The organism is uncultured Methanobrevibacter sp. (assembly GCF_900314615.1).
Classification (GTDB): Archaea; Methanobacteriota; Methanobacteria; order Methanobacteriales; family Methanobacteriaceae; genus Methanocatella.
In genome coordinates this window covers 1-57,671 of record NZ_OMWA01000021.1, presented here as the reverse complement: position 1 = coordinate 57,671, position 57,671 = coordinate 1, and the positions used below count along the sequence as shown (strand labels likewise).

Below are 57,671 nucleotides of genomic sequence, written 5' to 3'. Positions count from 1 at the left end.
AAATCTTTTCTGGATTCTAAAAATCCTTATGAAGATTACTTGATTTACTTAAAGAATTTTTTAAAGGAAGATGGAGTAATTTTAATAGCTATGAGCAATCGTTTAGGATTGAATTATTTTGCGGGATTTAAAGAAGAACATTCCAACCTATATTTTGCAGGAATAAACGGTTATAATAATGTGAATTATGTTGAGACTTTTTCAAAAACAGAACTTGAAAATATAATAATTTCATCCGGATTTGACAATTATAAATTTTTCTATCCTTATCCGAATCATGAATTTCCACTAGTTATCCATACTGATAAATTTGTGAATGAAATTCCTTTTGAAAGAAGACTGGATTATTTCGACTACAGGTCTGATTTTTTTAGAGAAGATGTTTTAAATCAGGGCTTGGCTAAAGAAGGAATGGCAGCATATTTTGCCAACTCATTTTTAGTGGAAATTAGAAATTGCAAAAATGGATTTCAAAGTGATGATATAGATTTTGTAAAGCTGAATGCTGACAGGCTTGAAGATTTCAGAACAATAACAACCATCAAATCTGACGGATTCGTATACAAAGCCCCATTTTCAATCAGATCATATAAGCATATCATTAATATGTATTCGGAAAGCAAATTCAAACTGGGAAAAATAAGATATTTAGACTGTAACTTAGACGGCAATGCAATTAAATATGAAATTTTGAATGAAAAATCTTTGGAAGATTATGTTTTGGAAGCCATCCTCAATGAGGATAAAGATGAATTTTTCAGATTGCTTGAAGATTATTACAATGCACTGTTTTATAATTCATTTGAATCACAGGAATATGCTGATGATAAATTTTTGGAAGTATTTGAAAAAGAATCCAAGGTAATGTTCCATTGCCACAATAAATCAAATCTCGATTTGATTTTCAGCAACATTTTTGTAATTGATGAAGAATTTGTTGCTATTGACTATGAATGGATATTTGATTTTCAAATTCCACTTGAATACATCTTTTATAGATGTTTACTGCATTACACGCTCACAAACAATGTCTTTAAAGAGTTCATAAGCATCGAAGAAATTTTCAATTATTTCAATCTGGATTCATCAAACTTTAATCTATTTAGAGAATGGGATCATAATTTCATGAAATATGTATTCAGTTATCTTCCTAAACCTCAGCGAAGCATTGTAAATATAAACGAGGATAATGAGGATGATGAAGAACTGGAGGATTATGTTGACTTATATTTAAAATATGATGATGTTGATGAAGATAAAATAGAACAAATAAAAAATGATATGGTTTTAAATCAAAGAAAAATTATTTTAAATAAGATTGACCAAATTGATAACCTGCATATCCAAATCAACAATAAAAACAGACAGATTAACAACCTGAATAATAGAATTAATACTTTAAATCAGCAAATCAATATTAAAAATCGTGAACTCGAAGCAAAAACTAAAAAAATTAATGAATTTGAAAATTCAAACTCATGGAAAATAACAAAGCCTATTAGAAAAGTTAATCACGCCCTGAATAAGAAACGAGGAGACTGACAATGAAGCGTCTTGGAATCTTTTACTGCTTTGACGTTAATGGAATCATTGACGATTACATATATTATATGCTTGAAGACATTTGTGAAAATCTGAATGAACTGTTTATTGTAACAAATGGCCCGCTCACACAGGAAAGCATCTATAAATTAAGCAAATACAGCGATAATGAAATCTATTTTAGAGATGACCTCGGTTTTGATGCAGGCGCCTGGAGAGAAGTGATGTCAGATATCGGATTTAGAAATCTTTCAGAGTTTGATGAAGTGATTCTATTTAATGATGCATTTTTCGGTCCGATATATCCATTTAAGGAAATATTTGATAAAATGGACGATAAAGACGTGGACTTTTGGGGCATAACTGCTCATGGAGAAGCACCGAATTCCGATAATTTATGTCCTTACGGTTATAGGCCAAGGCATCTTCAGACTTACTTTTTGGCATTCCGGCAGAATCTCCTCAAATCAACTGAATTCAAAAAATATTGGATTAACCTCCCAAATTATGAAACTCCCGCTGATTTGGCATTCAAACACGAAGCTGTATTAACCAAGCATTTCGAGGATTTGGGTTTTAGCTGGAAGGCATATGTTGAAACGGAAGATTTAGAAGAGAGCAAAGAAAAAGCTATGAATCTTTATGCATATGACATGTATAATTTGGTAGCCAACCGGAATTTGCCAGTGCTGAAACGGAAAACATTCAAATTACCTAGAGAGATTCATTTAAGATACAATATGGCATCAGACTTGTCAGATACCCTAACCTACTTAAAAGAAAATTCCAACTATGACATTTCTTTAATCTATAAGTATCTGCTTAGGATAATGGATCCAAGTCATGTGGCAGATGTCCTTAATTTAGTCAAAATAATTCCTAAAGAACAGTATGCCCAATACAGCAGCGAAAAAAAGGTTCTCATAATTGTTCACTTGTATTACGATGACATCTGGGAATATGCTTTCAACTATTTAAAAAATGTTCCACAGTACATAGACATCCTCATAACCACAGATACCTGTGAAAAGAAGGAATTTTTTGAACAAAACATTGCATACAATCTTAAAAATAATGTGAATGTCATTAAAATAGAACCTCACGGAAGAGACATGGCCGCATTACTGGTGGGAGCCAGTGATATCGTCAGGGATTATGATTATTTCTGTTTCATGCATGATAAAAAATCCTCTGCAAAAGAATATGTTACAGTAGGTGCAACATTTAGAGACATCTTATGGGAAAATAACCTTGCAAGTCAAAGTTATATTGATGAAATAATCCGGGAATTTGACAATAATCCTAGTTTAGGAATTATTGTCCCTCCAAGAATTTATCATGGAACATATTTCAATGATTATATAACCGACTATTGGAGTGCAAATTTCAAAGAAGCTAGAGAAGTTCTCGATCAAATGGGAATCGTTACACCAATAACTAAAAAATTCCCTCCAGTATCTATCGGCAATTGTTTCTGGGCGAGATATGATGCATTAAAACCTCTTTTTGATTTGCATTGGGATTATGAAGACTTTCCAAAAGAGCCTATGCCAGGTAACGGCACTGTCAGCCATGCGCTTGAAAGAATTTACGGATACGTAGCTGCAAGTGAAGGATATTACACAGAATTTGTTATGACCGACGAATATGCGAGGTCTGAACTTTTCAATAACTCCTATATGTTTGAAGTCATAACCAATAACATAAAACCTGTTACTTCAAAATATTTTGTATACAGCAGAGGATTTTTCGGATTCGTTAACTCATTAAGAAACGGTTTTGCAAAAATCAGACAATCCTTAAAGTAAATACTATTCGCTTAACATTAATTCATATATTTCAATATATTCCTGAGCCATTGCGTTAGTGTCCTTTAAAGAGATTTTGGAAACATTGTCAACCATTTCCATATATTTTTCATTTTTAATAATGTCTTCCAAAAGGCTGAAAATTGTTTTAGGATTGTCCCTGTCGATAATCCATCCGCCATTATTTTTTATTATCCTATCTTCTATCACACCAATATTTGTTCCGATAGCAGGGATTCCACAGCTCCATGCTTCAGTAAGCGTGTGGCAGAATGTTTCAGGCCATATTGAAAAAATTCCTATAAATGAAGGTTTTATTTCAGCTACCTTTTTATAAAAATCGTCCCGTTCATATGTGCCGTGTGCAATTCCATATTCCCCAATATCGTCAAAACAATTGCCTAAAAAATGAAATTCAATTAGGTTATCCTTATCTACACGTTTCATCTCTTTAATCAGATGAGACCCTTTCATAGCATTTAAGTTATTTGCCGGGCACAATATTTTTACAGGTTTTTTAAAGGAAGGAATTTCAAAATAATTTTTATCCAACTTAGGAAAATCACGGCCATGTTCTATAACCCTGAAATTTTCAGAATTGATTATTGATCTGTCACTATAAATGTCTAAAAATAGCTTTTTAACGATTTTGGAAGTTGTTACGAAATAATCTACATAAGAAAACATTTTCAATACATTTTTTCTCCATTGCAAGATAATTTCTTTTGAATTTATATTCTCCAATGAATTCATAGGACAGTAACAGTTTTCACGATTATCGCTGCATTTTCCAGCACAATATTGCTGGTTTTCATCCAATAATACATAAAACGGACAAATAAAATAAAAGTCATGCATAGATAACATGACAGGTATGCCCAACTTTTTTGCCACTTGTGGCAAATCAAAAGTATGATTGATTAAATGCCTAATATGTACCATATCTATATCAAATCTTGTAAGGATATCAAAATAAATGAATGCAAACCAGCTGTTGTGAAACTCCTCGGCATTCCAGATATGCAAAACAACATCTGAATCATTGACGGGAACATTGATATTTAAATGTCTGGGATATCTCCTGATAAATTTCAGTTCATTTTCATAATATCTGTATATTTTTAAATCATTGTATTCTGCAGTCAGCAAATAAATCTCATAATCCTTTTGAACATTTCTCATCAAATCCTTATTTGTTAGAAATGTCCCTCCGGTAACTCCGGAATGCAGCACATATAAAATTCTTTTCATAGTCATTTCCTTAATATTTTTTTAACAATATTCTTAATGAATCTTTTCAAATTCCTAGGAGGTTTAACCTTTTTAAACTTGATAACAGCATCAACATCTTTATTTAATATATGGTCGTATAAAATGGTATTTTCTTTGCTAACATGAGGAGTCAAACCCAATGAATTTAATCTTTTAGTAAAATCATACACCGCAGGGAAAATTTTAATAATTTCCTCATCAGACAAGTTTGATTTAAAAAATTGGGACATATAAAAATCAAGAATTCCTTCACCTCTTATCTTATAAAAATCATCATCATAACTGTTATATAAATTGAACATATATTCTTCTGATGTAAAACCTTCAATAAGATATTTATAAGAGATATTTTTAGTATATGACTTTAAATTCAAATAATGATAACAAACCAACGTATCCCATAAATAATATATTCCTTTGGCATTAAACAGCACCTTGGATACAAATACTGCATCTTCTCCCAAAATTGTCGGAAACAGTATGTTATTGTCAATCAGCAGGTCCCTTTTGAACAATCTGGTCCAGATTGAAGGAGGAGGAAATGCAATTGACCGCTTATTTTCCCATAGACTTTCAAAATACCCATGTTTTTCATTGGGATAAACAATTTTTGTCGGCTTATCAATATCAATGCTTGCATAGGTACCGTAAACAAAATCACAATCATTTTCTGTTATTGTGCGATATAACTTTTCCAAAGCGTCAATTTCAAATAAATCATCATGGTCTAGGAAAATCACATAATCTGATGATGATTCCAAAAGACCAATGTTACGGGGAGTTCCAGGAGATCCTGTCCCTTCTTTAATATGGATTGATGTGAATCCTTCATATTTATCACAATACTGGCGGATAACCTCACAGGTATTGTCGTTTGAATTATCATCCACCATCAACACTTCAATATTTTCAATTCCGAAACTCTGATTTTCAATTGACATTAATGTCCGATGAATGAATCTTTCATTATTATAAATTGGAATTACAACACTGATTTTGAATTTTTTCAATAGAGCAGATTTATATTCCAGATATTCATCGCTTCCCTTTAAAAATTCGTTTTTTCCATTATATATAACATAATCTGTTGTTTTTAATTTGTAATCACAGAGAAAATCCAAATAAAAATTATTATCTAGGACAGTACTGAAAATTATTTTATATTCCCAATTCAGATTTTCACTGAAATCCTTTTTCAAATCTGAAAATCCCATAAATCCGTACTTAATATTTTCATAGAATTTCTGGCGAATATTCAATGGAGATTTCCTAAACCATTCAAGCAGCATTGAAAATGTGTGATTGATGACATCCCCTTTATAAACATCATACATCGAATGATTTGCAAATACTTCCAGAACTTCATTTGCAGCTTTGACAATGTCAAATTTGCTTTCATCAAATGTTTGAGTTACAGATTCCTCATGGCGACGTCTATAATAGAGCTGCTTTTTTAAAAAACCCGCTTTTTTGCAGTGAAAATAAGCATTATAAAAAAACGCATTATCCTCAAAATACATTCCCTCGGGAAATCTTAAATTATTTGACTCAATGAATCGGCGATTGTAGAATTTGGAAACCGGCCCCACAGGAATTTCAAATAAAAACTTTTGAGTGGTATTGTGATTAAAAACACTACGTTCATTTATTCCGTTGTTTTCAAAGCTTTTGATATTGTACAAATCTGTTGAAACGAAATTATCTGATGACTGCATATAATTGACCATCTGAAAAAATACCATATCCAAATCATCTGATTTGGCCTTTTTATACAATAATTCCAATGAATCTGATTCAATCCAATCATCAGCATCAACAAATGATATATACTCTCCTATAGCTTCATTCAAAGCAGAATTACGGGCGCAACCCTGACCTCTATTTTCGGTTGTTATAATTTTGAACCGGTTATCTTTTGAGGAATATTTTTTCAATATTGAAGAGGTATTGTCACTAGACCCGTCATTTATGCATATTATTTCAATGTTTTCAAGGGTTTGGTTTGAAATGGAATCCAAACATTGATTTAAATACTTCTCCCCATTGTATACCGGGACGATAACCGAAACATCAACCATGAAATTCACTCATACTGAAATATAAAATTAAAATTATATGCTGAATCTGTTTTTACGTTTATTTCGAATGAATAATTTCTGAATAAACTCTAATCTGGATTCTACATCCAAATCCTTCAATATTTTATCTATGCTATCCATAGACAATGTTTCCTTATCAACTACACTAAAAATAAAGACATCACTTTTATAATCTTTTGAATTGAGAGAATCTTCAGCAGTGAACTTTCCAAGAAAATCCTTTGTGAAAAATATGTTCTTTTTAATAATTTTGGCAGGATTGCCTGACAAATACAATCCTGAAGGCACTTTGGCATTGGCCGGAATAAATGCTGCATTATCAATGAATGAACCGGAACCTATCTTAACTCCTTTTGAAATTGAAGATTTATGTCCCAGATAAACATGATCTCCTATGAAAACACTGCGTGAATAATTAAATCTTTCTTTAGTATCGCATGAATAAATAGGATAATTGTCAGAACTTGAAATGAAGACATAATCACCGATAAAGCAGTCATCACCTATTATGACATTCTGATTTTCAAAAACATTAATTGTTAAAGCCAAACCGCTGTCAACATACTTTCCGATGAATGCTGTTGAATTGGAAAATATTCTTAATTTGGTATCTCTTTTTAAACTAGAACCTAAATAGACTATAGAATTATTCCCGTTGAATTCTATGCTTGCCTTGTTTAATTCGACATTGTTATCACATACTAAAATATTGTTTTTACCATTAAAAATGATATGTGAATCAGCTAATTTTGGTCTTCCAATTATTTTATTATCAATCATCTGATCAAACTGTGCGACATTTATAATATGTTCCATATAAACTCACCTATTACAATAATCTTTGTATGTGAAATTATTTATAGTTTAATGAATTTCAAATTAAAACGAAAACTTGAAATTTTCAATTTACTATCATATCACCCAGATTTGCATAGATTTAATTGTTCTGTAGAAAAATACATCAATTTTGAGGATTATGAAAGTGTATAGAGCAAAAAAACATCAAATAAAAAAAATCGTTAGTATTAAATATCATTTTAAGCAAAATTTAATTTGATTATTAATTTTTGAAAATTTGGGTTCAAACAATTAATTCTGGTGTTTTTTTAATGAAAAAGAAAAATCTGTCCGAAATAAATGAATATGCTAAACAAAAATATAAAAATGAAAGCAATCCTACTTTTTTGAAAATATATGATGCTCTTTTAAACAAAGTACTGCGACGAAGTGACATGAAACAACTTGAAAAAAAAAATTTCGTATCCATCATCATGCCAACATTCAACAGGAAAGAAATCATTTCAAAAGCCATTGATTCTGTTTTGAAGCAATTTTTTAAAAATTATGAATTAATTATAGTTGATGACGGCAGTACTGACGGTAGTGAAGATTTTATTCGGGAAAAATACTCCAAACATATAAAATCAAACAAAATCAGATACTTTAAAACAACTCATCAGGGCGTTTCTCAAGCAAGAAACTTTGGAGTTGAAAATGCATCAGGAAACATGATTGCATATCTTGATTCGGACAACCAATGGCATCCAACATATTTAAGTACACTAATATACAATCTGGACAGTAAAGAGGAGTACAACTGTGCATATTGTGATGTAACTGTAACTAATCACAATACTGGAAACACATATGTCCTCAATCAGGGTTTTAATAGAAAAAAATTATTGAAAACAAGCTTTATAGACATCAACGCTTTCATTCATGAAAAATCTCTCTTCAATCAAAGAGGGGGTTTTGACGGGAATTTGTCCAGACTGGTGGATTGGGATTTGATAATAAGATACACAGAAAACAATACTCCCATGCACATTCACAAATCATTGGCGGATTGCTTTTTAAGTTCTGAATTAAACAACATTGCATTAACTGAGCCATTAGAAGAAAATATCGCAAAAATTCAGCAAAAATATTGGAAGGAAATATATTGGGACGAATATAATGCCATAAAAGATTATTTTGATGAAGAATTTTATCTCAACAATTATCAAGATGTTTCAAAAAGCGGCATGGATCCGATGTACCATTATCTGACAGTAGGACATAAGGAAAACAAGAATCCGAATGCAGAATTTGTCACATCCTTTTACAATTATAAATACCCCAAAGTTGCCAGATATAATCTGAATCCGCTGGTTCATTATGCAAAATGGGGAAAAGATGAAGGAAGAGAAATAAACTATTTCAAAAAACGTGACACAATCATAAACAATAATCTGATATATCTTGCCAATTACGAATTTGACCCGGAACCTTTAGTATCCATAATCATATTAAACAAAGACGGATTGGAGCATTTGAAAAAATTATTCAGGGATTTCTCCAAAAAGACAAATTACTCAAACTATGAAATTATAGTGGTGGACAACGCATCACAGGACGATTCAGTTAAATATCTGAAAAGCTTGAATGAAATGGACATTAAAATTATAGAAAATAAGGAAAATGTTTCATTTTCAAAGGGAAACAATGATGCTGTAAAAATTGCCAAGGGAGAATATATTCTCCTTTTAAATAATGATATAGAACCCACATACAGCTGGCTGAACGAACTGATGGGAACTATAATTTATAATGAAAATGTCGGTGCAGTCGGAGCGAAACTGGTATTTCCTTTCTTTGATGATTTAAAACAGCAGGAGTATTCATTCACTCTTCAGCATACAGGAGACATCATCAGAGAAAAAGATAATGACTTATGTCTCTATGTGCCGCAAAATCAGAGCAGATTTTCTCCAGACATCTATGATAACAGCATTTCAGTAAACAGAAAATGCATATCAGTTACAGGAGCGGTCATGTTAACTAGAAAAGACATTTATCTTGAAGTGGGAGGTCTGGATGAATCATACTGGTATGGATATGAGGATGTTGATTTTAACTTAAAACTTCATGAGAAAGGCTATGACGTAATCTTTGCTTCAGCCGCATTATTGTTCCATCATGAATCAGCAACACCTCGAAAATCACAATATCTTAAAAACCACAGCATACTGTGTGAAAAATGGGGAGAATATCTCTTTAAAAAATTGCTTAGGGACAAAATAGAAAAAAACTACTTTTTTACAGATAAAACATTGCACTTTCTATTTGCAGCCCCATCTGATTTCATTGAAAAGCCAAAAATGAGAAATCAGATTCATTCACTAAATTCCTACTTAAACCGTGAAAACTATAACACATCTTTAAAGACTGACCTGTCCGATTTGGACATTGACTGTGATGTGGATATACTGATTTCATTTACTCAGGATTTTGATGTTAAAAATGCAATTTCAAGAAAAAATCTGATAAAAATACTGATTCTTAATAATGAAAATGTTATTGAAGATGACATTGAAAACTGGGATATAGTATTATGTGACAATGAAAGCATTCTAAACAATGATAAAGTGATTTATCAAAACATGAGCAAATTAAATGAAAATATTATCCAGATATTATATGAAAATTTTTTAGATGAATGAATTTTAATGAATTTTTTGAGCAATACCCCATCCGAAATCTGTGATTTCAAAATTCCCATAATCAGGATGATTTTTTACCAGCACGTCAAAAACCTTAGCGATGTGAGGTGTGTTTTTTACATCATCAGGCATGTTTACAACGCGAGGCATTTCTCTCATTGAGGGACTGGATCCGAATGACCAATCCATATCATCAAAAATAATCCAACCGCCGGGCTTCAATAATTTATCAACCAGCAGGAATGCAAATCCATCCACATTCCAATCATGGGCACCATCAATATAACAAAAATCAAAAAGAGGTTGGCCATATTCTTCTATAAATTTCATCAATCTCCAATTATATGATTCATATTCATAATAAACAGATACATAGTCCTTAAGATTTAACTTATTGAGTAATTGTTCAATATTAGGCCTCCTATGTACTGCACTGGCTAAATCAATTGTAGTTAAATGCCCGCCACCATTTTCCTTTAAAATGGTTGCCAGATAACATGAAGAAACACCATGGGCAAAACCTAATTCCAATAAATTAGACAATTTTTTAGATGTTATAAATCGTTCCAAATATTTTGCCTGACCTAAAGACATGCCAAAAATATCATTTAAAATTTCACCAGTATCTTCAACACTCATATTAAACACCAATAAATAGTATTAATTCAAAATAGTATTAATAATTAATTATCCAACATCCATTACAACATTTCAAAAAAAAGAATCATTTCTTGCGGATTTTTCCAAAAAACTGAGATAGATTTTCATCTCTTTTGTTAATAAATCTTTTTTCATCTTTTCCATATCTCAAATAATGATATAAAGGGTTCAAACCAAAATTTCGAACATCAGAATATTTTTCTAGATAATATCTGTTGTCAAAGAATCTTGAAGGATTATTACCCCATTTCCATCCTTTTATAAAATAATGCTGTGCAGGAGTAAGGTTTTCAAGGTCACAGCAGTGTTTAACATAATATTTTTCATCAAACAACCGGGAATTTTCAATCATGCTTATTTCATTTTTATGCTTGTTTATATATTCATCCTGATTTGTCGCAAAGTCATTCTCAATTCCCTGGGTGATATAATGAAGCAAAGGATTGATTCCCAATTCACTCACATCATCATAAACAAACAGATAAAACTCAGTATCAAAACGCGCAGAGGGGTTCCTTCCTTCCCTCCAACCTTTTATAAAATAATGCTGTGCAGGAGTAAGATTTTCGGTAGTTCCATAATGTTCAATATAATATTCTTCATCAAATAGCTCCGAATTCTCTATTACTTTAATTAAATTTTCATTATCCTTCAAATATTCAGACATACTTGTTGCCAAATTATCATCTATACCATGGATAACATAATGAATGAGAGGATTAACACCCAATTCACTCACATTATCATGAATTTGCAGATAAAATTCCGTTTCGAAATGTCTTGATGGATTTTTACCTTCCTTCCATCCGACAAGCAGATAATGTGTCAAAGGATCCAGCTGTCCAATGTTAGAATAAGTTTCTGTGTAAAATTTTTCATCAAATAAGTTCAATTCTTTAATTTTTTTAATGGCCAAATCCAACTCAGCATAATCTATTTTGTATTTGAATTTATGTTTTGAAATAGCATCATGCACTTCAAATATTTCATACAGCTTTTCTTTGGGAACAGGCACATGCATGACATTAGGTTCCATAACAATCCGGATTTTATGAAAATCTTCCCTTCTGAACGGTAATTTATGTAATTCCGTGAGAAAATAGATTAAATGATTTTTTATATCTTCCGGATTTCTATCCTGAATGATTGTCAGATTAGGAATATATTTCTCCTTTCTTATCATTTTTACAACATCATATTTGAAAGGTTCTATTTGTTTTAATGTTTCTTTCTCATATAATTTAGAATGCATTCCATTTTTGAGATAATAATTCTTAATCCAAATTCGTGCATCAAACTGAGGATTTTCCGCTATTGCAAAAGAATTCTTAATCATTGTGGCCAATTGAATAGATGTAAAACCTCCCATTGAACTGCCATAAAAGAGAATATTATGAGGTAAAATGTCAAAGAATTGAGTTATTTTGACAATCATGTTTTTTATGTTTTCCAAAAAATAATCCCCAGGCAGTCCTATTCCCCATCCTGAGCCGGTTTCACCTTCCCAAACGTAACGGGTATTGTCATTATACAATAGTATGGACTTGTCAAAATCCCATTTATGGCGGGTAAACATAGGCCTTGATTTAAATTCCTCAATTTTCTCGATATCTGACAAACCTGAAGGACCTAAACAGATAATATCATCATATTGAGGTTTTATATGTAATAAAAATTCATATTTAATATCGTTTAATAAAACCACAAGTCCCACTTGTCTGTTCATGGGAATTTTTTTTAGATTTTTTTCCAAATCTCCATATGTTGTTGTTATTATTTCATGAGTTAAACTTTCCATTCTATCCTCAGTTAAAATTATAGATTAACTTATAAATTTAATAACATTTATATTTTAAGAAATGACAAAATAGTGGATTTGTGATTAATAATACTGCTTTATTAGATAACCTCTAAAAATCTAAACTGAACTTTTAATTATTAACCAAATCGGCAAGGATAAACTGTCCAATCATAATCTCTCAAAAACCACGAAAAGAAATATTATTGATTATCAACTTTTGACTAATAATCATATTTAATATTATTAAATTAATTTAATGAGTGTTTAGGTTCCCCATTAGCTATAAAATGTTTAAGAAAAAATCAAAAAATTCCAACATGACCGTTAACCGCCTCCTATCAAAACAAATATATTAAATTTAATACATATTAACTATTATTTAACAATATTTTTTAGATATTAAATTTAAATTGTGGTGTAAATGAAAATAAAAAAAATTATAATTCTTGCATTATTTTTATCATTACTATTAATTGGAACAGCTAATGCGGCAATTGTAAAAAATGATACCAATACACAATACAGTGATGTAAATCAAATAGATGAACTTAATGCAAAAAATGACCAGATAAAAATAGAAACTTTTAGCTCAAATGAATATAAAAATCAGCAAGATACAAATTTAATTAATGAAAATGAAATCAAAGAGAAAAACACAGTTTTGGCAACTGATAACATTAATGAAACAAAATTAATTGAAACAAATAATCAGATAACCGTAAATGATTATGACCAATTATATAATCAAATTGAAAACTTAAAAGAACAAGGCACATCAAAGTCATATGTTATAAATTTAAATCCTAAAGGCAATTTTACAATTACTGATGCTATAAAATTACAAGGAAATAACTCACCAACTAAAGACATTACCCTCAACGGAAATGGTGTTACAATAGACGGTAAAAACAGCAAATATTTCTTAACTATCTTTGAAGGATACAGTGTAACACTCAACAATTTGAATTTTATAAATAACCTCATTACCGAAGACGGCGGCGGTGCGATAGCAGCCCATACAGGATCAGAATTGAATATAAACAACTGTAATTTCACAGGCTGTAGGGCATTTAATGAAACTGAAAGTATACATGCCGGAGTAATACGTATGGGATATGATGCAATACTGCACATCAATAATTCAATATTCCGCCAGAATTCAGCTTCTTACGGTGCAGGTGCAATTGTTATTGGAGGAACCCTTACTGAATACAATACATGCCCTCACCCTGATTTGGACCCAACCACCATAACTCCAACATCATTCATAAATAATTGTCAGTTTATTGATAATACTGCCGGCCATGGAGGTGCTGTAAATATAGAGGAATATTGTTCAGCAATTATTATTAACTGTACATTTAACGGTAATTCCGCTACAGATTTGGAATTAGGACTTGGTGGAGCAATATGCTCAGACATTAAAACATATACAGTAATCATAAACAACACATTCAAGGACAATTTTGCAAAACAGTTAGGCGGAGCAGTATGTACCGATTCAACTTCATGCCTACTATCCGTAAACAACACATTTGAAAACAACTTTGCAGAAAAATCAGGAGGAGGAATATATACTGCACCTAAATCCCAAATAAAAATTGAAAATAATATTTTTATAAAAAATGAAGCTACATTCGGAAGTGCACTATGCACTCGCGGTCGTTCAACACTAACAGTTACTAATTGCATATTTTCCGAAAACAATGCAACAGATTTAGGCGGAGCAATCAGTACCGGAGAAAACAACATCATAACCATAAACAATGGAACATTCAACAAAAACCAAGGAAAACTAGGAGGAGCAATCTGCTTAGGCACTAACTCCAACATGAACATAGAACAAACCACATTCACACAAAACAACGCAGAAAACGGAGGAGCGATATACGGCACAAAAAACAACAACATAATAATGAAAAATATAGAATTAACCAACAACATTGCAACCAAAACAACAACATTGCAACCAAAAACGGAGGAGCAATAATCACCGGAGAAAACACAGCCCTAACAACAACAAACACAACATTCACCACAAACAAAGCAAACCTGGGAGGGGCAATCTGCTTAAGTACTAACTCAAACATGAACATAGAAAAAACCACATTCACACAAAACAACGCAGAAAACGGAGGAGCAATATACGCCAACAAAAACAATGACATACAAATAAAAAACACTGAACTAACAAATAATACCGCAACCACAATCGGAGGAGCAATCTGCACCGGAGAAAACAACATCTTAACCATAAACAATGGAACATTCAACAAAAACCAAGGAAAACTAGGAGGAGCAATCTGCTTAAGTGCCAACTCTAACATGAACATAGAACAAACCACATTCACACAAAACAATGCCAACAACATTGCAACCAAAAACGGAGGAGCAATAATCACCGGAGAAAACACAGCCCTAACAACAACAAACACAACATTCACCACAAACAAAGCAAACCTCGGAGGAGCAATACTAACAAGCGTTAATTCAAACATGATACTAAATGACACAATTTTCACACAAAACAATGCAGAAAACGGAGGAGCAATCTATACTGCCAAAAACAACAACATACAAATAAAAAACACTGAACTAACAAATAATACCGCAACCACAATCGGAGGAGCAATACTCACCGGAGAAAACAATACCCTAACCACAACAAACACAACATTCAATATAAATAAAGCAAATGTTGGTGGAGCAATACTTAGCGGCATTAATTCCAAAATAACAACAGACAGCACCACATTTACACAAAACACAGCAAACACAAATGGGGGAGCAATAATCACCAAAGAAAACAACACCATAACCACAACCAACACAATATTCGCCACAAACAAAGCAAACCTTGGCGGAGCAATATTCATCGACACCAATTCCAAAATAACAACAGACAGCACCACATTTACACAAAACACAGCAAACGCAAACGGGGGAGCAATAATCACCAAAGAAAACAACACCATAACCACAACCAACACAATATTCACAGCAAACAAAGCAAATCTTGGCGGAGCAATATGTTTGAATGGCAATTGTGAACTAACTTCTGATAAAACCATATTTACTCAAAACAATGCAACAAAAAGTGGAGGCGTAATCTACAGTGCAAATAAAAATAAAATGTTATTGACAAATAGTGAAATGACAAACAATGTAGCGACAACAACCGGAGGAGCAATATTTACCGGGATAAACTCTACCTTAACTGCATCAAACACAAAATTCAATAAAAACACAGCAAACAGTCTTGGTGGAGCAATATGCGGTGAAAGCGGATCTGTTACCACATTAGCCAATTCGGAATTTAACAGCAATATTGCAAATATCGGCAATGCTGTATATAATCCAAAACAAGGCACATTAGTATTTAAAGGCAATACTTCTATCGCATCTGAGGATTATTTAAGTAATGGTGAACTAAAAATTGAGCAGACCATCAACACCAAAATATCAATTGATTCAATTGAATATTCTTCAGGAATAATTGTTAAAGGAAAATTGGTAGATGAATATAATTCCCCAATAAGTAGTGAAACCGTCAGCGCAAGTATAGAAAATGAAAATATCAGAGCAAATACTGACAAAAATGGCCAGTTCATTGCAAAATTTGAAAACATGAATCCTGGAACATACACTGCAACTTCAACATTTAATGGAAATTCTGTTTATTGCCAATCAACAGTAACCCTTACTGAAAAAGTAGTTGACAGACAAACATCAAAAATTACCGTAGCTGATCTCTCAACAGCTTACAGCAGCGAAAACTATTTGATAATTACTCTTGTAAACAGTCAAAACAGCCCGTTAACTAATATGGAAATAGCAGTGGATATGGGAAGTGGTGCTGAAACATATGGAACAGATAATAACGGAGAAGTAAAAATACCAACAAAAGACCTGCCTGTAAAAACATATACTGCAAACATAAGATTCGACGGCAGTGAAAACTATCTTCCATCAAATGCCACAGCAAAAATAACAATCAGCAAACAAACAACACAAATAACAGCAACCAACATAACAACAACATACAACACAAACAAGGAATTTGTAGTTACCCTTAAAGATGGTCAGAACCGCCCGTTAACCAATACCCAAATAACAATGGACTTCGGAATAGGTGCTGAAAGCTACACAACAGACAGCAACGGACAAGTCAAAATACAGACAAACACTCTGGATACCGACACATATGACGTGAAAATAAAATACAAAGGTAATGAAAGCTACGAGCAAACAAACGCAACAGCAAAAATAACAATCAACAAACAAACAACACAAATAACCTCAACAGATGTAACAACAACATACAACACAAACAAAGACATTGTAGTCACCCTTAAAAACAACGAAAACATCCCAATTGCAGATGAAATGATTGTAGTAGTTATAAAAACAAGAAGCGTTGAAGTATACACAACTGACAAAAACGGACAAATTACAATACCAACCGAAGGTTTAATTCCAGACACATATAATGCTAAAATAACATACTACGGTAGTGAAAACTACATTCAGTCAGGTACAACATCAAAAATAACAGTAAACAAGGACACAATCAAAGTTTCAATAGAATACGAAAACAACGACTTAGTAATTACAATTACAAACAGTCAAAACACTCCATTACCGGAACTGCCATTTGTAATTAATTATGGAAAAGGAGATAAAGCATACAGAACAGACAGCAACGGACAACTTAATTTAGCAAAAATCGGAATTGGTGAGGACATATCAATTATAACAGTAAAATATTACGGTAATGAAAAATACTTGCCAACAAACACAACCGAGACAATAACAAAAGGCAAACAAACAACACAGATTACTGCAACAGACATAACAACAACCTACAACACAAACAAAGACATTGTAGTCACCCTTAAAAACAACGAAAACAGTCCAATAGCAAATGCTGCCATAACTGTTGATCTAGGAACCGGCGCTAAAACATACTCAACAGATAACAACGGACAAGTCAAAATATCAACCAGCGCGTTAGTTCCAAAAACATATACCGCAAAAATTACATTTGATGGTGATGAAAATTACATGAAATCATCATGCGATGCCAAAGTTACTGTTAAAAAAACTAATGTAAAATTAACAGCTAAAGCACAAACATTCAAAAAGTCATTGAAAACCAAAAAATACACAGTTACATTGAAAAATCATAAAAACAAGGTAATGAAAAACACATGGGTTACATTAAAAGTCAACAAAAAGACATATAAGGTAAAAACAAACAGTAAAGGACAGGCTGCCTTTAAAATCACCAATTTAAAGAAAAAAGGCAAATTCACAGCAACAATAACATACAAAGGAGACAAATACTACAACAAAATCGTTAAAAATATAAAAATAACTATAAAATAAATTAAAAAGAAGAGTATCGCAGACCTATTAAATAGTTCACGATTTCATATTCAAAAGAAATTTAATGTAGAAATCAAATTTCTGCGATACTCCAATATCTAATTAAAGGATAATTATTTTTTAGTTAAATTATAAATCAAAGAACTTTTTTAAGAGATATATTTTTGGAATCGTCACAAGGTATATATAATATGCAATTTATATACAGATAATAACCATAATCAGACGGGAGGAATTTTTATTTTAAAAAACATGATAAGAAAAAATAAATTATTTTTTAATATCATATTTTCATTCATAATATCTTTTTTTATAGAATGTTATGTTATTTTAATTGATAATGCAGATTTAGTGCAAAACTTTTCAAATAGTTTTTTTAAACATTTTTCAATATATGAATTCTCAATATTTTTTATAATATTCTTTATACTATTTTACATATTATTTGATGAAACAAGGAAAGATAAGGTATTGAATTTTATTTACACATACAGATTACCATTATCGTTGCTAGTGATTGTTATAGCAGTTATTTTTCAGATACATGGGTCTTCAATTAACGAATTAAATTTTTTTGGTGTGAATCATAAAACTTTACTTGGTGTGTCAAGACCAATTCGAGGTGACGAATATGTTGTAAACACTATGTTTGCATTTTCACAATATCTAAATGATTTTGCATACTTTTCAGACATTGTCAGAGCATCAACTACCGACATGTTTATAATTTACGGCCAACCAGTTTTAGACATTGGAATGATTTTCAGACCATTTTTAACAGGGTATTTATTTTTAAATCAAGGCCAAGGATTGTCCTTTTTTTGGATAGGAAGATTAGTTTTTCTATTTTTAGTTTCATTTGAATTAGGTATGCTTTTAACTAATAAAAATAAAACATTTTCTTGTGCATATGCTTTTTTAATTACTTTTGCCCCAGTTGTTCAATGGTGGTTTGCTATTAACGGTTTAGTCGAACAATTAATTTTTGGACAATTAGGAGTTTTGCTGATAAATTGGTATATGACTATTGACGACTATAAAAAGCGCATATTGATTGCCATTGGATTGATGATTTCTATTGGAACATTCATACTTGTATTTTATCCATCCTGGCAAATTCCTTTTGCATATGTCTTCGTTTTACTAGCAGCTTGGATATTCTTAAAAAATCGTTCCCAATTTACATATTCCAAAAAAGATGTGCTGATTATTGGTATTGTTCTAATAATTTTCTCATTAATCATGGCCCATGTTTTAAGTTATTCATTAGAAACAATTAAGATTATTTTAAATACATCCTACCCCGGTTCAGAAGTATTTAATGGAGGAGGGGATGTAAACATATTTTCATATTATATACCTACCCTATTCTATCCTCTTAAACAAGATGGCATATTATTTGGTTCAAATGTTTGTAATTTTTCAGTTTTCATTGATTTATTCCCACTCCCATTAGTTTTATCAGCTATAGTTTTACTTTATCAGAAAACAAAAGATAAATTGTTAATAGGATTATTAGCATTATATTTTATATTATTAATCTTTTATTTCATACATTTACCAGATTTTATCGTTGATTTAACTTTAAGAGGCCATATTAAAAATTCAAGATTACCTCCAGTCATTACATTTGTTGGTATTTTAATATTAATTCGTGCAATAAGCAATTTAAAACAAAATAAACATGCCAAATTATTCATTATTGGTTCAATAGCTCTATCACTGATTATGATAGCTTGGACATTCGTTGAATTCAGTCAGTATTACTTATCCTGGATGCCTATAATCGCTTTTATATTGCTAGGCATAACATTTTCTGTTTCTTTCTTATCATCATCAGAAAAATATCAGAAAATGTTTTTAATATGCATTATCTGTTTAACATTTTTAGGCGGAGCGCTTGTAAATCCTGTTGATTCCGGTACTGATGTAATATTTGGATCAGAACATTTCAAACATGTAGAAGAAATAGTTGAAAAGGATCCGAATGGCATATGGATTATTAATGAAGATGGGCATAAAATTAATAATATGTTAATTGCTGCAGGAGCAAGAACAATAAATTCTGTTAATACTTACCCTGATTTGGAAAAATGGCAAAAAATAGATCCAAATAATCAGAGTTATGAAACATATAATCGATACGCCCATATAATGGTCAACATAGTAGATAATAATGATACGGTTACAAATTTTACATTAATTAAACCAGATTTATTCCAATTAAATTTAAAAATAGATGATTTAGAAAAATTAAATGTTTCTTATATTGAATCAGCACATAATTTAGATAAACACTCTAATAATAACGTGCACTTTACAAAATTATATGAATATAAAGAACATAAGATTTTTAAAGTTGACTATGTTTAGTTAGAATTAAATTTATTGAAATAAATTTTTGGAGCTATCAAAAATTAAGTGAATTAAATTGAGCTTAATTTTTGAAGCGCAATTTTTTATTAAAATGGTTAATTTTAAATCATAATGATTAAAATGCTTAAGTAAATGGAGAAAAATAAAATTAATTATATACTTTTAAAAATAAAGGGATAGTTATGAATTTAAATTCAATTGAATCAAACAGAGGATTAAAATTAAATTATAGGGATTTAGCAATATTGACAATTCCTATTTTAATATTTTCATTATACATTTATATATACAATCCAGGTGTTTTAACTGCCTCATCATACAGTCAGCTTCACCAGATAGTTACCGGACAGTTTACAAATGCTCATCCAATATTCCACACATTATTTGAAAAAGCTTGTATTAAAATATTTAAAAGCCCAATATTCATTGGTATTATCCAAATGGTAATTTTTTCACTATTGTGGATGATAATCTGCAAGTACCATCGTGACGATAGTGCAGATTCCAGTAACGAATTTTTCATACAATTTATTATAACATTAATTATTTGTTTGATTCCCATCAATGCAATATATTCAATTACATTATCAAGCAATATCTTATTTAGTTACTCAGTAATGTTTTTATGTTTTCTAATTAAGGTAATGATTGATGAGAAGGGTCAAATTAACAATAAGTTAATCATACTTATAGGCATAAATCTGGCCATTATGAGCGGATTAAGCACTTACGGAATTTATATTTCTTTATTTTCATTAATGGCAATTCTTTATTATTTATTTGACAAAAGCCCCTCTGAAAAAACATATATCTTGCTTGTTGGAATAGCACTTGTTGGAATGCTATTAATCGGATCTTTGAATTTTATATATGATGTTGACAATGATACTTCAAATATCAAAACAAATGATGCATTTGAAGAGGGAATTAATCTTGAAAATGCTAAAAATCAGTTTTTCTCATCAATAAATGACAATCCAAGCAATGATATTGAAAATACAGCTTCAATAAACATTAAAAACAGCAATTACCATATGGTTGATTCATTTGTTAATCTGTTTAGAGAAAATTTCATTATAGATGGTTTGCTTAACAATCCGATATTATGCATGATTTTTTCAGTAATACTGCTTGTTTTAATCAGTGCAGCACTGCAATCAGAAGAAATATTTTTAATGTATTCACCTGCATTATTGAATCTAATTCTCGTTGTTTTAACCGGCCAGAATAATCTTTATTCCAGCATATTGATTTTTTATTTAATAGCAATTATTTTCATAAGCATATACTTTAAAGTAGGTTTCAAACTAAGTGATATTTCAAATATTACACAAATAACTAAAATAAAAGATATTAAAACTTATGAAACTCCACAACTTGCTAAACAAGAAAAAACAAACCAGTACACAACTACACAAACAACCAAACAAGAAAAAACTTATGAAACCAAGAATTATTCAAGTTTAGACTCAGAAAATGAAATTAAAGAAAAATTCATCCCACAATATGATTATTCCAATGACTTTTATGAAGAACTTGAAGAGTTAGATTTCGAAGACATTGACAATATATTAAACGAAACAGAAAGTACAGAAACAAAACCTGATAACGAATATGATTCAGATTTAGTCGACCAAATATTAAAAGAAATCGAAATGAATAAAAAATAATCTCAAATTATATTAATTTTGGGAGAAAAATAAAAATTCCTCAGTTAAATTTTTTAAACTCCCTTATTTTCTCTTATTTTTTTACATCCCCAAATCCTAAAAGAAATCGAATAGAAAATAATATTCCGTTAAACAACTAATTTACATCATTACTATTCATTAAAAACTACCCATTTTGATATAACATAATTTAAAACAACGACAATTACCTGAATCACTGTTTTTGAGATAACGTCCCCAATAGCTAAAACGTCAATGAAAAGCCACATAAGCCCAGTATCAATTACTCCGGAAAATATACGGCCTGAAAAAAACAATACACATTCTTTTAAGACATTTGGGCTTTTTGATTCAAATACCCATCTGCGGTTAGTGACATAGGCAAAAAGCACAGAAAAAAACCATGCCAGAATATTGGACAGGAGATAATTAATTCCCAGACGGGTCAAAACAAAATATACTCCAATATTGACCAGAGTTGTTAAGACTCCAAAAACCACATACCAGAAGAGTTCCTTTTCAATCTTCAATGTTAGTCTCTCCAACAATATAAATAGGCCTGTTTTTAACTTCAGTATAGGTCTTTTCCAGATATTTTCCAAGTATTCCTATTGAAAATAGCTGTATGCCGCCTAAAAATAAGATTATAGTTACAGTTGATGCCCAACCTGCAACAGGATTTGAATAAATCAAAGTACGAACTACAATAAAAATTATTAAAATAAACGCAATGATTGAAAATAATATACCAAAAAAGGTTGATATTGACAGAGGAACTGCAGTAAATGCAACAATACCTTCAATGGAATAAGCTAAAAGCCCCCAGAATGACCAGCTGGTTTCACCGGCAACCCTTTCGACATTCTCATATTCAATCCATTTTGTTTTAAATCCTACCCATGCAAAAAGGCCTTTTGAAAATCTGTTATATTCATTAAGCTCCAAAAGAGCATTTACAACCTGCCTGGTCATTACACGGTAGTCACGTGCTCCGTCAACCAGTTCAATTTTTGAAATTCTGTTGATAAATTGGTAAAACATTCGAGCTAAAAAAGATCTTATCACAGGTTCTCCTTTACGGGTGACCCTTCTTGTTGCAACAACATCATAATCGCCAATGTCATCAATCATTTGGGGAAGAAGACTTGGAGGGTCCTGCAAGTCAACGTCCATTACGCAAACCAGATCTCCTTTTGCATTTTTCAAACCGGCATAAAGTGCAGACTCCTTTCCAAAATTTCTTGAAAATGAAATATACTTAACCTTCAAATCAGTATCAGCCAGTTTTTTCATTTCATCCAAAGTATTGTCAGAAGACCCGTCATTTACAAAAATAATCTCATATTTCATGTCAGTTAAAGTCTTTTCAATCTCTTTGTGAAAAATACTGACAGAATCCTTTTCATTATAACAAGGCACAACAATACTTAAATACATATAAACCTATTTTTATGTTTATCACATATAAAAATACTTATCTCCGATTTGCAAATCATAAACAATTCTTTTTTAACCATAAAAATTATTATATATTTATATTCACAAAATATTACTCATGAACAAAAACTTGCAGAGTATGGATTTGATGTCCATGATTAAAAAAGTAAACTATAGAGATTTGATGATATTTATCATACCGATTCTTATATTTTCTCTGTATCTCTATATCTACAATCCGGGGATTTTGACAACACAGTCATTCAGCCAGCTGCACCAGATTGCCTCAGGCCAGTTCAACAGCAGTGTGCCGTTTTTATACACTGTAATTGTAATGATTTTTCTTAAAGTCTTCCAGACCCCATTGTCAGTTGTCTTTTTCCAGATTCTTGTTTTTGCTTTAATTTGGACTGTAATCTGCAAGTATCATCGAGACGACACATCCAAGAGCAGCAACCTCTTTGTTTTGGAGTTTGCAGTTACTCTTATAGTCTGTCTGATTCCTATTAATGCAGTCTATTCAATAGCTTTGTGGAGCAATATTCTTTTTGCCTACGGAATGCTTTTTTTAAGCTTTTTAATTAAGGTGCTTATCGACAGAAACGGTGAAATGAGCCTTAAATTTGCTATAATTTTGGCTTTAACAATTGCAGTGACATCCCATTTAAGTTCTGTTGGAATCTTTATTGGAATTATAACCCTTGCGGCGATTTTAGTTTATCTTTATATGAAAAACAGAAATACCGAGAGGACATTTCTCATACTTCCGGCTCTTGCAATCGTTTTAATACTGATTATCGGATCTTTAAGCTTTGCATATCATGTTGAAGATGCACACACAAACAGTGCAGGCGGAGTTCCGATGGTGTGGAGCGTTTTAAGAGGAGATGACTGGGAAGGTCAGGCATATTATCTAACAGCAAACGCAGACCCTGTTAAAGAGGCCCAAAACAAGTTCTACACACAGGGCAAAATCACCCCGACTGAAAGCTATGAAAAGCTTACCTCAGCCAATTACGGCAAGGGAAGCTACAATATGGTAAATTCATATGCGCTCTATTTCAAGGACCACACTCTTACAGATACACTGTTTATGAGCCCTGCACTCTACATGTATCTTGCAATAATCCTTTTAATAGCTCTTCAGTTCGTTACCAAATCAAAAGAGATGTATCTTATATACGTTCCGAATATCATTAACATAGTTGGAGTCTTTCTGACATGTCCTCTAAATGAAAACAGGTTCCTTTATCCGAATCTGCTTATCGCATACATGCTCGTTATAATTTTCATAAGCTTTTACCTGAGAGGCAGCATGAAGGCCCTTCCGATTACATTAAATACAAAGAAATCTGAAGAACCTCCAAAATATGAAAGCCAGCCGACATATGATGTAAGCGACAATTACTTTGACAATCAGATTAATGAAACTACCCTTGAAGAAATCGATTCAATTCTTGAGGAATCAGAACCTCTTCAAAGTGAGGATTCCAAACCTCAGACAGAGCCAAGCGAAGAGGAATATGACTCTGATTTGATTGATCAAATCCTAAAAGAAATCGAAGATGAAAAACATAAATAAGGACTGAAAATCCTTATTTTCCCTTATTTTTTATTTCAAAGAAAAAAAAGAAATAGATTATTTAAAATCCATCTCAAACCTTATTTTTAATATAAAGACATCCCATCATCCAATCCAAACTTTACACCACTAATTTAAACGAAATATTAAACAAAAAATATTTTTATCTCCAAAATCATAATTCAATGATAAAATTTTAAACAATATCTTTTTTTATAAAAATTCAGCCAACAAAAGTTCAGATTATATATAAAACTATAAATAGAATGTCTAAAATAAATATTAAATATATTCAAAGAATACTTAAATTGAATATAATTTAAATTAATACATGTGATAATAATGAAGTACAGAAAAATTTTACTTGCAACGACAATATTAGTTGCAATACTTGCAATTGGTGCAGTCAGTGCCGCTGATGATTTAAACGAAACACAAGATTCAGCTGCATTAACTCACGAAGAGGACAACATCATTGCAGATAACATAAATGATGACAACATCAGTGATGATGAGACAATAGAGGAAGAATATGAAAATCCTCCAGATTATTCAATTTATGTTCCTGAAAAATACACAATCAGCGAACATGAAACAGAAACATTCATATCCTGGGATTTCTGGGATTATGGAAGCGGAGGAATTCTTGACGTTTATGTAGACGATGCTAAATTATATTCAGCAAAGATAGATGAAAAACCTGATTTCAGTCTGACCCCAGATGATTTAGGCCTTGAGATGACCTACAGGACATACAAAGTCAATGTATCCTATCATGATGATGACACATACGACGGATTTAATCAGACATATACCCTTATCGGAAACTGGGGCTTTAAAGCATATCCGCAAGATGAAATTGAAGGATTTTTAAGATACGGAGATGACCTGCCAATCGATATAGTCTTACGGGATGCGCAGGGAGACGTTTCCTATACAGTCAACGGGAAAAAATACACAATAAGCAAAGATGAAATAGACAAAAACTATGAAGAATTCTCATATGCCATTTTAATATCACACGACCAGCTGAAAATTGGTGAAAACACATTGACATTCACTTACACAGGAAGCGACTATCCTAGTGATACAGATAAAATCGTACTTGACGTTTACCCTAGGATAATACTCAACGATACAGTAATTGATTTTGATAAAAAAACCAACGTATATCTCAATCTTCCGGCTGATGCAAAAGGCAGCCTAAATGTTTATGAAGCAATAATAAACGATGAAGAAGATACAATAGAATCATATAAACTTATTGGAACTTCACCGTTAAAGGACGGATTTGCAAGCGTTGACATTTCCGGTTTAGATTTAGGAAAACATGCAATTTATGCAAACTACACCGGAAGCGACTACACAGCCAGTCTTGGAGAATTTGATTACTCATACGAACCGTACCTTGAAGTGACACCTGCTGTTGAAGTTGCCTCCAAAATATATTCAAAAGACAAAAACTACCTTACAATCACACTTCCTGAAGCATATGAAGGAACATTGACATTAAACATTAATGGAGAAGAAAGAAGCGTCAATGTCAAAAACGGCAAAGGAAGCATTGAACTGTTTAACCTTGAAACTGAAGATAACACAGGAGCAGGATTCTGGTACATGGAGATGGAGTTAAGCTTTGAAAGTGAAAATTACACCTATCACAAATGGATTGGAGTCGGAGTTAACCTCATCGCTCCTGAATTTGAGCTGAACATTTCTGCAGCAGATGATCTTAAAGGCAGCGAATATTTCTACTATAGCACACACAACCTTCCAAGTGAAATCACAGGCAGTTTGAAAATATACATTGACGGAAAATTTGTTGAAACACAGGACATTGACTTGCAGGATTCATTGAACATCTCAGCACTTGATTTAGGCGAACACACACTTAAAATTGATTATATGGGTGATGACTACTACAAAGCTACATCAGCTGAAATCAAATTCAATGTTGTTGAGGTAATCATCGACATTGATGAAATAAACTATATCGGAACCTATCCGGACTACACACCTGACGGCAGAATTGCTGAAATCCGATCAATTTATGAAAACGGATACTACACCTTAATAGTTGACGGTAAAATCACAAACATGGACATTGCCGACAAACATACTGAAGTATATGCTGAAAACATGACCTACGGACCTCATGAAGTAGAAATAATCTACAGGAGCGGAAATACTGAAAAATCCGAAAAATCCCTCATAAATGCACAGTATGACCTTTCATACAACATTGAAAAATACAGCATGTACAGCTACGAGACAAATACCATTGAATTTAATGTGCCTCTTGAAGTTACCGGAAATCTGATAGTCACTGCAGATAAGGACTACACACTCCCAATAAGCAACGGAAAAGCTGTATTGAAACTTGCAAACCTGAGTGAAGGAGATCATGAGCTTAAAGTAAAATATGACGGTGACAAATATCCGGAACTGACAATAGATCTGGCAATACTCACAGTAGCTGATATCAAAAGAGAAATTACATCAAATATCCAAGACACTATGAGATACGGTGAAGAAATCATTTTCACCGTGAACGTTCCGGAATACATAAACGCAACACTCTACATTTACGACGATACTGACGGGAAAGTTGAACTTAAAAAAGTAAAAGTCATTAACGGTAAGGCTACAGCTTCAATAGACAACCTCGGATTTGGAACCCACGACCTGATAGCAGAAGTTACTGACTGTGAAAGTGAAGACTGGCCTGAATACTACGCAGATTATTCCGAGCAGGTCAACATAATGCCACTTCTTAACGGAACAACTGAAATGTTATCCGAACATCTTACTCTCGGAGATTCTGTATCATTTAACGTCGAACTTCCAAAAGATGCCAACGGAAAATTATACTTATACCGTGAAGAGTATAATGAAACAAGCGAAGATTACTATGAGATTCCTGCTGGCGAATACCAGTTAGTCAACGGAAAAACAACTGCAACACTTGAAAAATACGGATTAGGAATCACAACATATAAAATCAAATATGATGACGCCAAGTACAATCTGGACACCTATGCAATATATTTAAATGTCCATCCGACATTCACATATCCGGAAAAAATGACTATTGGAAGTGACGAATACTTTATAATCAACCTCCCAGATGATGCGAACGGTATTCTTGAAGCATTTGGAGTGAATACAACCGTTAAAAATGGAGTGGGCAAAATATCCCTGTCCGGTCTTCCTAAAGGAGAAATATTCTCCCAAATAAAATATACCGGCGATAAAATCTACGGATCATACTACTCAGTAATATATGGTGACGGATACATCATAACCGTTACAAATCCTCAAAGCAGCATTCAAATCACAAAATCAGATGACAAACTGACTGTAGAGCTTGATGAAGATGCAACAGGAGAAGTTATCCTAAATGCCGATGATAAATTCTATCATGCAACATTGGAAAACGGAAAAGCTACAGTTGATGTGGCTGATTTAAAATCAGATGAAAACGTGACATTTTCATACACAGGAGATGAAAAATATGCTTCTGTGAGCAAAAAATCTGTTAAAATCATCGAAAAGACCATGCAAGATGCAAACATGACAATAACCGCCCCAAATATCAATGAAGGCGAAATTGCAACTGTGACATTTAAAATCAACAGCAATGCAACCGGAAGCATCCTTGTTCAAGTTGCAGATTCAAACTACACTGCTGAAATCACAGACGGCAGCGCAAGCATAATTATTGAGAATCTGAAAGCCGGAAACTACACCGTAACTGCAACATATGGAGGAAACGAGAATGTTTTAGGCGACTCACAGACCGCATCATTTAAAGTAAGGGAAATTGAAAATGACATAAGTGAAGACATCATCCCTGTAAAAGATGCAGAAGCATCCAAAACACCTACTTACTCAATCAATCTGCCTGAAGACGCAACCGGTACACTTACAGTAACAATCGCCAACAAAACATACACTGCGGAAGTTGTAAATGGAAAAGCATCAGTTACAGCAGATGATTTACCTGCCGGAAACTATGAAGTTACAATTTCCTATTCAGGCGATGACAAATACTCTCCAATGCTTAAAACAGCAAACACAACCGTTCTTGTCGATGCCAAAATAGTTGCAAAAGACGCCTCAGTACTCTACACTGCCGGAAAATATTATTCAGTTACAGTATACGGAACTGACGGTAAAATATCAGGCAACGTTTCAGTTGTCTTTAAGGTTAACGGAAAAACATTCAAAACAGTCCTAACCAATGAAAAAGGTATTGCAAGCTTTAAGGTAACACAAATTCCAAAAACATACACTATCAAGGCAACTGCACTCGGCGAGTCAATAACCAAAAAGCTCACAGTAAGCCATATTGTAACACTTAAAAAGGTAACCGTTAAAAAATCAGCCAAAAAACTCGTCCTGCAGGCAACTCTCAAAAAGGTCAACGGAAAATACCTTAAAGGCAAAAAGATTACCTTCAAGTTCAACGGCAAAACCTACAAAGCCAAAACAGACAAGAAAGGAATAGCCAAGGTTACCGTAAAATCAAATGTCCTTAAAAAACTTAAAGTAGGCAAAAAAGTAACATATCAGGCAACTTATATGAAAGATACTGTCAAAAAAACAGTTAAAGTTAAAAGATAAGGATTCAATATCCTTATTTTTCTATTTTTTTAAAACCTTAATAACTCCAAAAACAATAAGTTTAACTATAACATTTTTGGAGATTAACATGAAAAAGACAATACTATTTGCACTTATTTTTATGACATTCCTGTCAATTGGAGCTGCAAGCGCCGAGGACAATACGACTGCAAGCCCGATTGAGGATGTTGAAATACTATACGACGATGCATACGGAGAAATTCTAACAGACAAAGACAGATACGACCTTTACGTCTACAATATACCGGACGAATGCGAAATCACCGAATTCGACTTATACATTGACAACAAGACTGTTGACTGGCATGGAAAGGACGCTGAAAAGGACACTTCATTCAGGCATTTTGAAGGCTACTACACCTATAACTTCACAAAATCCGAGCACACAATGAAGCTGGATTTTAAGGGAAACACCCACTACAGCCCCTATTCAAAAACAGTCACTTTCAATGCAACAGATGCAATCATCCACATTCCGGATGTCGTCACACAGGGAATTTATTCCAATAGAAACGTTGAAGTATTCATTTCAGACTGTGTTAAAGGAAACATTGAAATCTATGCAGACTCAAAGCTCTACAAGACACTATCAATTACGGATAAAAAATCATACAACTATCCTATTGATGATTTGACATTCGGCACACACAAAATAGAGGTTAGAGTAAACGGAGCATCCAAAACAAAGACAATTGATCTTACATACATCTTTGAAGCGGAAGTATATGGAAATGAGGTTGTAATGATTACACTGCCTTATGATACTACTAAAAAAGCCGAAGTCTACATTGACGGCAAAAAATACTCATATGACTCCAACGGAATACCGATAGCCGAAGCGGGAACACATTATCTTAAAGCAACCTATCCGGGAGACAGCAAGTATCCTAAAAAGACCATTAACATGACTTTTGAGATTGAGGAAACCCCTATGCTTATAGCTCCGAAAAACATCTACATGTATTATAAGGACTCAAAAAATGCGGTTTTCACATCACGTGCAATTACCTCACAGATTAAAGTGAGCATTTCCAAATACTCTACAAAAATCACACCGAAAAACGGTAAAGTCACATATAAGATTCCATCAGCACTCACACCAGGAAAATACACACTGACCGCTTATGATGGTGATATGCAGTGGGCACGTACAACAGTGACCGTAAAACATATCATAACACTTAAGGCAGTTAAAGTCAAAAAATCAGCCAAAAAGCTGACACTGCAGGCAACTTTGAAAAATTCCAAGCCAATCAAATACAAAACAGTTACATTCAAGTTCAACGGCAAGATATACAAGGCCAAAACCAACTACAAAGGAATAGCTAAAGTTACTATAAAAAAATCAGTTCTCAAAAAGCTCAAAGCAGGAAAGAAAATAACCTATCAGGCAGGATACGGAAAGGATATCGTTAAAAAAACCGCTAAAGTTTTAAGATAATAACAACCATATTTGTGTTTTTTCATGCAGTTGCACTTAGACAAGTTTTATTACACCTCATCAGTTATAGGCATGAATGATTACAAGACTGTTAACTTTGTAACTGTTATGGAAACTTATAGAAGTCAAAGGGTGAGAAAATGAACAACAAAGTGACATACGATTATGATTACAAAGGAGACTCATTATTCATATACTGCCTTGACAATTATGAATATGAAGTTTCACTTGAATTGGACAATGACGTAATATTGGATATTGATAATGAAGGCAAACCCGTCGCATTTGAATTTTTAAATGCATCTAAAGTATTTAATTTAGATAAAAGCAATTTCAATAATTTAGTTAAAATATGTATCCAGTCTGTTATTACCAAAGACGTAATTAAGTTAAAAGTCCAGTTAATAGTACCCGTCCACAATAAAACACAAACCTTTGATATGAACAGAACTGCAACAAATTTAAATGGACTTCCAGCATTGGAATCAGAACTAGTCACAGCATAAATCTTTCCTCAAAAAGCTCAAAGCAGGAAAGAAAATAACCTATCAGGCAGGATACGGAAAGGATATCGTTAAAAAAACCGCTAAAGTTTTAAGATAAGGATTAAAAATCCTTATCCCCATATTTTTAATCATTTTAAAAAATTAAACAGACCATAACCAACCCAGAAATTTTCATAATCATACAAACTTTTATTATAATCAAATCACATAATTTATTGTAATAGGTGAATTTAATGGATTTGATAGTAGCAAAATTTGATGGAAATGCGCTTAAAGACGGCTTAAAATTTAAAGATGCAGCAGAATCTGTCATAAAAGAACACATGAAAGGAAATCAGGTAGTAGTAATAGCTTCAGCAGCAAGTAACGCTACCGATGAATTATTAACCCTTTCAACTGAAGCGGCCGGAAATTTCCTCACAGACTCCCAGAAAGCTGAAATCATGGCAATGGGTGAAAGGACTAGTGCAAGACTATTGAAATCTGCTATCGAATCAAAAGGCTTTAAAGCTGAAGTTATCGACCCGTACAATGATTTATGGCCTATCATAACCGACACCAATTTTTTAGAAGCCAAAATTGACCTGGAACAGAGCCAGGCTAAAATCAACACATTAAAAATACTTTTAAATCAGGGAATCATACCGGTTGTCTGCGGATTTTTAGGAAAAGGACCTCACGGAGAAATAACAACTCTCGGAAGAGGAGGAAGTGACATTACAGCATTTCTGATTGGAAACTCACTGAATGCTGATGAAATTATCATCGTAAGTGACGTTGAAGGAGTAATGTCAAGTGATCCGACACAAATCGAAAAGGCGAAGCTTGTAAGAGAGATTTCAGTTGAAGAGCTTAGAAACCTCTCAACAAAAGGAGTTCAGCTCATACACCCTCACGCTTTAAAATATAAAACCAAAGACCTGAAAGCAAAAATAATTAACGCATCACATGTTGACCTGACAGCTGATGGAACTGAAATAATCGGTCCCTTTGATGATTCAACCCTCAAGACCGTTTCACTTTACGGATATCCCCTTTCAATCATAGCTCTTGTAGGAGACGAACTTCTCTCAAAAGTAGGGCTTCTTTCAAATCTGACTAGATATCTGGCAGAACATGATTTGAATATCTATAAAATATCAGTAGGGGACAATTCAATTACAATATTCATTGATAAAAAAGAGGCTCAAAGAGCATATCATATACTCCACGATTTTGTTTTAAAAAGCGACGTTTTCAATTCACTGTCCCTTGGAAAGGACACTGCAATGATTACCATCGTCAGCCTGGACATTATTGAAAAGCCGGGAATAATTTCTTCAATAACCGAACAGCTTAGAAAAAACAATATAAAAATAATTGAAATCAACTCATCACAGACTGCAATAGTCGTAATTGTCGACTGGGCAGATGGTGAAACCGCTAAAGATTTGATTGAAGAAATTTTAGAATAATAATTTAAAAAGAAATAGTTTTAATTTGACTCGCATGTTACAGCCCACTTCTGAAAGACCCGTCCATCCGATAGCTTTGTCAATGCAATACTTTTCCTTAACATTTAATGCAAATTTAAGTTTACCTTTTTAAACCTTTTTCAAAAATAAGATGTTTTTGAAAATCCATAGCAGAAACAGGTTTTTTCATTATAACATCACACTAAAAAAAAATAATAGATGAAAAAATCACCTATTATTCAATTTACCACTTTCCAACTCACTTCTGGAAAAATCAGTCAATTCAAGAGCTTTTTCAATACCTAACACATCTTTAATTTTAAGAGCTATGTTAAACTCTCCCTTTTGTATACCTTCATCAAAAACCACTTGTTTTTGATAGTCCATAGCAGTCATAGCTTTTTGCAAACCTATCACCTCTTCCAATCTAACTATATCTTCCAATGTTTTTGCATATTTGTGAATTATACATTTCATTTCAAGAATCAATTCGAATTTAAAGTCTTCAACATCAATTTTAACATCATCAAACAATGGACAGAGATATTCCAAAACAATCTCCTGACTTTTTGAAAACATCCTGGGAATCATTACCAAATTCATTGCTTCGACTCGCGTTAAAACTTCATTGTTATTTATTTTATCGACAAGATTAATTAATCTTTTCATGGCTTCCAAATTTTTATAAACAATGATTAATGGTTTGAAGATTAAAGTAGGCGATAGTGCAAATGCATTTTGACCAAATGAAGGCACATTATCAACAGTCAATACAGACATGACAGGCAATTCAGTTGCATATTCAAGATTGACACGGTAGCGGTTGATTTTTTCTATAGTGGCATTATTTACGGGACCGCTTTCATCTTCTCGGTTAACAACAAAAAGCTTATCTCCAATCTCTGCAAGATATGAGGAGTCGACCCTTGGCACAGATCAGTAACATCAGGATACTCATTGGCCATAGGGCCGACATATTTTCCGGGAAGGCCGAAAAATTCATGCAACACATCACCGGCATATACAGATTGGCGCTTTGCAAGTGAGTCCAGCGGCTTATCCATTCTTTTTATCGTTTTGTCATCGCACACGAATCCCTCCTTATATTTCCGGAAATATCTTTTTGTGCACATATTTACTATAAACAACAAAGTATATAAGTTTAATCTTTGAAATAAGAACAATTATACAAAATAAAACAATATTACACAATAAAAACAATATTAATGCCAAATAGAGAATTTTTAAGCAATAGCTGAAATCAGACAATACAAAAAATGCATTATGAAATAATGCAATCTACATCACCCACGTCAAAAAAATACAAAACAATCAAAAGACATTAAATAATAAAAATTAAAGTAAATTAAATTAAAGAAAAAAATAATGATTAACATTTAGTTAATCGTTAATGTAAAATAAAGCACTGAAAATTTTAACCTAAATTTGCATACTCTTCATCACTGACCGCTTCGAGCCATTCGCTTGAAGTGTCCTCTCCAGGAATTTCAAGAGCAATATGACTGAACCATGAATCGGCTTTGGCCCCGTGCCAGTGTTTGACACCAGGTCTTATTTCAATTACGCTTCCAGGCTTTAAGCTAACCGCTTCACACCATTCTTCCTGATACCAGCCTTCACCTGCAATGCAGATTAGAACCTGCCCTCCGCCGGTTTTTGCATGATGGATATGCCAGTTGTTTCGACATCCAGGCTCAAAAGTAACGTTTGCGATAAACATAAGATTATCCCCAATGTCTACAAGCGGATTGAGATATGATTTGCCTGTAAAGTACTCATCAAAGGCTTCGTTGAAAGCTCCTTTTCCAAATATGTTTTGTGTGTCAAAATCACTCATGTAAATTACCTCAAAATGTTGCGATTGTCAACAATCGATATTGTATAAAAAAATTCGAAGTGCGGCAGTGCAACTTCGAATCGGATTTTTCACGACTTGTTAATTAGTCATTATAATATAACTATTTTATAGCATATAAAGTAAATGGTTTGATGCAAAATTAAACATGATTATATAAATAATAAAAAATAATAATAGTAGTAGAGAGGTGATATGTGATGGATGATAAAAAGTACTGGACAGAATATTATGCGAAAAATTCAAAACCGACTGATGCATCATCATTTGCTGAATTTATTTTACCAAAACTGACTGAAGATAAAAACCTTATTGAACTTGGATGCGGAAATGGAAGAGACAGTATCTATTTTGCTCAAAACAACATTAACGTTACCGCAGTTGATCAGGTTCAAGAGGAAGTTGATTATTTAAATGAAAACCACAAGGAAGACAACATACATTTCATTGCAGGCGATTTTACAGACCTGAAAAATACAACATCCGAAGAGATTAAAAACACTGACTTTGATTACGTTTACTCAAGGTTTACCTTCCATTCAATCAACGAAGCAAAAGAGGACAGAACCCTTGACTGGATAGAAGAACACCTTAAAACTGACGGATGCTTTTTGCTTGAAGCCAGAAGCCTAAACGACCCTATGTTTAAACAGGGTGAAGCATTAAGCGAAACCGAAAACTTCACAACTCATTACAGAAGATATATGGATTTGGACAAGATTACCCAGAAGCTTGAATCCAGAAACTTCGAAATCATATATAAAATTGAAGACAACGACCTGGCAGTCTATAAGGACGACAACCCTTATGTAATAAGAATAATAGCCAGAAAATTATAACGCCAGAGATTTGTTTTTAAACAATCTCTCTTTTTTTATAAAAATAAGATTTGACAAATGAAATTAATTCATTTGTTCATAACTTAAAACCAGTTCCGATAAACTGAGCCACGTCACGGCCTGTATCATCACTGATATCAACATTAACTATGGATGATGTCCTTCCGCTTTTTCTGCATGTTGCTCTGGCTGTGAGCTTATCGCCCTTTGGAGCGGAGAGGTAATGGATATCAACCTGCTGAGCGACAGTGAGCTGATGGATCTGATTTGACAAAACTGCAAATGCAAAATCAGCGAGGGTAAATATTACACCACCCATGACACCGCCGTAAGCATTTTTATGCTCATCCGTGAGCTCCAGACTGCAGACAGCTTCCTCTTCTGTAAGTTCATCCAATGTTATTCCGGTATTTACTGCGAATTTGTCTTTGTAAAAGAATTCTCTTGCACTTTCTATTGTATCGAAATTAGCCATTTTAACACCAATAACTAATTTTAGAAATCATGTCTAATTAATCTTTTGAAAAGAGATTTTCACAATCAATATTAACCTCACAAAACATAAAATCATGTATGGAAAAATTAACTTTTAAGAAGGCCGAAAGAGCAGAATCCGGACTTATTTTAGAATACATCAGAAAGCTTGCTGATTATGAAAACAGATTAGATGAAGTCACAGCCACCGAAAGTGATATTGAAAAATGGGTTTTTGATGAAAATCGTTCAGAAGTGATATTTGCTAAGCTTAACGGTGAAACAATCGGATTTGCACTTTACTTTTTGAGCTTTTCAACATACATCGGAAACGTCAACATGCACCTTGAAGACCTTTTCATAGAGCCTGAATACCGTCTGAAAGGATACGGAAGGGCATTTTTTAAGCATCTCGGAAAAATAGTCCTAGAAAAAGGATACGGACGCATGGAGTGGACATGCCTTGAGGATAACCTCCCTGCAATCAGATTTTACAAATCAATTGGCAGTGAAAAAAAGGACTGGAACCTGTTTCATTTCAAAGGTGAAGAGCTTAAAAACTTTGCGGGCAAATAGATTTATACAACAAACATTATATATACATTGAAAGTAAAAGACTATAATAAGTGATAGCATGGATAAAAAAGAACTAGCCGTACTTGCGGTTATCATTATCATTGCTGCTTCGGTAGTTTCAATTGTTTTTGCACCCGACGCTAGCGGTGAATCCACAAGTATAGAAATATTAAACAAAAAAGACATTGGGGAGAACGGAACCGTATATGTTAAATTGAAAGACAGCTCCAATGGTCCTTTAAGCAATAAAACAATCCATATTAAACTTACAGACAGCAATAATCATGCCGTATATGAAAAAATAGTGCATACTCACTCCACTGGTGTTGCTATTGTCAAGCTGGAAAATGTCAGCGCCGGAAGCTACAACATCAACATTACCTTTGAAGGTGATGCAAACTACACAGGATGCAGCGTTTCACAGAAACTGAACATCAAGGGAGAAACTGTTGTTGATGAAGCGATTGAAAACAGCACAATCATCCAGGAAACTCTTGCAGATGATGACAGCACTCAGGACACACAGACCACTCCAACACAGTCCAGTTCATATACTCCGTCATATTCACAGTCTTCAAGTTCATCTTCCAGTTCACGTTCATCCAGTTCAAGCAGTGAACTGCCTACTTATGATGAAAACGGACGGGAGACACTTCCGGAATATGATGAAAACGGAAAAGAGGTATAGATTATGATTCCAGAATAGCTTTGACTATTTTGGAACCCTATTTATTTTTTTTAGAAATTTTTTTACAGACTCTGCAACTTCATGAGGATTCTGTCTTAAAATTGAATGAGTTAAGGCCATGGGCAAAAAGAATAGCTTCACCGTCGCCCGAATCATCAAAAAATATTTTTGTTGCATCACTCATTTTCAAAAATGTCATTATCTCACAACTAAAAGATTTATCAAAAAGTATTAATAAATATTTAATTAAAACATAACAATAGTTATATATACTAAGTCTTTGAAAATAATAACAGTAACAAAATTAAACATTAAAACAAAAAATAATATCGAGGAAAATACATGCAGAACAAGACAGGACTTTTTACAAATGCAGTGATATGGTTTGGAGTTGCAATTTCAGTTTCAGAAATCGAAGCCGGAATTCAGATAGGAAGCGTTCCCGAGCCGAATTCAATGTGGATTGCACTAATACTTGGACATCTTCTTGGAGGAATACTACTGTTCCTTGTAGGATATATCGGAGCATCAGTGAGGCTGAACGCAATGGAGATGACCTCATCGACATTCGGAAAATACGGATCCAAATTCTTCGCTGTCCTAAACGTTATGCAGCTTGTGGCATGGGTGGCTGTTTTAAACGCCCAGGGCGCATCTGCACTTGAAAGCCTGAATCTGCCTATTTCATTTGCAGTTACATGCATACTGCTTGCATCACTCATTGCAGTATGGGTTTATATGGGCCTTCAGAAAATGGCAAAGCTCACCACAGTAGTTATGGCCGTTCTTGTAGTGCTTCTTGCAGTTCTAACAGTCAGATTTATGGGATTTACCTCACACACTTACATGACAAATCCCACAGATTTAGGATTCTGGAACGTCTTTGAAATTTCAATTGCAATGCCTATATCATGGCTTCCGGTAATTTCAGACTACACAAAAGACGTTGAAAAGCCTGTTAAAGCAACAATGATATCTGCCATAGCATACACTCTTGCAAGCCTCTGGATGTACGTTATCGGAATTGAGATTGCAAACATTGGAGCCGGATACACAATAGCTCAGGCAATACTTCTTGCAAATCTCGGAACCACAGGAATTATTATCGTCGTTTTATCGACAATAACAACCAACTTCCTTGCTGCAAACTCCGCCGGAGAATCTGCAAAGGTCATATACAACAGACTTGAGCCGAAAAAAGTCGGAATCATAGTAAGCGCAATAAGTGCTGTGCTTGCAATTTCAGGGATAATGAACCACTACATAAATTTCCTGTACCTTATCGCATCGGTATTTGCGCCGATGGCGGCGGTGCTTCTTGTTTCATTCTACATTGGAGGGGACAATAAAGCAGGCAAAAAGACATGGTACTGGAACATGTTTGCATGGCTATCAGGTTTTATAGTCTACAATATTACAATAAATCTCGATTCAATTGTTCTGGGCCCGACACTTCTTGCAATAATCACATCAGCACTTCTTGCCTATGCAGGAGTGCTATTTAAAAAAAGAAGGAAAGTTGAAATGATTTAAAAAAATCATTTTTTAACTGTTATTTTGTTTTTAACAACACAACCGTTATAGCAGGTTCTGATTGTGTATTTGCCGATTTTAAGATTTTTAGGAACATTGAATACAGCAATTCCTTTGGAATTGGTTTTGACTGTAGCGGTTTTACCTTTAAGGGTTATTTTAATCTTTTTGCCATAAAGGGACTTGCCGGTGAATTTAACTAGTCTGACCTTGAACTTCATGGATTTCTTATATTTTTTTGAAACATCCTTAGTCTTGAAAAGGGATTTTACAGTAATCTTATGTTTGGAACTTACATTGCCCACATATGCCTTTACGACATAACTGCCAGGCTGGCGGTTAAACTTAAAGCTCGCATAACCGTTTTCATCGGTTTTGGTATTGATTTTTTTACCATTGAAAATGAATGTGACATTAACTGCTCCATAAACAGGATCGCCGACTGGATTTAAAACTCTAATCTGATAAACATTGCCTTTTGAATAGTAAACATTCAGATTACCTGCTTCAATCACATCAGGCCTCACGCGGGTCTTTTCAACAAAGTTCATGAAATCAATGAACTCTTTGGAATATGGGCGACTGCAGGGATTATCTGAAACATTGCTGTTCCAATCTGCCGGAGGAGCCTTAGGCACAGGTTGGTATTTTTCAATGAATGCCAATGGATCTTTAACGAATTCATCCCACAACGGATTTATCCGGGCAGGTGTTAAAATCTCAGAAGCATTCTGAGTCCGATTAGCGTCTGAGGAGTTTTTTCTCAAATCTGTGGAATTATCATTGTGAAATTCGATGCTTATATCCTCTGCACTATAATTTTTATCTGACGGTTTGTGAATCAAACTTCCGTTTTCATCAATACTCCACTCACCAGGACCATTTAAAGCCCAGTGATCGCCATAAGAAACATCATCTGAATCTGCGGACAAAACAGTTGAATTATCCTGAGCATACACAACAGATGCACTTAAAAGCAGAATGAGTGAAAATAAAAAAATCGCTTTAACATTCATAATATCAAATATATTTTACATGCCCATGATATTTAAAGATTATGAGCCTGAAAAATATATTCAAACCTATTTCATTTAAGTTAAAACTCCACCTTCCTTTGCCTTAATCATGAAATAGGTAAAGTAGAGGATGTTGCTGAATTCATATTCCCCACTATTTTTCACAGTAATCCGATAACAATTATTATCAAACTATGATAATTCCGCAATCACTGTATTAAACCAGAAGTTAAATATACTTTTTGTTTTAAATTAAAGCAATTTTATTAAGTTATAACAATTTAACTCAATGAAAACAATAATTGAAAACACGACAAAACATCAAATACCCTCTACTTAAGAAAAGTTCAAAATATATTTAAACAAATGAAAATTAATTAAATTACATATTAGCAATTATTAGTCTGAAAAAAATAAAACAAGGAAATCTATACGATTCCTTGTGAGAATATTGTGATACCAACCTACTTTCAAAAATCAATTATCCAATGAATATTCGGCAATGATTTTTTCAAAAATATTTTCATCAAATTCCAAACCCTTCATTTGATGAAATGCACGTAACCTATCTATTCCAGTCAAGGCGTAATAATCATTAATCCTTTCTCGAATTTTTTCATGTTCACTGTCAGTTGGTTTTTTTGACAAGAGAAACTGAAAGAACAATTTTTTGATTTAATTGACATTATTATACACCTTAATTAATTGCATATCATTTATATACTTTAATTAATTAAAAACAAGTTAAAAATTAGTTATTAATTAAATAACAAATTATAGTCTAAAAAAAGGGTCTGTAAGGAAATTGAATTAATTATTAATTATTCCATCAAAATATTTTTAAAAATATCTTCATTAAATTCCAATCCCATCTCATCATAAAATTCATGCAATTTTTTCAAATTAAACAATAGATTAACATTCCCTGACGGTTTAGATTTACAGGAAGTAGTTGTTCGCTTGAATGTTCCAAATTCAGCATACTTATTATTTGAATCATTAGTCATGGTTGTACATCCTTTTTATTAATTGTATATCATTTATGTTTTTATCATTAATATATTTTGATAACAAATCACCGTATATCTCATCACAAATATCTTCAATCTGACCCCCACTTAAGTCAAAATTGTTACTGTAGTTTCTAGCAAGCTTAAAAAGTTCAATTGAAGCAACATTAAATTCGACAAGATATTCACCATGATTCCCTTTAGCTTTAAAAATCCAAAACCAATCCTTTCCAGAAATCAATTCATAATCTTCAAAATCCCTTTTCAAAATTCCAAAATTTTTACCGGAGGGAGGTGAAAAAGCAGAAATCGGATGATTATGAAGAGATGCAACATTATGGCCTTCAAATTCACCATCTTCAAAATCTATCTGCACTTTATTCATCTCCCCTTTCCCGCATTTAAGAATTTCACCAGTGATAAAATCAAAATAAATAACCCATTCATAATTCAACATGGCTGTTTTTCTAATAAACTCATCAACCGTTTTAAAAGCACCTTCACCAAATTCAGAAGGCAAATCAGATGGTTTAATTGAGGCAACATTATTAATTTTCAATTTTTCGTAATCTGTTAAATCGACACCGACATTCACCAAATTAGTTAATAAAACTAAAATACATACAATAATATTCTTTATTTTCATGAGATTAAGTTTAGTTTAAATATTAAATAAGAGTTTATTTTTAAATTAAATAGAAAATAACTTAATAAATGGTTTTTTAAAAGCAATTTTACAGTATAAAATCAATTTAATACATTCAACACAATTTTGATGAAAATTTAGCCCAATCATTTCAAAACACGATGAACCAAAGATTGCTCCAACTAACGAAAACTTCAAAATAAAACATGATCCGATTAAAATTAAAAATAAATATATAAAATTATTAATTTAATGAAAAACAAGTTAAAAATTAGTTATAAATCAAATAACAAATTATAGTGAAAAAAAAGAAAAAATAAAACAAGGAAATCTATACGATTCCTTGTGCGGGAATTGAGTGGAACCACCCTACTTTGAAAAAAAATATTGAATAATACATCACAAAAAATGAAAACATCAATCGTCCAATGAATATTCCTCAATAATTTTTTCAAAAATATTTTCATCAAATTCCAAACCCATCATCTGATGAAATGCGCGTAACCTATCTATTCCGGATAATGTATATGGATCTGCAATGCGTTCATCAATTATCCTGAGTTCTTCGGGAGTTCTCGGTTTTTTTCGACATGAAAAATTGGCAAATTTTTCGTTTGTATTAATAGTCATGGTTTATACTCCTTTTTAGTTAATTGTATATCATTTATATTTTTATAATTTATATAATTTGACAGCACCACACCATACATAATATCACAGACATCATATGCTTTTTCACTATCACCATACTTTTTCCTACAATAATCCTGACAGGAGTCTAAGAGCAAATCCGCATATAACTTTAGCTCCACATTTAATTTCATATCTACATCAGCAGCTTTTAAAATCCACAAACAATCAAATCCTGCAATCAATTCAAAGTCTTCAAAACTTCTCAATAGAATGCCAAAATTATTTCCAGAGGGAGGAGAATAAACATCAGCAGGATGATTATGAATTGAAGCAACATGATGTCCGTCAAATTCACCCTCTTCAAAATTTAAAGATACATTATCATTTCCTCCTTTTTTTTGCATTTAAGAATTCCACCCGTAATATATAATCAAAATAAATAACCCATTCGCAATCAAGATAATGCGTCTTTTTAATGAACTCATCGACAATTTTAAAAGCACCTTCACCAAATTCCAAAGGCAAATCCGTCAGATTAATTGAAGGAACATTATTAATTTTTAAATTTGCATATTCTTTAAAATCAACATCAATGTTTATCAAATTTGTTAGCAAAACTACAATACATATAATAATATTCTTAATTTTCATGAACTTAATTTTAGTTTGAAAGTTAAATAACTCTTTATTTTTAAATTAAATAGAAATTAACTTAATAAATGGTTTTTTAAATGTAATTTTGTATTATTAACACAATTTTATGCAGTTAAATCAATTTAATTAAAATTTACATCAATTATTTCCAAACACGATGATATACCCCACCTAATGAAAATATAATATAAACCATTAAAAATAAGAAATGATGATTAAAACCTTACACTCAATAATTAAAATATATAACCTATGTACCAAATATATTACATTAAAGTTTAGATTACACAGGTGTAAATATGAATTTAAAGAAGATTTTTTTAATCGGCATTCTCATTTTAATTCTAACAATCACAGCCGTGAATGCGGCCGATGAAAATGCCACACAGGAATTGACGGTTGAACCTGCAGATGACCTTCAAATGACAGATGCAGGTTCTGAAATTGGCATAAATGATGGAGATGTTGAAGTCATAGGTCCCGATGAGCTATTTTTTGAAAATAGCAATCGGTTTGACATCAAATCCAAGGCAGGTTCAGGTGATGGCATGGTCATTGCTCACATCAATAACAGCACAGGAACCTATGTAAACATATATAACAGTTCACAGGATAGCGTGACTCCGTTTGAAATTGAAATTAAGGAGCCTGGAAGTTATGTTTTGGACTTTGAGCTTTTACAAAATGGAAATAACTACCCGTTAAAAACCTTCAATTATAATGTAAGCAAATTCGATTTAAGAGCGGAACATAGTTTCACTGTTGGCGATGTCTACAAGGAGATTCTTGTTTATATGCCTAAAGGGGCCAGCGGAACTCTTGAAGCCATTGTCGGCGGCAAAACAGACAAGCGCACAGTGATACCAAACGGAGGATACGTTTCTTTTGATGAATTGGGCAAAATCAATCTGGGAAAAAATAAGGTTGTATTAAGGTTCAATGCAGATTCCAAAAGCAAATACAAAAGCCAAACATTGACAAAGGAGATAATGGTGCTTCCTACAATTGAATATTGGTGGAAAGTTGAATACTTATCCGATAAGGGCTTCAATGTGTATGCTCCAGGCCTAACCGGCGTATTCAATATCACAATCGACGGAAAGCATTACAAAACGGTTGAAGTCAAGGACGAAGCTGCAGTTCAGGCATCCAATCTGAGTCTGGGAAAGCATTCCTTCGCTGCAGAGTTTATCGTCGATGAATATTCAACCAGCCGTGAAGGCGATTTTGATGTCGTTCCAGATTTCATTGTTCCCAGCTTTGTAAAAGAAGGAGAAGACAATCACATGACAGTTATCCTTCCGGATGATTCTTGCGGCAATCTTGTTGTCCTATTGAACAAAAAGGAATTATATAAAAACGATAATGCAAGCGGCGTTATAGATATTCCTTTAAAGGGTCTTGAACATTACAACACTATTGATGTGAACTACACTGAAGGCGAATATTCCTTTGATGATTTTTTCCTCATAACATGTACCAAAAATTCTCCAGACTGGAATATGAAACTTGATTTGGAAAGCATAATTTCATTGGACAAAGATGTCAACGACAATTATTTCTATTTAAACACTCCTGATGATTATGACGGCGATATAAAGGCATTCATCGATGGAAAAGAGACATATCCGAGTAAGGCATTTAATTTTACAGGATATGGTATGATAGATGATAAGAATTATGGAAATTTGGCATATACCGCTTACGAGTTCAGCATCAAGAATTTGAAGTTAGGCAAACATACCCTGACTGTCGTAGCCGACAGCAGCAATTATTACAAACCCGTTAACAGGACAGCCAAATTCACTGCAACCAATATGAATGTGCGTTTTAACAGTTTGTGGTACGATATGGAAAACTGGGATGTTAACCTTCCATCCGGTGCAACAGGCAGCCTCAAGTTTTATGTTGATGGTAAGCTCGTAGATACACAAAAAGGCATTGGAACATTATTCAGAATGCCTAAAAACACCAAATTTGGCGAACACACTCTAAAGTTCACCTACACTGGAGACAAGAAATATCCAAAAGAGACAATAACTAAAAAAATCAGCTACACATACCATTACTACCCTAGATACAGAAACTGGCTGTTTTTCAACGACCAACAGCTTGTGGAAGGAAACAAGAACATATTGTCATTTTCAGGACCTTCCGATTTCAAGGGAACTGTTTCCATTACAATTGCCGGTGAAAAGATTTCCAAAAAAGTCAATGGAGGAGATGTCGAATTTGACTTGTCCAAGTTCAAGGCGGGCACCTACACAGTTAAAGTGGAATCTTCCGGAAGCGGAAAATTCACCAAACAGTCATATTACCTCTATGATTTTGAAATATTACCTAAAGTGGTGAATATTAAAGCCAGTGCCAATAGCATATATTATGACGGATATTACACCATAAAGGTTACTTATATAAACGGCAGCGCTGCAAAAAACGTTCCTGTTGACATATTGTTTGGCGGATACACTTATCTTGAAAAGACCAATGACAATGGCATTGTAAAAATCAGGATATATGAACCGAAGCCTGGAAAATGTGACCTGACAATCACTTCCAAATACTCAAAGGTTGAAAAATATGTTAAAGTAAAACACATTGTATCACTGTCTTCCGTGAAGGTTAAGCGTTCAGCCAAAAAGCTGGTCCTGACTGCCGCTTTGAAAAAGGGGAAAACTCCTATTTCCGGCAAAAAGGTAACCTTCAAGTTCAACGGAAAAGTCGTTGGCAAAGTAAAAACCAATTCAAAAGGCATTGCAAAAGTAACCATCAAATCAAATGTTCTTAAGCAGCTGAAAGTAGGTAAAAAAGTAACTTATCAGGTAGCCTACAAAAAGGATTCAGTTAAAAGGACCGTTAAAGTTTTAGGATAGGAAATTAATTTTTTCCTATTTTTTCTTATTTTTGAACCAACCAATTGTTTATGGATGGCCCTTCAAAAGCTGATATCAATTAAAAAAGCCAGTATCTTAAATAAAACTTGAATAAATTAAAAAAAAGAAAAAATAAACAAGGAAATCTATACGATTCCTTGTGCGTTCATTGCGTCAACTACTTTCTTGAATCCTGCAATGTTTGCTCCTGCAACATAGTTTTTGTCCATGTCGTATTCAGCAGCAGCTTCTGCAACATTTGCAAAGATAGTTTCCATAATGTTTTGAAGTTTGCCGTCAACTTCTTCGAAACTCCAGGATAATCTTTCGGAGTTCTGTGACATTTCAAGAGCGGAAGTAGCTACTCCACCAGCGTTTGAAGCTTTACCTGGTGCGAATAAAACACCGTTTTCCTGTAAGTATTCGGTTGCTTCAATGGTGGTAGGCATGTTTGCTCCTTCAGCAACAGCGAAAATACCATTTTCAACTAATGCTTTTGCATCTTCTAATTGTAATTCGTTTTGAGTTGCGCAAGGTAGAGCAATATCAGCTTTAACAGTCCATACGCCTTTTCCTTCGTGGTATTCAGCGGATGGTCTTGCTTCTGCGTAAGCGGTTAATCTTTCACGTCTTACTTCTTTAACTTCTTTTAATAATTCAACATCAATTCCTTCAGGATCATAAATCCAACCGGTTGAATCGGAACAGGTTACAGGTTTACCGCCTAATTGCTGAGCTTTTTCGATTGCGTAAATAGCTACGTTACCTGCACCGGAAACGAGGATGGTTTTTCCTGCAATATCGATGTCGTTTGCTTTTAACATAGCGTTTGTGAAGTATAATAATCCGTATCCGGTAGCTTCAGTTCTTGCTAAAGATCCACCGAAGGATAATCCTTTACCAGTTAATACTCCTTCATATAATCCTTTGATTCTTTTGTATTGTCCGAATAAGAATCCGATTTCTCGGCCACCTACACCGATATCTCCAGCAGGAACGTCAGTGTCAGCACCGATGTATTTGCATAATTCGGTCATGAAACTTTGACAGAATGCCATGATTTCTCTGTCGGATTTTCCTTTAGGGTCAAAGTCGGATCCTCCTTTACCACCGCCGATTGGAAGTCCGGTCAAGGAGTTTTTGAAAATTTGTTCGAAACCTAAGAATTTAATAATACCGACATTTACAGAAGGGTGGAAACGTAATCCGCCTTTGTAAGGTCCGATTGCACTGTTGAACTGTACACGGTATCCGGTGTTGACTTGTACCTGTCCGTTGTCATCGATCCATGGAACACGGAATTTGAGTTGTCTTTCCGGATTGGTTAATCTTTCAAGAAGTGCATTTTTTCTGTATTCTTCTTCATTTTCTTCGATTACAACCCTGAGAGATTCCAATACTTCGCGTACTGCTTGGTGGAATTCTGGTTCTGAAGGGTTTTGTTCAATTATGGTTTCTATTACTTCATCTACGTATGACAAAAATATTCCTCCAAATAAAATTTGAAATTATATCATTAAAGTCTTAACAATATAGTTAATTATTTGAACTTTCTAGTATTTAAATATTTTTCAATTTTTAATAAAATATTAGAATATTATTCATAAAAATTAATGTTTATCTTAAACAAATTATATAAAATTATAAAAAAATTAGGGCATTAAATAATTGTTTTTAGATATTGATTTAAAATGTCTAATTAAATTTGAAAAATTTTATACAAAGTCGGAAAACACCTTCCAACAAAAAAGTTCCGAAGGGTGAAAAATTCCAAATGTACAGTATTCACCACACAGGACATTGAAATCCCGAACAAAAAGCCATATAACAATATAATAATTAAACAAAATTATAATGATTTTGAAAAAGCATATCTCTTTATATACCATTATTTACAAAGTAAAATAAAATGTCTAGAAAAATTAAATTTTGATAGACAAAATAATAAAAAATGGTGAGAATTATGGCAGTCGATAAAATTACCCAAAGCCAGTATGAAACTCTGAAATGCAATTATATGACAAAAAACAGGACAATGTATTCATTATATATGGAATTGAATAATGAAGTGGAAATAACAAGACACCTGTTTTTCCAGCTTATAAACAAAATACGCCATGAAGAGGGCTTAAGCCCCTATTACAAATAAAAAAAAAGAATTTGGATAATATATCCAAATCTAATATTCTACGTGATATCTCAGTATTGCAGCGATTCCACCGAAAGCCCGAAACAACTGCATACCCTCATCAGTTTCAGTGGAAATGAATTCAACATTGGAACTCATCTCTTCAGCCTTTTCAACAAAATAATCGGCAAGGTCTGCAGAACTTTCTTCTTTTAAAAGTTCATTACAGTTAGGACACCTCTCTTCAATCTTGTCTGCTTCAGATTGAGTCTTGACTGTAAATTCCTTGCTGGTCCCACATGAAGGACATACAAAGTTTTTACGCATTGCAGATAAATCTTCAGATAATAAAAGAGTGTCAACCGCACCAATTGTTAAATTAGTTCTTACTTCATCTTCACCGTATGATGCAAGACCCTGGTCTTTTGTAAGCTCGCCTAAAAACTTCTGAACAATCTCTTTTTCATGAATAACATCAAGATCGCTTAGGACAGGCGCTGACTTTTCAATGACCTCACGGATACCGAAATCCCCTGTATAGGAGGTATCTTCAATAGTTAAAATTTTCTGTTTTAACTCGTAGTTTAGATAATCTCCTTCTGCAAAGTCGTTTTTGGTAAAGCCCGGTCCCCCGATAATGATTCCTTTCAAATCATCCTTGAGAGGAAGAAAATCATCGTTCATGTGATCTCCAATACGTTTTAAAAACTCGTGAGCAGCCTGCTCAATTACACGGTCAAACCTTCTCTGGGACTGTCCTCCCGCCTTGTGCTTTCCAGGAACTCCACTGGTAATATGAGTTAAAATGTTAATCTTTTTACCTTTCATTGATGCGATGGTAGCTTCCCTTCTGTCGATTACAGCCACACCGTAGGTATCCCTTTCCTCAATCATGTATTCAAGAGGTTCCAGGAAAAATTCGTTGTTACATTTGTACCAGTATGTTGTAACAGGTTCAGGAGGCTCCAGAACGTAGGTTTCCATTTTTTCTGTACCCGGACCTCCTTTCGGAATCATACCGACGAAGAGCACCAGACCATGTTCCGGAGGCTGTTTGTATAAGCGTATACGTTGTAAAATAACTTCAATAGCAGACTGTACATTCTTTTTTGTTTGTTTACTCTTGATGTTCGCACTCTGACCAAGCTCATCTCTCATGTGCTTACCTACATCACTTAACTGTTTGTCAGGTGGAATATAAACGGAAACAAGCTCTGTACCTCTGCCTCTTTTCTGTGCCAATTCTTTTAATACTTTTTTGAATTCATATAATTCTTTTGATGATACTTCAGCCATGTTATCCCTATAAAAATTAAATTAATATAATAGTAATAAATATCTTTTTAATAATATAAATAACTAATGAAAAAATAGCTATTCTGATAAGATTTCGTCTGCGAATTTATCAAATAAATTTAAATCATCCTGTGAAATCGTTTCTATTTCAAGAAGGTCCATGCCGGTCAGGTCCATTATTTCACGGCCGAGATGAACATAGGTATCGGGATATTCGTTATATCCGAAGATATGCCATATTACATCACCTTCAAATACCATTTCAAGGTACCAGTCATATCCTTCCAGATCATCCGGGTCACGGGTGATGGACTTTTTGTGATAATCCCTGAAAATCCACATGTAAACATGATATCTGGAAAGCAGATTCAAAATCCTCTCCTCATCGCCGGATGTCATCTCTTTTTCAATATATCCCCGAATTGTCTTATCTGTGAAGTTTACAATCAGACGGGGATTTGGAATGTCATAAGGATATGCCCTGTAATGGCCGAACTCGATTGTTTTGATATTGAGCCTATTCCCATCACGATAGATGCCGTCTTTTCTGATTTCATGATATAAGGGTGTTGCGAGATGTTTTTGATAATTGAGATGGAGAACGTCAAAAGAAACCAGCTCATATAACATCTCACCGAAGCGTGTCCAGTTTTTGGGAAAGTTATTCTTGAAGCTGTACTCATAATATCCGTCAGTCGCATAGATTATGACAATGCAGGAATAAATCACTTCTAGTTTTTCAAAATAGAGAAACTTTTCGCTTTCAAAATCATCAAATAATTTCAGCTGTCTGAAATCATGTAGAAACTTATCGGCCTTTTTAAAATCAAATGTGCGGATTTCACTGGTCATTCTGGTTCTCAAATCCACTAAAATATCAGTCCATGAACTGTCGCAAAGAGGATTTTCAGATAAAAACTTGTCACCGCTTCCACGCTCGGAAATTTTATAATATGCAGAATTATTTAAAAAATCAATTGTAAGACATTCATAATGCCTGTTAAGGCGCTTAAAATTAAAACGTTGCGTGATTTCTATTTTTTCAATCATGACTATCCTCTGAAAAATAATTCCAATTAATTATTTCTCATATGCTCATAATATAATTGTCGATATGAAAGATTTGAAAAATGGAAACTATTTTAATCTTTTAAAATCAAATTTTAATTATAACAAATTCATTGGTGAGTAAATGGCGAAAGTAAAGTCGGAGGTTAATGAGGATTTATGCGTTTCGTGCGGATGCTGTCTTAAGGTTTGTCCTAAAGAGGCAATAGAAGTTAAAAACGGAATGTATGCAAGAGTTGATGAAAATTTATGTATAGGATGCGGAAAGTGTGTAGTGGAATGTCCGGCATCAGTAATCGAAGGACAACATCCGAAAAAGCAAAACAGAATCAGATTCGAAAAGTGGTATGATTACCTGTGGATTTTTTCCATCGTTTATTTCGCTTTAGGATTTTTCAACATAATATTTGCATGGCTTGGAATGATATGCTTTATCACACCATTGCTTTTTGCAATATTTAAAGGAAACAAAGGATTCTGCAATCGTTATTGTGATAGAGGTCAACTTCTGGGCCTAATCGGAGGACGTATAGGATTATCCAGAAAAAAAGATATTCCGAAATGGCTGGCATCAAAGGCGTTCAGATACGGATTTCTGATATTTTTCTTTGCAATGTTTTTTGTAATGCTCTGGAATACATACCTTGTATTTGCAGGTGCAAAAAGCCTGACACAGGCAATTACAGTTTTATGGACCATTAATGTTCCTTGGATGTGGGCATATCATGGAAATGTAATAGCTCCATGGGTTTCACAGTTTGCATTCGGTTTTTACAGCGTAATGCTTACATCAACAATACTTGGACTGGTGACCATGATTCTGTTCAAACCGAGATCATGGTGCGTATACTGTCCTATGGGAACAATGACACAGGCAATCTGTAAAGTTGAAAACAAAATCAAAAACAGATGAAATATCCGAAGAAATATTAAACAAATAATATAAAAAACTTTAATAAGTTAATTGTCTTAATTAATTACTAAGTGATAGTATGGTTTTAAGAAGATGCCCGCAGTGCGGTTCAACAAGCGATGATACATATGGATTTTGTATAAAATGCGGTTATGAATTTCCAAAAATAGAAATTGACGAAAACACCTGCCCGTTGTGCGGATATAAAAATCCTGATGAAGCGGATTTCTGCGTCAAATGCGGCACACCACTTGTTATAAAACAGAATATGGAAAACAGCGGCATGGTCCCGCCAATCGTTGTTAAAAAGCCTAACGGCGAGACAAACATGATAAATCCTATTGTCGTTAAAAAAGAGGTCAGTCCTCAGATGCCTATAAGCACATTTGAAAAGATTCTGATATTTTTCGGATACGTTTTCTCAATTTTAGGAGGAATCTTAGGCCTTATAATAGGAATAATTCTTTCAACCAGGAAAAATCCAAGAGTCAAAAGACATGGACATATCCAGCTTGCGATATTCGGATTTTATGTAGTGCTTATTGCAATACTGTTTTTAACCGGACAGCTCGACACAACCATGCTTACAAACTACACCCAGCTATTCAACGGGAATTTTACCAGACTCTAATTTAAGATACATTAAAATGGCACCATCACCGTTCTCATAATATCCAGGAACCGTACGGTCAATCCTAAAGCCGAAACTTTTGTAAAACTCAACCGCACCATGATTGTTTTCATTCACTTCCAGATATACAGTATCAAGCTTTAAAAGTGAAAGAATTGCAATTGCCTTTACCAGAAGCTTTGTACCTGCCCCGCCACGGCGATAGTTCTTGTCAACGGCAATTGAGATGATATGGCCCTGATTTTCATATTTTATCCAGAAGATGACATATCCTATTACATATCCAAGCTCTTCAGCTACAAGAAAACCTACTCCCATTTCATAGAGTCCCTGAAATACCTCGATTCCATAGGACTGGTCAAATGACATGGATTCTATTTCATGAACCCTTTTCAAATCTTCGGGAGTGAACTTTCGAATATTCATACTAGAATAAATTATTAAAAACAAATTATTTAATAGTTTGTATAGAATAATATACAATAGAGGAGTGAACATGTGGCAAGATTTTAAGGATTATATTTTAAGTGAAATCGCCGGAAGAGAAGTTAAAATCGCAGAAATTGCCGTTGGGAGATTCCCGCAGATTGCAGATGAACTTTCAGGCTATGACAACATCACAGTAATAAAAACCGATATTCTGCCTGCAGACGATACAGTAATAAAGGACGACGTTACAAATCCTGATTTAAATCTGTACCGTGACACAGACATAATATATTCCATAAGACCTCCGAGCGAACTTCAGCCACATATTGCAGACCTTGCCGTTAAAGTGGGCTCACAGCTTATAATCAAGCCACTTACAAACGAAGATTTAAATACCGGCAGAGTTAAAATGAAATTAAAAAATTACAACAGAGCCAGTTTCTACATTTTAAGGTGATTTGATGAGTGACATATTATCCGAATACAATACATCAAAAGAAGGTTTGGCACTTAAAGAAGTCGAAAAAAGACAAAAAGAGTACGGCTTAAATGAAATTGTAGAAAAAAAGCCTACTCCGCTGATAGTGCTGTTTTTATCCCAGTTTGCTGACATTCTGATTGCTCTTTTAATTGTTGCTGCAATCGCATCATTTGCAATCGGAGATGTAATCGATGCAGGAGTAATTCTTCTTGCAGTACTTCTAAACACAATCTTCGGTTTCATCCAGGAGTACAGATCACAAAAGGCAATGGAAAGCCTCAAGGGACTTGTATCCAAAATGGCGATTGTGAGAAGAGAAGGTGAAGTTAAAGAAATTGACGCCAAAGAACTTACAGTCGGAGACATTGTCGTTCTGGAAGAGGGAATTAAAGTACCTGCAGATTTGATTTTAATTCAAACAAATCAGCTGAGCTGTGATGAATCAGGTCTTACCGGAGAGTCTGAAGCTGTAAAAAAAGAAGCAGAAGACATGATATATATGGATTCCAATGTTGTGAGCGGAAACGCACTGGGAGTTGTCAAAAACATTGGAATGCAGACAGAAATCGGAAAGATTGCAGATATCGTTCAGGAGGATGATGAGGAAACTCCTCTTGCAAAGCGTGTAGGAAGACTTGGAAAAATACTTTCCGGAATCGCAATTGCAGTTTGTATTGCCATTTTTATTCTGGAAATGGCTCAGGGCGTTCCTATTGTAGAGACATTCATGACAGCTGTTTCACTTGCTGTTGCTGCAATTCCAGAAGGGCTTCCTGCAGTGCTTACCCTGACACTTGCACTTGGAATGAACGAAATGGCAAAGTCAAACGCAATTGTCAAAAAGCTCCTGTCAGTAGAGACATTAGGTTCATGTACAATAATCTGCAGTGACAAGACAGGTACACTTACCGAAAACAAAATGACTGTAGTTGAGAGTTATTACACAAACAGGGACAAAACACATCTTATCGGAAAATTGTGCAACAATGCAGTCATTTCAGGTGAAAATATTATCGGAGACCAGACCGATGCAGCGATACTCACATACTGCAAGGACCATGAAAGCGAACTTGAGAGAGTGGATGAAATCCCTCTTGACAGCAATCGTAAAATGATGACTACTATACATAGACTGGACGGTGAAAATAACATAATCCTGTCAAAAGGTGCTCCAGAAATAATTCTAGATAAATGCAAATACATAGATAATGATGGAAGTATTGAAATACTTGACGGTAAAACAAAGGAAACAATACTTGAAAAAATTGATGAAATGAGCGGACATGCTCTGAGGGTAATCGGATGCGCATACAAAATCAGGGATGAAAATGATGTGGAAAAAGACATGACATTTACCGGAATGCTCGGACTGATTGACCCTCCTAAAAAGGATGCTAAAAAATCCGTAAAAGAGTGTATCGATGCGGGAATAAAGGTTATAATGATTACCGGAGACCACCAGAAGACCGCAACAGCGATTGCAGAAAACCTAGGAATACTTACAACAGGTCAAGTCATTACAGGTGCTGAACTTGAGGCGCTTTCAGATGAGGAATATCTGAAAAGAGCCGAAGACATTCAGGTCTATGCAAGGGTAAAGCCTGCACAGAAAATGAAAATTGTTGAAACACTTAAAAAACTCGGCAATATCGTTGCAATGACAGGTGACGGTGTAAACGATGCGCCAGCACTTAAAAGGGCATCAATCGGTGTTGCAATGGGCGGGGGAACTGACGTTGCAAAAGAGGCATCAGACATGATCGTTCAAAACGATGACTTTACAACAATCGTTACAGCAATCGAAAGCGGAAGGAAAATCTATGACAACATCAAGAGATTTGTAAAGTATCAGGTTTCAACTAACGTCGGAGCGATTCTTACAATTGTGGGAACATCCCTTCTTAATCTGCCTCTTCCTTTCAATCCGGCACAGCTTTTATGGCTGAATATAGTTATGGACGGACCTCCTGCACAGATGCTCGGTATCGAGGGTGCTGAAAGGGACATCATGAAAAGGTCTCCTGAAGTTGGAGACATTCTAACTAAAAACATTCTGATGCAGATACTATTTTTAGGAATAGTAATGGCTGTGGGAACCATATGCGTATTCTACTACAAGATTTCACAGGGAGCATCAACAAGAAATGCAATGACTGTTGCGTTTACATTGTTTGTAGTCTATCAGCTTTTAAACACTTTCAACGGAAGGGCCAATTCAGAAAAGTCAAGCAAATATTTATATCTTGGAATTCTGATTTCATTCCTGCTCCAGCTTCTTATATTGTACATACCTCAGCTTCAGATAATATTCAGAACAACAGCAATAGGTCTTGTTGACTGGGTTATTATCATTGTGGTATCCTCTACAATACTGATTGCTCAAAAGATTATGAACAGGGTGATGAAATGAAAGTGATTTTACTGGGAGGAACCAAGGACTCGACAAATATCATTAGTCATCTTAAAAAAAACTATGATGTTTTCATCCTCACTACAACAACAACAGAATACGGTGCAAGACTTGCCCAGGAAGCCGGAAGTGACGAGACAATTGCAAGGCCTCTTTTAAAGGATGAAATCATAAGCATCATTAAAGAAAATGAATTTGATATTTTAATTGATGCAACCCATCCCTTTGCAGAACACATCACACAGACCAGTGCAAGCATAGCAAAAGAACTTGAAATGCCATATATTCGCTTTGAAAGACCTATCACCAACCTTGAAAACATTGACACATCACATATCCGTTACGTAAAATCATTTGACGATGCAGGAAAATTGATTGAAAATGAATTCGTTAAAGGAAATGTGCTGCATTTTGCAGGAGCCAACACCATGGCAGATATCGTGAAATACGTTTCAGTCGAGAGATTCTATCCGAGGATTTTAAAAGTTGAAAGTTCCCTAAAAAAATGCGAAGAGCTTGGAGTCGACGCAGGCCATATCATCCCCATGACAGGTGCCGCAACGCTTGAAGAAAACATTGATCTTATTGAAAAGTATGATGCAAGCGTGATGATAACAAAGGAAAGCGGCGAGATAGGCGGAGTGGTTGAAAAGATTGAAGCTGCAAACATAAAAAATATAGCCGTCATCATGATACAGCGCCCTGAAATCAGAATGTTAGAAAAAAATGACATTGTAAATGATTTAAAAGAGCTTGATAAAAAAATTAAAAGTTTTTAAAAAAAAGTTAAATAAAAAGAACGCCGAGACTGGGATTTGAACCCAGGCGAGGGAAACCTCACAGGATTTCAAGTCCTGCGCCTTACCAGACTAGACTATCTCGGCATATGAAAAGGAATATTTAGAAGGATTCTAAATATTTATCCTTTAAGTTCAATTTCGATACTTACATTATCAGGAACGTTGACTTTCATAACTTGTCTCATAGCACGTTCATCAGCTCCAATACCGATTAAACGTTTATGAATTCTGAGTTCCCATTTTTCCCATGAAGCTTTTCCTTCTCCATCTGGAGATTTTCTTGTTGGGACTACTAATTTTTTAGTAGGAAGTGGAATAGGACCAGATAAGTCAACACCAGTTCTTTCAGCAATTTTTTTGAGTTGATCACAAACGTATGCTAATTTTTCTGGGTCAGTTCCAGTAAGTTTAATTCTTGCTTGATTCATCTATTATCCTCCAAAAAAACAAAAATAAAGAAAGTAAAAGATTACTTTCTAATTAGTTTTTACAAACTTATTTTGCTGGGGTAACGTTAAGACATAAACCTGCAGCAACAGTTTGACCCATATCTCTGATAGCAAATCTACCCATTTGTGGGATTTCTTTTGCGTTTTCGAGACACATTGGTTTGGTAGGTTTAATTTTAACAATAGCTGCGTTACCGGTTTTTAAGAAGTCAGGGTTTTCTTCGTCAACAGCACCAGTAGCAGGGTTTAATTTTTTAGATAATTCTAAGAAAGTACATGCTACTTGAGAAGTGTGACAGTGGAATACAGGAGTGTATCCAACGGTGATTACACCAGGGTGTTGTAAAACAACAATTTGTGCGTCGAATTCTTTTGCTACGGTAGGAGCACTGTCAGTGTGTCCTGCTACGTCTCCTCTTCTGATATCGTTTTTACCTACACCTCTTACGTTGAATCCGATGTTGTCACCAGGTTCAGCTACTTCAAATTGTTCGTGGTGCATTTCGATAGATTTAACTTCTCCTGAAGCTCCAGCTGGTTCAAAGATAACGTTTTCACCTTTTTTCATTACACCAGTTTCAACTCTTCCTACAGGAACGGTACCTACACCAGTAATGGAGTATACGTCTTGAATAGGAATTCTTAAAGGTAAGTTGGTTGGTTTATCAGGTGCAGTTAATGCATCTAATGCTTCGAGTAATGTAGGTCCTTTGTACCAGGAAGTGTTGGAAGATGCTTCAGTAATGTTGTCCCCTTGGAAAGCAGATAATGGGATGAAAGGTACGTCAGCAGGGTTGAATCCTACAGTTTTGATTAAGTTTGATACTTCTTCTTTTAATTCGTTGAATTTGTCTTCGGAGTAATCAACAATATCCATTTTGTTGATTGCAATGATTAATTGGTTAATACCTAAAGTTTTGGATAAGAACACGTGTTCTTTGGTTTGTGGCATTACACCGTCGTCAGCTGCTACTACTAATACACCTGCGTCTGCTTGGGAAGCACCAGTGATCATGTTTTTAACGAAGTCTCTGTGTCCTGGGCAGTCTACTACAGTGTAGTCGTATTTTTTAGTGGAGAATT

Annotated in this window: 46 protein-coding genes and 1 tRNA gene (1 of these 47 running past the window's edge); 23 read left to right on the top strand and 24 right to left on the bottom strand. The window is 33.8% G+C overall.

Features of this window, described 5'->3' with window-relative positions; translation table 11 throughout:
- A protein-coding gene (locus QZN33_RS07965) for a methyltransferase domain-containing protein (protein ID WP_296790755.1) crosses the window boundary here: on the top strand, window positions 1-1,542 show its 3' portion. The gene continues 390 nt to the left of window position 1, outside the view; 1,542 of the gene's 1,932 nt are visible here — the last part of the coding sequence; its start codon lies off the left edge, out of view; its stop codon occupies window positions 1,540-1,542.
- 2 nt (window positions 1,543-1,544) lie between these two features.
- Window positions 1,545-3,350 carry a rhamnan synthesis F family protein gene (locus QZN33_RS07960; RefSeq protein WP_296790753.1) on the top strand — a complete coding sequence of 602 codons (1,806 nt, stop codon included), beginning with the start codon at window positions 1,545-1,547 and terminating at the stop codon, window positions 3,348-3,350.
- Window positions 3,351-3,353: 3 nt separating this feature from the next.
- Here the strand turns inward: QZN33_RS07960 and QZN33_RS07955 are convergent, their stop codons facing one another.
- The 3 genes from QZN33_RS07955 to QZN33_RS07945 are packed head-to-tail and all read right to left on the bottom strand — an operon-like array spanning window position 3,354 to window position 7,537.
- Window positions 3,354-4,601: a glycosyltransferase gene (locus tag QZN33_RS07955; RefSeq protein ID WP_296790751.1), complete on the bottom strand. Its 1,248-nt coding sequence runs from the start codon at window positions 4,599-4,601 to the stop codon at window positions 3,354-3,356.
- A gap of 2 nt (window positions 4,602-4,603) precedes the next feature.
- Window positions 4,604-6,700: a glycosyltransferase family 2 protein gene (locus tag QZN33_RS07950; protein ID WP_296790749.1), complete on the bottom strand. Its 2,097-nt coding sequence runs from the start codon at window positions 6,698-6,700 to the stop codon at window positions 4,604-4,606.
- Window positions 6,701-6,733: 33 nt separating this feature from the next.
- Entirely contained in the window at window positions 6,734-7,537 is an 804-nt protein-coding gene (locus tag QZN33_RS07945; RefSeq protein ID WP_296790746.1) for a DapH/DapD/GlmU-related protein, read from the bottom strand.
- A 293-nt stretch (window positions 7,538-7,830) separates the two neighbouring features.
- On the opposite strand from QZN33_RS07945, the gene QZN33_RS07940 reads away from it, so the two are divergent.
- Entirely contained in the window at window positions 7,831-10,203 is a 2,373-nt protein-coding gene (locus tag QZN33_RS07940; RefSeq protein ID WP_296790744.1) for a glycosyltransferase, read from the top strand.
- A 3-nt stretch (window positions 10,204-10,206) separates the two neighbouring features.
- Here QZN33_RS07940 and QZN33_RS07935 read toward each other — a convergent pair whose 3' ends face one another.
- Both QZN33_RS07935 and QZN33_RS07930 read right to left on the bottom strand, forming a co-directional pair.
- The gene (locus tag QZN33_RS07935; RefSeq protein ID WP_296790742.1) at window positions 10,207-10,842 is read right to left on the bottom strand and encodes a class I SAM-dependent methyltransferase; all 636 of its coding nucleotides are present in this window, start codon (window positions 10,840-10,842) and stop codon (window positions 10,207-10,209) included.
- 85 nt (window positions 10,843-10,927) lie between these two features.
- A complete protein-coding gene (locus QZN33_RS07930; protein ID WP_296790740.1) occupies window positions 10,928-12,661 on the bottom strand; it encodes a hypothetical protein in 1,734 nt (577 codons plus the stop codon).
- A 424-nt stretch (window positions 12,662-13,085) separates the two neighbouring features.
- On the opposite strand from QZN33_RS07930, the gene QZN33_RS07925 reads away from it, so the two are divergent.
- The 4 genes from QZN33_RS07925 to QZN33_RS07910 all read left to right on the top strand — a co-directional run bounded on the left by QZN33_RS07925 (window position 13,086) and on the right by QZN33_RS07910 (window position 22,098).
- Window positions 13,086-14,654 (top strand): right-handed parallel beta-helix repeat-containing protein, encoded by a 1,569-nt coding sequence (locus QZN33_RS07925; RefSeq protein ID WP_296790738.1) that lies wholly within the window; start codon window positions 13,086-13,088, stop codon window positions 14,652-14,654.
- Window positions 14,655-14,752: 98 nt separating this feature from the next.
- Window positions 14,753-18,052, top strand: a complete 3,300-nt coding sequence (locus QZN33_RS07920) for a hypothetical protein (protein ID WP_296790736.1) — start codon at window positions 14,753-14,755, stop codon at window positions 18,050-18,052.
- A gap of 252 nt (window positions 18,053-18,304) precedes the next feature.
- A complete protein-coding gene (locus tag QZN33_RS07915; protein ID WP_296790734.1) occupies window positions 18,305-20,425 on the top strand; it encodes a hypothetical protein in 2,121 nt (706 codons plus the stop codon).
- Window positions 20,426-20,610: 185 nt separating this feature from the next.
- The gene (locus QZN33_RS07910; RefSeq protein ID WP_296790732.1) at window positions 20,611-22,098 is read left to right on the top strand and encodes a hypothetical protein; all 1,488 of its coding nucleotides are present in this window, start codon (window positions 20,611-20,613) and stop codon (window positions 22,096-22,098) included.
- Window positions 22,099-22,250: 152 nt separating this feature from the next.
- On the opposite strand, the gene QZN33_RS07905 is transcribed toward QZN33_RS07910, so the two are convergent.
- Entirely contained in the window at window positions 22,251-22,628 is a 378-nt protein-coding gene (locus QZN33_RS07905) for a GtrA family protein (RefSeq protein ID WP_296790730.1), read from the bottom strand.
- The gene (locus tag QZN33_RS07900) at window positions 22,618-23,535 is read right to left on the bottom strand and encodes a glycosyltransferase family 2 protein (protein WP_296790728.1); all 918 of its coding nucleotides are present in this window, start codon (window positions 23,533-23,535) and stop codon (window positions 22,618-22,620) included. The genes QZN33_RS07905 and QZN33_RS07900 overlap by 11 nt, the downstream gene beginning before the upstream one ends.
- Before the next feature lie 118 nt (window positions 23,536-23,653).
- Here QZN33_RS07900 and QZN33_RS07895 point away from each other — a divergent pair, with 118 nt between their 5' ends.
- The 5 genes from QZN33_RS07895 (at window position 23,654) to QZN33_RS07875 (ending at window position 33,165) form a co-directional block, all read left to right on the top strand.
- Window positions 23,654-25,117, top strand: a complete 1,464-nt coding sequence (locus QZN33_RS07895) for a hypothetical protein (protein WP_296790726.1) — start codon at window positions 23,654-23,656, stop codon at window positions 25,115-25,117.
- A 342-nt stretch (window positions 25,118-25,459) separates the two neighbouring features.
- Window positions 25,460-29,743 (top strand): Ig-like domain-containing protein, encoded by a 4,284-nt coding sequence (locus QZN33_RS07890; RefSeq protein ID WP_296790725.1) that lies wholly within the window; start codon window positions 25,460-25,462, stop codon window positions 29,741-29,743.
- A gap of 88 nt (window positions 29,744-29,831) precedes the next feature.
- Window positions 29,832-31,205 carry a hypothetical protein gene (locus QZN33_RS07885; protein ID WP_296790724.1) on the top strand — a complete coding sequence of 458 codons (1,374 nt, stop codon included), beginning with the start codon at window positions 29,832-29,834 and terminating at the stop codon, window positions 31,203-31,205.
- Window positions 31,206-31,345: 140 nt separating this feature from the next.
- Window positions 31,346-31,711 carry a DUF2283 domain-containing protein gene (locus QZN33_RS07880; protein ID WP_296790722.1) on the top strand — a complete coding sequence of 122 codons (366 nt, stop codon included), beginning with the start codon at window positions 31,346-31,348 and terminating at the stop codon, window positions 31,709-31,711.
- A gap of 233 nt (window positions 31,712-31,944) precedes the next feature.
- Window positions 31,945-33,165, top strand: a complete 1,221-nt coding sequence (locus tag QZN33_RS07875) for an aspartate kinase (protein WP_296790720.1) — start codon at window positions 31,945-31,947, stop codon at window positions 33,163-33,165.
- Window positions 33,166-33,393: 228 nt separating this feature from the next.
- Here the strand turns inward: QZN33_RS07875 and QZN33_RS07870 are convergent, their stop codons facing one another.
- Together QZN33_RS07870 and QZN33_RS07865 are read right to left on the bottom strand one after the other, a co-directional pair.
- Complete coding sequence (locus tag QZN33_RS07870; protein WP_296790718.1) at window positions 33,394-34,098, bottom strand: hypothetical protein; 705 nt, start codon at window positions 34,096-34,098, stop codon at window positions 33,394-33,396.
- A 502-nt stretch (window positions 34,099-34,600) separates the two neighbouring features.
- Window positions 34,601-35,023 (bottom strand): cupin domain-containing protein, encoded by a 423-nt coding sequence (locus QZN33_RS07865; protein WP_296790716.1) that lies wholly within the window; start codon window positions 35,021-35,023, stop codon window positions 34,601-34,603.
- Window positions 35,024-35,241: 218 nt separating this feature from the next.
- Between QZN33_RS07865 and QZN33_RS07860 the strand changes: the two genes are divergently transcribed.
- Window positions 35,242-35,880 carry a class I SAM-dependent methyltransferase gene (locus QZN33_RS07860; RefSeq protein ID WP_296790714.1) on the top strand — a complete coding sequence of 213 codons (639 nt, stop codon included), beginning with the start codon at window positions 35,242-35,244 and terminating at the stop codon, window positions 35,878-35,880.
- A 76-nt stretch (window positions 35,881-35,956) separates the two neighbouring features.
- Here the strand turns inward: QZN33_RS07860 and QZN33_RS07855 are convergent, their stop codons facing one another.
- Window positions 35,957-36,355: a PaaI family thioesterase gene (locus QZN33_RS07855; protein WP_296790713.1), complete on the bottom strand. Its 399-nt coding sequence runs from the start codon at window positions 36,353-36,355 to the stop codon at window positions 35,957-35,959.
- A 98-nt stretch (window positions 36,356-36,453) separates the two neighbouring features.
- On the opposite strand from QZN33_RS07855, the gene QZN33_RS07850 reads away from it, so the two are divergent.
- The 3 genes from QZN33_RS07850 (at window position 36,454) to QZN33_RS07840 (ending at window position 39,151) form a co-directional block, all read left to right on the top strand.
- Window positions 36,454-36,930, top strand: coding sequence for a GNAT family N-acetyltransferase (locus QZN33_RS07850; RefSeq protein WP_296790711.1), 477 nt, complete (start codon window positions 36,454-36,456; stop codon window positions 36,928-36,930).
- A 58-nt stretch (window positions 36,931-36,988) separates the two neighbouring features.
- Window positions 36,989-37,618 (top strand): hypothetical protein, encoded by a 630-nt coding sequence (locus tag QZN33_RS07845; protein WP_296790709.1) that lies wholly within the window; start codon window positions 36,989-36,991, stop codon window positions 37,616-37,618.
- A gap of 342 nt (window positions 37,619-37,960) precedes the next feature.
- On the top strand, window positions 37,961-39,151 hold the full coding sequence (locus tag QZN33_RS07840; protein ID WP_296790707.1) for a cytosine permease: 1,191 nt from the start codon (window positions 37,961-37,963) through the stop codon (window positions 39,149-39,151).
- A 5-nt stretch (window positions 39,152-39,156) separates the two neighbouring features.
- Here QZN33_RS07840 and QZN33_RS07835 read toward each other — a convergent pair whose 3' ends face one another.
- The 7 genes from QZN33_RS07835 to QZN33_RS07805 form a co-directional block, all read right to left on the bottom strand.
- On the bottom strand, window positions 39,157-40,167 hold the full coding sequence (locus tag QZN33_RS07835) for a carboxypeptidase-like regulatory domain-containing protein (protein WP_296790705.1): 1,011 nt from the start codon (window positions 40,165-40,167) through the stop codon (window positions 39,157-39,159).
- A 477-nt stretch (window positions 40,168-40,644) separates the two neighbouring features.
- Complete coding sequence (locus QZN33_RS07830) at window positions 40,645-40,815, bottom strand: hypothetical protein (protein ID WP_296790703.1); 171 nt, start codon at window positions 40,813-40,815, stop codon at window positions 40,645-40,647.
- Window positions 40,816-40,988: 173 nt separating this feature from the next.
- Window positions 40,989-41,174: a hypothetical protein gene (locus QZN33_RS07825; RefSeq protein ID WP_296790701.1), complete on the bottom strand. Its 186-nt coding sequence runs from the start codon at window positions 41,172-41,174 to the stop codon at window positions 40,989-40,991.
- Window positions 41,167-41,823: a hypothetical protein gene (locus QZN33_RS07820; protein WP_296790699.1), complete on the bottom strand. Its 657-nt coding sequence runs from the start codon at window positions 41,821-41,823 to the stop codon at window positions 41,167-41,169. The genes QZN33_RS07825 and QZN33_RS07820 overlap by 8 nt, the downstream gene beginning before the upstream one ends.
- Before the next feature lie 417 nt (window positions 41,824-42,240).
- Entirely contained in the window at window positions 42,241-42,453 is a 213-nt protein-coding gene (locus tag QZN33_RS07815) for a hypothetical protein (protein WP_296790697.1), read from the bottom strand.
- A complete protein-coding gene (locus QZN33_RS07810; RefSeq protein WP_296790696.1) occupies window positions 42,450-42,860 on the bottom strand; it encodes a hypothetical protein in 411 nt (136 codons plus the stop codon). The genes QZN33_RS07815 and QZN33_RS07810 overlap by 4 nt, the downstream gene beginning before the upstream one ends.
- Window positions 42,838-43,107 carry a hypothetical protein gene (locus QZN33_RS07805; protein WP_296790694.1) on the bottom strand — a complete coding sequence of 90 codons (270 nt, stop codon included), beginning with the start codon at window positions 43,105-43,107 and terminating at the stop codon, window positions 42,838-42,840. Before QZN33_RS07805 ends, QZN33_RS07810 begins: the two co-directional genes overlap by 23 nt.
- 302 nt (window positions 43,108-43,409) lie before the next feature.
- Here QZN33_RS07805 and QZN33_RS07800 point away from each other — a divergent pair, with 302 nt between their 5' ends.
- On the top strand, window positions 43,410-45,983 hold the full coding sequence (locus QZN33_RS07800; RefSeq protein WP_296790692.1) for a hypothetical protein: 2,574 nt from the start codon (window positions 43,410-43,412) through the stop codon (window positions 45,981-45,983).
- A 146-nt stretch (window positions 45,984-46,129) separates the two neighbouring features.
- Here QZN33_RS07800 and gdhA read toward each other — a convergent pair whose 3' ends face one another.
- Entirely contained in the window at window positions 46,130-47,464 is a 1,335-nt protein-coding gene (gdhA, locus tag QZN33_RS07795) for an NADP-specific glutamate dehydrogenase (protein WP_296790690.1), read from the bottom strand.
- 482 nt (window positions 47,465-47,946) lie between these two features.
- Here gdhA and QZN33_RS07790 point away from each other — a divergent pair, with 482 nt between their 5' ends.
- The gene (locus QZN33_RS07790; RefSeq protein ID WP_296790687.1) at window positions 47,947-48,132 is read left to right on the top strand and encodes a hypothetical protein; all 186 of its coding nucleotides are present in this window, start codon (window positions 47,947-47,949) and stop codon (window positions 48,130-48,132) included.
- A 30-nt stretch (window positions 48,133-48,162) separates the two neighbouring features.
- Here the strand turns inward: QZN33_RS07790 and prf1 are convergent, their stop codons facing one another.
- Together prf1 and QZN33_RS07780 are read right to left on the bottom strand one after the other, a co-directional pair.
- Window positions 48,163-49,407, bottom strand: a complete 1,245-nt coding sequence (gene prf1 / locus QZN33_RS07785; RefSeq protein ID WP_296790685.1) for a peptide chain release factor aRF-1 — start codon at window positions 49,405-49,407, stop codon at window positions 48,163-48,165.
- A 78-nt stretch (window positions 49,408-49,485) separates the two neighbouring features.
- Entirely contained in the window at window positions 49,486-50,457 is a 972-nt protein-coding gene (locus QZN33_RS07780) for a hypothetical protein (RefSeq protein ID WP_296790683.1), read from the bottom strand.
- A gap of 142 nt (window positions 50,458-50,599) precedes the next feature.
- Here QZN33_RS07780 and QZN33_RS07775 point away from each other — a divergent pair, with 142 nt between their 5' ends.
- Both QZN33_RS07775 and QZN33_RS07770 read left to right on the top strand, forming a co-directional pair.
- A complete protein-coding gene (locus tag QZN33_RS07775) occupies window positions 50,600-51,388 on the top strand; it encodes a 4Fe-4S binding protein (protein ID WP_296790682.1) in 789 nt (262 codons plus the stop codon).
- Between the two features lie 79 nt (window positions 51,389-51,467).
- Window positions 51,468-52,019, top strand: a complete 552-nt coding sequence (locus tag QZN33_RS07770; RefSeq protein ID WP_296790680.1) for a zinc ribbon domain-containing protein — start codon at window positions 51,468-51,470, stop codon at window positions 52,017-52,019.
- On the opposite strand, the gene QZN33_RS07765 is transcribed toward QZN33_RS07770, so the two are convergent.
- Window positions 51,990-52,445, bottom strand: coding sequence for a GNAT family N-acetyltransferase (locus tag QZN33_RS07765; RefSeq protein ID WP_296790678.1), 456 nt, complete (start codon window positions 52,443-52,445; stop codon window positions 51,990-51,992). The genes QZN33_RS07770 and QZN33_RS07765 overlap by 30 nt on opposite strands.
- 70 nt (window positions 52,446-52,515) lie before the next feature.
- Between QZN33_RS07765 and QZN33_RS07760 the strand changes: the two genes are divergently transcribed.
- The 3 genes from QZN33_RS07760 to cobK are packed head-to-tail and all read left to right on the top strand — an operon-like array spanning window position 52,516 to window position 56,118.
- On the top strand, window positions 52,516-52,905 hold the full coding sequence (locus tag QZN33_RS07760; protein ID WP_296790676.1) for a UPF0146 family protein: 390 nt from the start codon (window positions 52,516-52,518) through the stop codon (window positions 52,903-52,905).
- 4 nt (window positions 52,906-52,909) lie between these two features.
- Complete coding sequence (locus QZN33_RS07755; RefSeq protein WP_296790673.1) at window positions 52,910-55,339, top strand: cation-translocating P-type ATPase; 2,430 nt, start codon at window positions 52,910-52,912, stop codon at window positions 55,337-55,339.
- Window positions 55,336-56,118: a precorrin-6A reductase gene (cobK, locus tag QZN33_RS07750; protein ID WP_296790671.1), complete on the top strand. Its 783-nt coding sequence runs from the start codon at window positions 55,336-55,338 to the stop codon at window positions 56,116-56,118. Before QZN33_RS07755 ends, cobK begins: the two co-directional genes overlap by 4 nt.
- 21 nt (window positions 56,119-56,139) lie before the next feature.
- Here cobK and QZN33_RS07745 read toward each other — a convergent pair.
- The 3 genes from QZN33_RS07745 to tuf all read right to left on the bottom strand — a co-directional run.
- Window positions 56,140-56,223, bottom strand: a tRNA-Ser gene (locus QZN33_RS07745).
- 35 nt (window positions 56,224-56,258) lie between these two features.
- The gene (gene rpsJ, locus QZN33_RS07740; protein WP_042691424.1) at window positions 56,259-56,567 is read right to left on the bottom strand and encodes a 30S ribosomal protein S10; all 309 of its coding nucleotides are present in this window, start codon (window positions 56,565-56,567) and stop codon (window positions 56,259-56,261) included.
- Window positions 56,568-56,634: 67 nt separating this feature from the next.
- Window positions 56,635-57,671 (bottom strand): translation elongation factor EF-1 subunit alpha (gene tuf, locus QZN33_RS07735; RefSeq protein ID WP_296790669.1); only part of this gene is annotated, 1,037 nt, incomplete at its 5' end.

What these genes read in the sequence shown, in the direction of transcription:
- QZN33_RS07960 (WP_296790753.1), top strand. Translation starts at nt 1,545, where the DNA reads ATGAAGCGTCTTGGAATCTTTTACTGCTTTGACGTTAATGGAATCATT.
- QZN33_RS07955 (WP_296790751.1), bottom strand. Translation starts at nt 4,601, where the DNA reads ATGAAAAGAATTTTATATGTGCTGCATTCCGGAGTTACCGGAGGGACA.
- QZN33_RS07950 (WP_296790749.1), bottom strand. Translation starts at nt 6,700, where the DNA reads ATGGTTGATGTTTCGGTTATCGTCCCGGTATACAATGGGGAGAAGTAT.
- QZN33_RS07945 (WP_296790746.1), bottom strand. Translation starts at nt 7,537, where the DNA reads ATGGAACATATTATAAATGTCGCACAGTTTGATCAGATGATTGATAAT.
- QZN33_RS07940 (WP_296790744.1), top strand. Translation starts at nt 7,831, where the DNA reads ATGAAAAAGAAAAATCTGTCCGAAATAAATGAATATGCTAAACAAAAA.
- QZN33_RS07935 (WP_296790742.1), bottom strand. Translation starts at nt 10,842, where the DNA reads ATGAGTGTTGAAGATACTGGTGAAATTTTAAATGATATTTTTGGCATG.
- QZN33_RS07930 (WP_296790740.1), bottom strand. Translation starts at nt 12,661, where the DNA reads ATGGAAAGTTTAACTCATGAAATAATAACAACAACATATGGAGATTTG.
- QZN33_RS07925 (WP_296790738.1), top strand. Translation starts at nt 13,086, where the DNA reads ATGAAAATAAAAAAAATTATAATTCTTGCATTATTTTTATCATTACTA.
- QZN33_RS07920 (WP_296790736.1), top strand. Translation starts at nt 14,753, where the DNA reads ATGAACATAGAAAAAACCACATTCACACAAAACAACGCAGAAAACGGA.
- QZN33_RS07915 (WP_296790734.1), top strand. Translation starts at nt 18,305, where the DNA reads ATGATAAGAAAAAATAAATTATTTTTTAATATCATATTTTCATTCATA.
- QZN33_RS07910 (WP_296790732.1), top strand. Translation starts at nt 20,611, where the DNA reads ATGAATTTAAATTCAATTGAATCAAACAGAGGATTAAAATTAAATTAT.
- QZN33_RS07900 (WP_296790728.1), bottom strand. Translation starts at nt 23,535, where the DNA reads ATGTATTTAAGTATTGTTGTGCCTTGTTATAATGAAAAGGATTCTGTC.
- QZN33_RS07895 (WP_296790726.1), top strand. Translation starts at nt 23,654, where the DNA reads ATGAACAAAAACTTGCAGAGTATGGATTTGATGTCCATGATTAAAAAA.
- QZN33_RS07890 (WP_296790725.1), top strand. Translation starts at nt 25,460, where the DNA reads ATGAAGTACAGAAAAATTTTACTTGCAACGACAATATTAGTTGCAATA.
- QZN33_RS07885 (WP_296790724.1), top strand. Translation starts at nt 29,832, where the DNA reads ATGAAAAAGACAATACTATTTGCACTTATTTTTATGACATTCCTGTCA.
- QZN33_RS07880 (WP_296790722.1), top strand. Translation starts at nt 31,346, where the DNA reads ATGAACAACAAAGTGACATACGATTATGATTACAAAGGAGACTCATTA.
- QZN33_RS07875 (WP_296790720.1), top strand. Translation starts at nt 31,945, where the DNA reads ATGGATTTGATAGTAGCAAAATTTGATGGAAATGCGCTTAAAGACGGC.
- QZN33_RS07865 (WP_296790716.1), bottom strand. Translation starts at nt 35,023, where the DNA reads ATGAGTGATTTTGACACACAAAACATATTTGGAAAAGGAGCTTTCAAC.
- QZN33_RS07860 (WP_296790714.1), top strand. Translation starts at nt 35,242, where the DNA reads ATGGATGATAAAAAGTACTGGACAGAATATTATGCGAAAAATTCAAAA.
- QZN33_RS07855 (WP_296790713.1), bottom strand. Translation starts at nt 36,355, where the DNA reads ATGGCTAATTTCGATACAATAGAAAGTGCAAGAGAATTCTTTTACAAA.
- QZN33_RS07850 (WP_296790711.1), top strand. Translation starts at nt 36,454, where the DNA reads ATGGAAAAATTAACTTTTAAGAAGGCCGAAAGAGCAGAATCCGGACTT.
- QZN33_RS07845 (WP_296790709.1), top strand. Translation starts at nt 36,989, where the DNA reads ATGGATAAAAAAGAACTAGCCGTACTTGCGGTTATCATTATCATTGCT.
- QZN33_RS07840 (WP_296790707.1), top strand. Translation starts at nt 37,961, where the DNA reads ATGCAGAACAAGACAGGACTTTTTACAAATGCAGTGATATGGTTTGGA.
- QZN33_RS07835 (WP_296790705.1), bottom strand. Translation starts at nt 40,167, where the DNA reads ATGAATGTTAAAGCGATTTTTTTATTTTCACTCATTCTGCTTTTAAGT.
- QZN33_RS07825 (WP_296790701.1), bottom strand. Translation starts at nt 41,174, where the DNA reads ATGACTAATGATTCAAATAATAAGTATGCTGAATTTGGAACATTCAAG.
- QZN33_RS07820 (WP_296790699.1), bottom strand. Translation starts at nt 41,823, where the DNA reads ATGAAAATAAAGAATATTATTGTATGTATTTTAGTTTTATTAACTAAT.
- QZN33_RS07815 (WP_296790697.1), bottom strand. Translation starts at nt 42,453, where the DNA reads ATGACTATTAATACAAACGAAAAATTTGCCAATTTTTCATGTCGAAAA.
- QZN33_RS07810 (WP_296790696.1), bottom strand. Translation starts at nt 42,860, where the DNA reads ATGCAAAAAAAAGGAGGAAATGATAATGTATCTTTAAATTTTGAAGAG.
- QZN33_RS07805 (WP_296790694.1), bottom strand. Translation starts at nt 43,107, where the DNA reads ATGAAAATTAAGAATATTATTATATGTATTGTAGTTTTGCTAACAAAT.
- QZN33_RS07800 (WP_296790692.1), top strand. Translation starts at nt 43,410, where the DNA reads ATGAATTTAAAGAAGATTTTTTTAATCGGCATTCTCATTTTAATTCTA.
- QZN33_RS07790 (WP_296790687.1), top strand. Translation starts at nt 47,947, where the DNA reads ATGGCAGTCGATAAAATTACCCAAAGCCAGTATGAAACTCTGAAATGC.
- prf1 (WP_296790685.1), bottom strand. Translation starts at nt 49,407, where the DNA reads ATGGCTGAAGTATCATCAAAAGAATTATATGAATTCAAAAAAGTATTA.
- QZN33_RS07780 (WP_296790683.1), bottom strand. Translation starts at nt 50,457, where the DNA reads ATGATTGAAAAAATAGAAATCACGCAACGTTTTAATTTTAAGCGCCTT.
- QZN33_RS07775 (WP_296790682.1), top strand. Translation starts at nt 50,600, where the DNA reads ATGGCGAAAGTAAAGTCGGAGGTTAATGAGGATTTATGCGTTTCGTGC.
- QZN33_RS07770 (WP_296790680.1), top strand. Translation starts at nt 51,468, where the DNA reads ATGGTTTTAAGAAGATGCCCGCAGTGCGGTTCAACAAGCGATGATACA.
- QZN33_RS07765 (WP_296790678.1), bottom strand. Translation starts at nt 52,445, where the DNA reads ATGAATATTCGAAAGTTCACTCCCGAAGATTTGAAAAGGGTTCATGAA.
- QZN33_RS07760 (WP_296790676.1), top strand. Translation starts at nt 52,516, where the DNA reads ATGTGGCAAGATTTTAAGGATTATATTTTAAGTGAAATCGCCGGAAGA.
- QZN33_RS07755 (WP_296790673.1), top strand. Translation starts at nt 52,910, where the DNA reads ATGAGTGACATATTATCCGAATACAATACATCAAAAGAAGGTTTGGCA.
- cobK (WP_296790671.1), top strand. Translation starts at nt 55,336, where the DNA reads ATGAAAGTGATTTTACTGGGAGGAACCAAGGACTCGACAAATATCATT.
- rpsJ (WP_042691424.1), bottom strand. Translation starts at nt 56,567, where the DNA reads ATGAATCAAGCAAGAATTAAACTTACTGGAACTGACCCAGAAAAATTA.